49 protein-coding genes (1 of these 49 running past the window's edge) are annotated in these 57671 nt (G+C 68.6%); 5 read left to right on the top strand and 44 right to left on the bottom strand.

Annotated elements, in window-relative coordinates:
- Positions 1 to 13: 13 nt before the first annotated feature.
- Genes dltD through dltA form a run of 4 tightly spaced genes read right to left on the bottom strand, consistent with a single transcriptional unit; the run spans position 14 to position 4284 of the window.
- Positions 14 to 1294 carry a D-alanyl-lipoteichoic acid biosynthesis protein DltD gene (gene dltD / locus K9U15_RS13470; protein WP_301156366.1) on the bottom strand — a complete coding sequence of 427 codons (1281 nt, stop codon included), beginning with the start codon at positions 1292 to 1294 and terminating at the stop codon, positions 14 to 16.
- Between the two features lie 6 nt (positions 1295 to 1300).
- A complete protein-coding gene (gene dltC / locus K9U15_RS13475) occupies positions 1301 to 1555 on the bottom strand; it encodes a D-alanine--poly(phosphoribitol) ligase subunit DltC (RefSeq protein WP_301156368.1) in 255 nt (84 codons plus the stop codon).
- The gene (dltB, locus tag K9U15_RS13480; RefSeq protein ID WP_301156370.1) at positions 1548 to 2720 is read right to left on the bottom strand and encodes a D-alanyl-lipoteichoic acid biosynthesis protein DltB; all 1173 of its coding nucleotides are present in this window, start codon (positions 2718 to 2720) and stop codon (positions 1548 to 1550) included. The genes dltC and dltB overlap by 8 nt, the downstream gene beginning before the upstream one ends.
- Before the next feature lie 16 nt (positions 2721 to 2736).
- Positions 2737 to 4284 (bottom strand): D-alanine--poly(phosphoribitol) ligase subunit DltA, encoded by a 1548-nt coding sequence (dltA, locus tag K9U15_RS13485; protein ID WP_123674346.1) that lies wholly within the window; start codon positions 4282 to 4284, stop codon positions 2737 to 2739.
- 205 nt (positions 4285 to 4489) lie between these two features.
- On the opposite strand from dltA, the gene K9U15_RS13490 reads away from it, so the two are divergent.
- Complete coding sequence (locus tag K9U15_RS13490) at positions 4490 to 4993, top strand: DUF188 domain-containing protein (RefSeq protein ID WP_301156372.1); 504 nt, start codon at positions 4490 to 4492, stop codon at positions 4991 to 4993.
- A gap of 124 nt (positions 4994 to 5117) precedes the next feature.
- Here K9U15_RS13490 and K9U15_RS13495 read toward each other — a convergent pair whose 3' ends face one another.
- Positions 5118 to 5354, bottom strand: a complete 237-nt coding sequence (locus K9U15_RS13495; RefSeq protein ID WP_227154101.1) for a hypothetical protein — start codon at positions 5352 to 5354, stop codon at positions 5118 to 5120.
- Positions 5355 to 5582: 228 nt separating this feature from the next.
- On the bottom strand, positions 5583 to 6938 hold the full coding sequence (locus K9U15_RS13500) for a DUF2130 domain-containing protein (RefSeq protein WP_096228469.1): 1356 nt from the start codon (positions 6936 to 6938) through the stop codon (positions 5583 to 5585).
- A 236-nt stretch (positions 6939 to 7174) separates the two neighbouring features.
- Here K9U15_RS13500 and gdhA point away from each other — a divergent pair, with 236 nt between their 5' ends.
- The gene (gdhA, locus tag K9U15_RS13505) at positions 7175 to 8506 is read left to right on the top strand and encodes an NADP-specific glutamate dehydrogenase (RefSeq protein ID WP_301156374.1); all 1332 of its coding nucleotides are present in this window, start codon (positions 7175 to 7177) and stop codon (positions 8504 to 8506) included.
- 62 nt (positions 8507 to 8568) lie between these two features.
- On the opposite strand, the gene K9U15_RS13510 is transcribed toward gdhA, so the two are convergent.
- From K9U15_RS13510 to mtnA, 36 genes are all read right to left on the bottom strand, one after another.
- The gene (locus K9U15_RS13510; protein WP_096228468.1) at positions 8569 to 9900 is read right to left on the bottom strand and encodes a GGDEF domain-containing protein; all 1332 of its coding nucleotides are present in this window, start codon (positions 9898 to 9900) and stop codon (positions 8569 to 8571) included.
- The gene (locus K9U15_RS13515) at positions 9897 to 10808 is read right to left on the bottom strand and encodes a GGDEF domain-containing protein (RefSeq protein WP_241557739.1); all 912 of its coding nucleotides are present in this window, start codon (positions 10806 to 10808) and stop codon (positions 9897 to 9899) included. Before K9U15_RS13515 ends, K9U15_RS13510 begins: the two co-directional genes overlap by 4 nt.
- Positions 10754 to 11332 (bottom strand): hypothetical protein, encoded by a 579-nt coding sequence (locus tag K9U15_RS13520; protein ID WP_227154098.1) that lies wholly within the window; start codon positions 11330 to 11332, stop codon positions 10754 to 10756. Before K9U15_RS13520 ends, K9U15_RS13515 begins: the two co-directional genes overlap by 55 nt.
- A 149-nt stretch (positions 11333 to 11481) precedes the next feature.
- Positions 11482 to 12315, bottom strand: a complete 834-nt coding sequence (locus K9U15_RS13525; protein WP_096228696.1) for an alcohol dehydrogenase — start codon at positions 12313 to 12315, stop codon at positions 11482 to 11484.
- A 127-nt stretch (positions 12316 to 12442) separates the two neighbouring features.
- Positions 12443 to 12976 (bottom strand): GNAT family N-acetyltransferase, encoded by a 534-nt coding sequence (locus K9U15_RS13530; protein ID WP_087191603.1) that lies wholly within the window; start codon positions 12974 to 12976, stop codon positions 12443 to 12445.
- Positions 12977 to 13092: 116 nt separating this feature from the next.
- Positions 13093 to 14673, bottom strand: coding sequence for a GNAT family N-acetyltransferase (locus tag K9U15_RS13535; protein WP_301156377.1), 1581 nt, complete (start codon positions 14671 to 14673; stop codon positions 13093 to 13095).
- Positions 14674 to 14825: 152 nt separating this feature from the next.
- Entirely contained in the window at positions 14826 to 16337 is a 1512-nt protein-coding gene (locus tag K9U15_RS13540) for a GNAT family N-acetyltransferase (protein ID WP_087191605.1), read from the bottom strand.
- A 176-nt stretch (positions 16338 to 16513) separates the two neighbouring features.
- A complete protein-coding gene (locus tag K9U15_RS13545) occupies positions 16514 to 19228 on the bottom strand; it encodes a LuxR C-terminal-related transcriptional regulator (RefSeq protein ID WP_157780594.1) in 2715 nt (904 codons plus the stop codon).
- A gap of 246 nt (positions 19229 to 19474) precedes the next feature.
- On the bottom strand, positions 19475 to 20779 hold the full coding sequence (locus tag K9U15_RS13550) for an MFS transporter (RefSeq protein WP_154270400.1): 1305 nt from the start codon (positions 20777 to 20779) through the stop codon (positions 19475 to 19477).
- A gap of 4 nt (positions 20780 to 20783) precedes the next feature.
- On the bottom strand, positions 20784 to 21449 hold the full coding sequence (locus K9U15_RS13555; RefSeq protein ID WP_096228464.1) for a molecular chaperone: 666 nt from the start codon (positions 21447 to 21449) through the stop codon (positions 20784 to 20786).
- Positions 21450 to 21514: 65 nt separating this feature from the next.
- Complete coding sequence (locus K9U15_RS13560) at positions 21515 to 22108, bottom strand: 4Fe-4S dicluster domain-containing protein (RefSeq protein WP_157780593.1); 594 nt, start codon at positions 22106 to 22108, stop codon at positions 21515 to 21517.
- Positions 22105 to 24840: a molybdopterin-dependent oxidoreductase gene (locus K9U15_RS13565; protein WP_161959768.1), complete on the bottom strand. Its 2736-nt coding sequence runs from the start codon at positions 24838 to 24840 to the stop codon at positions 22105 to 22107. The genes K9U15_RS13560 and K9U15_RS13565 overlap by 4 nt, the downstream gene beginning before the upstream one ends.
- Positions 24841 to 24949: 109 nt before the next feature.
- Complete coding sequence (locus K9U15_RS13570; RefSeq protein WP_154270404.1) at positions 24950 to 25180, bottom strand: zinc-ribbon domain-containing protein; 231 nt, start codon at positions 25178 to 25180, stop codon at positions 24950 to 24952.
- A gap of 237 nt (positions 25181 to 25417) precedes the next feature.
- Complete coding sequence (gene uvrA / locus K9U15_RS13575; protein WP_096228461.1) at positions 25418 to 28300, bottom strand: excinuclease ABC subunit UvrA; 2883 nt, start codon at positions 28298 to 28300, stop codon at positions 25418 to 25420.
- Positions 28301 to 28624: 324 nt separating this feature from the next.
- Positions 28625 to 30757, bottom strand: coding sequence for a PTS sugar transporter subunit IIC/EAL domain-containing protein (locus K9U15_RS13580; RefSeq protein WP_096228460.1), 2133 nt, complete (start codon positions 30755 to 30757; stop codon positions 28625 to 28627).
- 116 nt (positions 30758 to 30873) lie between these two features.
- Complete coding sequence (locus K9U15_RS13585) at positions 30874 to 31227, bottom strand: nitrous oxide-stimulated promoter family protein (protein ID WP_224768033.1); 354 nt, start codon at positions 31225 to 31227, stop codon at positions 30874 to 30876.
- 90 nt (positions 31228 to 31317) lie between these two features.
- A complete protein-coding gene (locus K9U15_RS13590; RefSeq protein ID WP_096228459.1) occupies positions 31318 to 33510 on the bottom strand; it encodes an ABC transporter permease in 2193 nt (730 codons plus the stop codon).
- Entirely contained in the window at positions 33500 to 34336 is an 837-nt protein-coding gene (locus tag K9U15_RS13595; RefSeq protein ID WP_096228458.1) for an ABC transporter ATP-binding protein, read from the bottom strand. Before K9U15_RS13595 ends, K9U15_RS13590 begins: the two co-directional genes overlap by 11 nt.
- A 256-nt stretch (positions 34337 to 34592) precedes the next feature.
- The gene (locus K9U15_RS13600; RefSeq protein ID WP_301156379.1) at positions 34593 to 35618 is read right to left on the bottom strand and encodes a sensor histidine kinase; all 1026 of its coding nucleotides are present in this window, start codon (positions 35616 to 35618) and stop codon (positions 34593 to 34595) included.
- Positions 35619 to 35634: 16 nt separating this feature from the next.
- On the bottom strand, positions 35635 to 36303 hold the full coding sequence (locus tag K9U15_RS13605; protein WP_096228456.1) for a response regulator transcription factor: 669 nt from the start codon (positions 36301 to 36303) through the stop codon (positions 35635 to 35637).
- 214 nt (positions 36304 to 36517) lie between these two features.
- Positions 36518 to 36982 carry a hypothetical protein gene (locus K9U15_RS13610; RefSeq protein WP_197702195.1) on the bottom strand — a complete coding sequence of 155 codons (465 nt, stop codon included), beginning with the start codon at positions 36980 to 36982 and terminating at the stop codon, positions 36518 to 36520.
- A gap of 5 nt (positions 36983 to 36987) precedes the next feature.
- Positions 36988 to 37683, bottom strand: coding sequence for a TetR/AcrR family transcriptional regulator (locus K9U15_RS13615; RefSeq protein ID WP_096228454.1), 696 nt, complete (start codon positions 37681 to 37683; stop codon positions 36988 to 36990).
- A gap of 308 nt (positions 37684 to 37991) precedes the next feature.
- Positions 37992 to 38495, bottom strand: coding sequence for a hypothetical protein (locus tag K9U15_RS13620; RefSeq protein ID WP_087191619.1), 504 nt, complete (start codon positions 38493 to 38495; stop codon positions 37992 to 37994).
- A gap of 187 nt (positions 38496 to 38682) precedes the next feature.
- Positions 38683 to 39648 (bottom strand): tyrosine recombinase, encoded by a 966-nt coding sequence (locus tag K9U15_RS13625; RefSeq protein WP_231897408.1) that lies wholly within the window; start codon positions 39646 to 39648, stop codon positions 38683 to 38685.
- Positions 39641 to 41068 carry a methylenetetrahydrofolate--tRNA-(uracil(54)-C(5))-methyltransferase (FADH(2)-oxidizing) TrmFO gene (gene trmFO / locus K9U15_RS13630; protein ID WP_096228453.1) on the bottom strand — a complete coding sequence of 476 codons (1428 nt, stop codon included), beginning with the start codon at positions 41066 to 41068 and terminating at the stop codon, positions 39641 to 39643. Before trmFO ends, K9U15_RS13625 begins: the two co-directional genes overlap by 8 nt.
- A gap of 140 nt (positions 41069 to 41208) precedes the next feature.
- Positions 41209 to 41505, bottom strand: coding sequence for a DUF2442 domain-containing protein (locus K9U15_RS13635; protein WP_087191621.1), 297 nt, complete (start codon positions 41503 to 41505; stop codon positions 41209 to 41211).
- 18 nt (positions 41506 to 41523) lie between these two features.
- On the bottom strand, positions 41524 to 41790 hold the full coding sequence (locus K9U15_RS13640; RefSeq protein ID WP_096228452.1) for a DUF4160 domain-containing protein: 267 nt from the start codon (positions 41788 to 41790) through the stop codon (positions 41524 to 41526).
- 47 nt (positions 41791 to 41837) lie between these two features.
- Entirely contained in the window at positions 41838 to 42836 is a 999-nt protein-coding gene (dprA, locus tag K9U15_RS13645; RefSeq protein WP_096228451.1) for a DNA-processing protein DprA, read from the bottom strand.
- A complete protein-coding gene (locus K9U15_RS13650; protein WP_087191646.1) occupies positions 42827 to 44320 on the bottom strand; it encodes a YifB family Mg chelatase-like AAA ATPase in 1494 nt (497 codons plus the stop codon). Before K9U15_RS13650 ends, dprA begins: the two co-directional genes overlap by 10 nt.
- A 5-nt stretch (positions 44321 to 44325) precedes the next feature.
- The gene (locus K9U15_RS13655) at positions 44326 to 44862 is read right to left on the bottom strand and encodes a YraN family protein (protein WP_096228450.1); all 537 of its coding nucleotides are present in this window, start codon (positions 44860 to 44862) and stop codon (positions 44326 to 44328) included.
- 351 nt (positions 44863 to 45213) lie between these two features.
- The gene (locus K9U15_RS13660; protein ID WP_096228449.1) at positions 45214 to 46002 is read right to left on the bottom strand and encodes a ribonuclease HII; all 789 of its coding nucleotides are present in this window, start codon (positions 46000 to 46002) and stop codon (positions 45214 to 45216) included.
- Between the two features lie 322 nt (positions 46003 to 46324).
- Positions 46325 to 46672: a 50S ribosomal protein L19 gene (gene rplS, locus K9U15_RS13665; protein WP_015538852.1), complete on the bottom strand. Its 348-nt coding sequence runs from the start codon at positions 46670 to 46672 to the stop codon at positions 46325 to 46327.
- A gap of 270 nt (positions 46673 to 46942) precedes the next feature.
- Positions 46943 to 47275: an AzlD domain-containing protein gene (locus K9U15_RS13670; RefSeq protein ID WP_087191626.1), complete on the bottom strand. Its 333-nt coding sequence runs from the start codon at positions 47273 to 47275 to the stop codon at positions 46943 to 46945.
- Positions 47275 to 47961, bottom strand: a complete 687-nt coding sequence (locus tag K9U15_RS13675; RefSeq protein ID WP_301156382.1) for an AzlC family ABC transporter permease — start codon at positions 47959 to 47961, stop codon at positions 47275 to 47277. The genes K9U15_RS13670 and K9U15_RS13675 overlap by 1 nt, the downstream gene beginning before the upstream one ends.
- A 222-nt stretch (positions 47962 to 48183) precedes the next feature.
- Positions 48184 to 49227, bottom strand: coding sequence for a deoxyguanosinetriphosphate triphosphohydrolase (locus K9U15_RS13680; RefSeq protein WP_096228448.1), 1044 nt, complete (start codon positions 49225 to 49227; stop codon positions 48184 to 48186).
- A 30-nt stretch (positions 49228 to 49257) separates the two neighbouring features.
- Complete coding sequence (gene mtnA / locus K9U15_RS13685) at positions 49258 to 50334, bottom strand: S-methyl-5-thioribose-1-phosphate isomerase (protein ID WP_096228447.1); 1077 nt, start codon at positions 50332 to 50334, stop codon at positions 49258 to 49260.
- A 182-nt stretch (positions 50335 to 50516) separates the two neighbouring features.
- Here mtnA and K9U15_RS13690 point away from each other — a divergent pair, with 182 nt between their 5' ends.
- The 3 genes from K9U15_RS13690 (at position 50517) to K9U15_RS13700 (ending at position 55269) form a co-directional block, all read left to right on the top strand.
- On the top strand, positions 50517 to 53366 hold the full coding sequence (locus K9U15_RS13690) for a cation-translocating P-type ATPase (protein ID WP_123674157.1): 2850 nt from the start codon (positions 50517 to 50519) through the stop codon (positions 53364 to 53366).
- Positions 53367 to 53524: 158 nt separating this feature from the next.
- Entirely contained in the window at positions 53525 to 54193 is a 669-nt protein-coding gene (locus tag K9U15_RS13695; protein ID WP_161959753.1) for a DUF1847 domain-containing protein, read from the top strand.
- Positions 54194 to 54336: 143 nt separating this feature from the next.
- The gene (locus tag K9U15_RS13700; protein ID WP_301156385.1) at positions 54337 to 55269 is read left to right on the top strand and encodes a MarR family transcriptional regulator; all 933 of its coding nucleotides are present in this window, start codon (positions 54337 to 54339) and stop codon (positions 55267 to 55269) included.
- 337 nt (positions 55270 to 55606) lie between these two features.
- Here K9U15_RS13700 and K9U15_RS13705 read toward each other — a convergent pair whose 3' ends face one another.
- On the bottom strand, positions 55607 to 56326 hold the full coding sequence (locus tag K9U15_RS13705; protein WP_301156386.1) for a hypothetical protein: 720 nt from the start codon (positions 56324 to 56326) through the stop codon (positions 55607 to 55609).
- A gap of 1 nt (position 56327) precedes the next feature.
- Positions 56328 to 57671, bottom strand: partial view of an FAD-dependent oxidoreductase gene (locus tag K9U15_RS13710; RefSeq protein WP_123674153.1) — the 3' portion only. It continues 507 nt past the right edge of the window; only the last 1344 of its 1851 coding nucleotides appear in the window; its start codon lies off the right edge, out of view; it ends in the stop codon at positions 56328 to 56330.

The following is a 57671-nucleotide window of genomic DNA, read 5'->3' on the forward strand; positions in this document are numbered from 1 at the left end:
ATCGCCCGCGCCATCACGAGGACGCCTCCCCCGCGCCCGCCAGCGACGCGCCCGCGTTGCCCGCCGCGTCGAGGCCCTCGGCCGCGCCGAACGAGCCGCCGCCGAGGAAGGCGTCGTCGCGATCGTGCACGAAGTCGTAGAACGCCTGCTCGATGCGCACCCAGCCGCGCCACCCGGGGTGCACGGTGTCGCAGAGGAAGTACTTCTCGTACTCGCAGGTGGAGAAGTCGGCGTAGGCCGCGCCCGCCGCGTCAGCGATGCCGCGCACGCGCTCGTAGTACGCCTGCCGCTCGTCGGCGGAGACGCCCTCGCGATCGTACCAGGCGCCGTGCACCGGCAGGATGACCACGAGCGGCTCGATCCCCGTCTCGCGGCACACCTGGAGAAAGCACGCGAGGTCGGCGTACTCCTCGTCGGCCTGCGAGAAGGTCTGGCCGCGCTCGGCGTCGTAGCCGGAGTTCTTCTGCCAGTACGCGTCGTAGACGCCGTAGTCGTTCGTGGTGCAGGCGGCGTCGCCCGACGCGTCGGCCTCCTCGAGCAGCGCGTCCCAGTCGGGCTCGCCGGTGGGCTGGCCCGCGGCGCGCACGGCGCTCTTGAGCGGCGCCTGGCCCACCACGCTCGGCAGCTCGGAGCGCAATCGCAGGTCGTCGGCCGCCGTGCGCACCGCGTCGTTCACCGCGTCGAGCGGCGTATCGCGATGCGCGGCCGCCGTCGTCTTCGCGTCCACGCCCAGCTGCTCCACGCGCGAGCGCACGTAGGCCTTCGTCTCGTCCGAGATGCTCGGGTTGTCCGCGAACTGGCGGTACAGCGCGTAGGAGAACTTCGAGGCGAACTTGCCCTGGTCGCCGTTGCCCTTGAAGAACCACTGGGGCGACACGACGATCATCGCCTTTCTATTCTTCACCCGGCTTCCGTACGCGCCCGCGGCGATGGCCTGCCACAGGCTCTGGTCGTACGCCTCGCCGACGTAGGTGAGGTCGACGCCCGTCACGTTCTCACCGAGCACCTGCTGCGGGCACTGCGCCACCTTGTCCTTCGAGATGTAGAATTCCGACGACCCGAACGCCAGGTAGCCGTCGTCGCTCATGGTGTCCAGCGTGAACGCCGTGCTCTCGGACTTCGTGCCCGAGTACACGTAGTCGTACAGGCGCGCGGGGTCGTGCGCGGTCTGCGCGGGCAGCAGGGCGTTCGCGCCCGCCAGCACGAGCGCCGCCGCCAGCAGCCCCGCCAGCACCGCGCGCAGGAGGCGCATGCCCGACGGAGCCGCGCCCGGGATGTCCGACCGGTTCGCCATGATCGCCTACAGCCTGATCTCCACCTGGTGGATGATGAGGTTCACCGTGTTCATCTCGGCGCGCTCAACCTCGGTGGGGGCGATGAACACGCCGAACTCGTCCTCGATGTCCACGAGCAGCTCGATGGCGCCCATCGAGTCGAGCAGCCCGAGCGCGAACAGGTCCTCGTCGCGGCGCACGCGCACCTCATCGTCGCCGCACACCTCCTCGAGGATGTCGAGCATCTTCTCTTCGAGCTCCTCGTGCGTCGTATCAGCCATGGAACGCTCCTTTCACGAGCATCGTGATCTGCCCCGAGAACAGCGCGAACCCGAACATCACCAGCTGCAGCGTGACGAACCAGGACAGCGCCTTGAACGCGGGGTCTTTCCTATGCGCCTTGTAGAACTTCGACCTCTTCTGGAACGCCTCGGTGCCGGCCAGCAGCAGGCCGTGGAACAGGCCGTACAGCAGGTAGTCCGCCGTGAGGCCGTGCCAGGCGCCCATGAGGGCCATGTCGAACACGAAGCCCCAGCACGCGACAGCCAGCCGGCTGTCGAACCAGCGGCGCTTCAGCGCCAGGCGCGAGAAGCGCATGAACACGAAATCGCGCAGCCAGAACGACAGGGTGATGTTCCACCGGTTCCAGAAGTCCTTGATGTCGACGGAGGCGAACGGGGCGCGGAAGTTGCGCGGCGTCCGGATGCCGAAGCAGTAGCTGGCTCCCATGGCCATGAGGCTGTAGCCCGCGAAGTCGAAGAACAGGTACAGCCCGTACGCGTACGCCGTCTGCACCTGCGCGCCCAGCTCGACCAGAAACGGGCCCGAGCCCCAGGCCGCCGGCGCGTAGAACCGATGCAGCCACGCGGCCACGACGAAGGTGTAGACGAGCCCGACCAGCAAAAGCAGGATGCCGCGCGCCAAGAGGCCCGCGTACTCGTCGCGCGAGCGCACCGCGTGCGCATCCTCGGCGAACCGGCGCGACCGGTCGATGGGGCCCGAGGTGAACACCGGGAAGAACAGGAGGAAGTACAGGTAGTCGAACAGGCCGAGCTCCTCGATGATGCCGTCGCGCACCTCGAACAGCACCTGCAGCGCCTTGAACGTGATGTAGGACACGCCCATGAAGCCCAGCAGGTTCTGGTCGAACACCGCGCCGACCTTCGCCGAGAGAAGCGGCGCGAGGATGAGCGCGAACGCGACGGCGAAGCGCTTGTTCGAGCGGGGCTTCGCCAGCACCCAGCGCGTCGAGAGCACGGCCACCGCCACGAAGCACAGCGCCACGGCCAGCCCGGGCAGGTCCTTGCAGAACAGGCACGCCAGGAACGCTGCCGAAGCGGCCATGCCGTAGCGCGCGAGCGGCTTCTCGCGCAGGCCGAGGAAGGCGGCGCCCGCCACGGCCAGCGCCAGCAGCGCGAAGAAGCTCGGATCGGCGTAGAACGTCATCGATGCTCGCCATGCCTCATGCCTCGGCCAGCGCCTTGCGGTCCACCTTGCCGTTGCAGGTGAGCGGCAGCTCGCCCACGAGCGTCACCGCGCGCGGCACCATGTAGCCGGGCACGCGCTCGGCGAGCCGCGCCTTGATGAGCCGCGCGATCTCGAAGTCGGTGCCGGCCGGACGCTCGCGCAGCACGACGCACGCCTTCAGGTACGCCACCCGCTCGCGGCGGCGCACGGGCACCACGGCCGCCTGCTTCACGAGCGGCAGCGCGCCGAGGTTCTCCTCGACGTCCTCCAGCTCGATGCGGAACCCGTTCACCTTCACGAGCGAGTCGAAGCGGCCGTCGCAGTACAGCATGCCGCTCTCGTCGAGGTGCCCCGCGTCGCCCGTGCGGTAGGCGCGCGCGGGCGAGCCGTCGGCGAGCGTCGCGTCGAAGAAGGCTGCGGCCGTCTTCTCGGGGTTGCGGAAGTAGCCCTTGGCCACCGTGTCGCCTACGATGACGATCTCGCCGGTCCGCCCGGCCTCGCACGGGGCGCCCGTCTCGGGGTCGACGATGCGCAGCTCGGTGCCGGGGCGCGCCGCGCCCACCGGCAGCGGGCGCTCGCCGGCGAGCTCGGCGTCCCCGATCTCGACGTAGGTGACCGCCACCGTGGACTCGGTGGGGCCGTACGTGTTCGCGATGCGGGCGCGGGGGAAGCGCTCGCGCAGGGCGGCGGCCGTGGAGCGGCGCAGGGCCTCGCCGCAAAACAGGAACAGGCGCACGTCGGGCAGCAGCCGCTCGTCGAAGCTGCGGTCGACCAGGCACAGGTCAGCGAACGACGGCGTGGACGTCCACACCTCCACGCCCGAAGCGCGCAGGTCGGTGAACAGCGCCCGCAGGTCCTCCGTCTCCTCGCGCTCGACGGCGTGCAGGCAGCCGCCCGTGGACAGCGCGCCCACCACCTCGTACTCGGACAGGTCGAACGAGTACGGCGGTTGGTCGAGGAACACGCGCCCGCCCTCGCCGATCACCGGGAAGGTGCGCACCCAGTCCATGAAGCGCGCGACGTTGCGCGCGCTCACCTCGATGCCCTTCGGGCGGCCCGTGGATCCGGACGTGAAGATGAGGTACTGCGTCTGCTCGCCCGTCACCCAGCGCCCGCGGTCGGGCGCGCGCACCGGGCAGGGGGCCGACGCGATCGCGCGCACGTCCACGATGCGGCCGACAGGCACGCAGCCGCGCAGCGCCTCCGGCACCGGCACCGTCGCTGCCAGCAGCGGCGCGCCCAGCTGGGACACGATGTCCATGAGGCGCGCGGCGGGCATCTCCGTGTCCACCGGCACGAACGCGTGCCCGCTCTTCAGGCAGCCCAGGAAGCCGGCCACCATGAGCGGCGCCTTGTGCCCCAGCACCACGACCGGCGCGCGGTCGTCCGTGCGCGCCGCCAGCGTCGCGGCGATGGCGTCCGACAGCTTCCACAGCTCCCCGTACGTCATCGTCGTCCCGTCGGCCGCGCGGTAGGCGGGCGCCTGCGGACGCAACCGCACCGCTTTCTCAACCGAAAGCAAGAATCCGTTCTCCTCTGCCATCTACCACCGCCCCGTCTCTCTCGTCGTGGTTGAAGCCCGACTGCGTTCCTCAAGCGGGCGGATCAAAGATAGGACCCGATTATGGAAGCGCTGTTGCGGCCACAGACTCCTGACAGAACGGTCACCGGCCCGTTACGGAATGCGCGCAAACCTCACGGTTCGCAGCCCTATACTGGTTGGGGGTTCAGAAAGCGACGGAGGTGCCATGAAACCCACCATCTACCTGGATGCGGATGCGTGCCCGGTCACGGCCGAGGCGCTCGCGGTCGCGCGCGCGTGCCAGGTGCCCGCCGTCATCGCGGGCAACTCGACGCAGAACCTGGCGCGCCATCTGCGGCGGGGCGACCCGCGCACGCCCACCGGCGGGTTCTGGGTCGACACGCTGCCCGTAGGCGTGGGCGCGGACGCGGCCGACTTCGCCATCGTGCAGGAACTCCAGCCCGGCGACATCGTGGTGACGCAGGACATCGGCCTGGCCGCCATGGCGCTCGGACGCGGCGCGCGGGCCATCGGCGTGCGCGGGCGCGTGTTCACGCTGGCCACCATCGACCTCGACCTGCACATCCGCCACGAGGAGAAGAAGGTGCGCCGGCAGGGCGGGCGCACGCGCGGCCCCGCCCCCTTCGAGGACGACGACCGCGAGCGCTTCGCGGCGAACCTGCGCCGCCTCGTGGGGGAGTCGCTGCGCGACGGAGAACGAGAGCACTAGCTGGCGAGGTTTCCTGCTGCAAAATCGCCGATTTCGGCGCATCGACGGGAGTTCGAAGGGGCCCGTCGCAAAACCATTACCCTCGATACCGTTTCCACCAGGACTTTCGACTAGGGCTTCCGAATCAATACGAGGCACGGGGCGTTCCCCGACTTGCCACAACGCCGAAATCGGTGATTTTGTAGCGCACATGCGCCTCAGTGAAGGCCGGGAGCCCTTCGGGTCCCGAGAGCCGGCGCATCATGCGGCGGGCATGTTCTCCCCAGTAGCCCGACGAGGCGTCGTCGTTGCCGACGATCGCCTTCGCGCGCAGCACGCCCTCGGCCGACAGGTCGGAGAACCCGATGACCGCCCCGTCCATTCCCCGCTGCAAGCCCTTCATGCCGTGCGGGCGCCGCTCGACGAACGCTTTCCGATACGCGCGGTCCGGTGCCGTTCTCGACGAAGCCGCCCTAGTCCGCGCGGAGCGGGAACCCGCCCTCCCCGAGCCCGAGGCGACCGAGCCGACGATGCCGCGAGCACTGCGACGAGCGCGCCCGCCCGCGCGTGCCCCGTACAGGCGGGCGGCTGCATGCCGACTTCCCCGTCGTTACGACTCGTCGCCGTCTTGATCGGCCTTCAATGCTTCGAAGGCGGCCTTCATGGTGGGGTTCTTCCTGGTCAGGCGCTTGATGGTGAGGTCCTGGGCCTTGTTGTTCGCCAGGCGCAGGTTGTTCTCGGACGACACGAGTGCGTCCTTGGTCTTCTGCAGGTGCAGGATGGTCTTGTCGATCTCGTCGATGGCCGTCTGGAACTTGCGGCTGGCCAGGTCGTAGTTGCGCGCGAAGCCCGTCTTGAACGCCTCCATCGACTCCTCGAAGTTCGTGATGTCGATGTTCTGGTTGCGCACGACGGCCAGCTCCGCCTTGTACGCCATCGAGTTCAGCGCCGCATTGCGCAGGATGGAGATCATCGGGATGAAGAACTGCGGCCGGATGACGTACATCTTCTCGAACCGGTACGACACGTCCACGATGCCCTGGTTGTACAGCTCGCTCTCCGGTTCGAGCAAGGTGACCAGCACCGCGTACTCGCACCCCTTCTTCGTGCGGTCGGCGTCGAGCTTCTTGAAGAAGTCCTCGTTCTTGTGGCGGTAGGCCGACTCGTCGGACTCGTTCTTCATCTCGAACATGATGGAGACGATCTCGTTTCCCTCCTCGTCGCACTCGCGGAAGATGAAGTCGCCCTTGCTGCCGCCGGACTGATCGTTGTCCTTCTCGAAGTACGCGCGCGGGAACGCCGTGGCGCGGATCTTGTTGAACTCAACCTCGCAGTGCTGCTCGAGCGACTCGCCCACAAGCTTGGTCGACAGGCGCGCCTTCATGTCCTTGTAGCGCTCGATCTCGCCCTCCTTGTAGGCGATGATGTCGTCCTTCGCCTTGAGCTCGATGGCCAGCTGCTCCTTGAGGGCGCTGGCAACCTGGCACTTCTCGGCATCCTTGAGCTTGACCTGCGCCGCAAGCTCGTCGCGCTCGCGCTCGAGGGCCGAGCGCGCCTGCTGGACCGCCAGCTGCTTCTCGGCCTCGTTGGCGCGCTGCTGCGCGGACAGGCGCTGCTCGAGCTCGGCGATGCGGGCATCCTTCGCCGCCGCCGCGTCGGCCAGCGCCCGCTCGCGCTCGGCCTGGGCCAGGCGCGACTCGCTCTCGCGCTCGCGCGCCGCCGCCTCAAGGCGGGCCTCCAGCTCGGCGATGCGCGCCTCCTTCTGCGCCGCCGCTCCCTGCGCATCGCCGAGCGCTTGGGCCACGGCGAGCTCCACCGCCTGGCGCTTCTCGGTTTCCAGCAAGTCGGCGTGGCGGCGCACCTCCTTGTCGAACTCGGCGTCGCGCACCTGCTTGAGGATGGCCGCGAAGCCGGCCTCGTCGATGGTGAACATCCCGCCGCAATGGGGGCACTTGATCTCGTTCATGCTCTCTCCTTCTCGCGTCCCGACGATTCTACCGCATCCGCCCGCCCCTGGCAGTCCCACGTCCGGAACACTCGTCGAAGCCTCCGCCGTCGGACGCGGCGGGAGGGGCGGGAGCGCATCCCGCATGCGCCCGTCCGGAGCGGATTTGTTTCAAAACGTTTAAATAATCATTGTCATCACCGTTCGCACCTTATAATGAGGGCATGTGAAAATTCCCCGAAGGAGGTTCCCCCACCATGAGCTACGTCGATCGCGTCATCGAGCAGGTGAAGGCCAAGGATGCCGAGCAGCCGGAGTTCATCCAGGCCGTCACCGAGGTGCTGAAGTCCCTGGAACCGGTCATCGAGTCCAACCCAGCCTACGAGAAGGCGGGGCTGCTCGAGCGCATCGTCGAGCCGGAGCGCGTCATCATGTTCCGCGTGCCGTGGGTCGACGACGAGGGCAACGTGCACGTGAACCGCGGCTACCGCGTGCAGTTCAACAGCTGCCTCGGGCCCTACAAGGGCGGCCTGCGCCTGCACCCGTCGGTGAACCTGGGCATCATCAAGTTCCTGGGCTTCGAGCAGATCTTCAAGAACAGCCTGACCACGCTGCCCATGGGCGGCGGCAAGGGCGGCTGCGACTTCGACCCGAAGGGCAAGTCGGACCTGGAGGTCATGCGCTTCTGCCAGAGCTTCATGACGGAGCTCTACCGCCATATCGGCGCCGACACCGATGTGCCGGCCGGCGACATCGGCACGGGCGCCCGCGAGGTGGGCTTCATGTTCGGCCAGTACAAGCGCATCAAGAACGTGTGGGAGGGTGTGCTCACCGGCAAGGGCCTGTCCTACGGCGGCTCGCTCGCCCGCACCGAGGCCACGGGCTACGGCCTCATCTACTTCGTGCAGGAGTACCTGAACTGCCATGACGACTCCTTCGAGGGCAAGACCGTTGCCGTGTCCGGCTCCGGCAACGTGGCCATCTACGCCACGCAGAAGGCCCAGCAGCTCGGCGCGAAGGTGGTCACGCTCTCCGACTCCGCCGGCTGGATTCACGACCCGGCGGGCATCGACGTGGACCTGGTCAAGCAGATCAAGGAGGTCGAGCGCGGCCGCATCAGCGAGTACGCGAAGCGCAAGGAAGGCGTGGAGTACCACGACGGGCGCGGCGTGTGGAGCGTGCCCGTGGACATCGCCCTGCCCTGCGCCACGCAGAACGAGCTCTTGCTCGAGGACGCGAAGCAGCTCGTGGCGAACGGCTGCCAGATCGTGGCCGAGGGCGCGAACATGCCCACCACGATGGACGCCACCGACTACCTGATGGAGAACGGCGTGGTGTTCTGCCCCGGCAAGGCGGCGAACGCCGGCGGCGTTGCCACGTCCGGCCTGGAGATGTCGCAGAACTCCGAGCGCCTCTCCTGGTCGTTCGAGGAAGTGGATGCCAAGCTGCAGGGCATCATGAAGAACATCTACCACGCGGCCGACGACGCGGCCAAGGAGTACGGCCACGAGGGCAACTACGTCATGGGCGCGAACATCGCCGGCTTCAAGAAGCTCGCCGACGCCATGATGGCCCAAGGCATCGTGTAGCGCGAACGCGACGAAGCGAGCGCATGAAGAGGCCCTGTCGATCGACGGGGCCTCTTCATGTTCTACTTCCGGCGCCTGCGATTGGAGCCGAACCCCTCGGGCTTGTCGCGATCGAGCAGCTTGATCGTCCGCTCCAAGAGCGCCACGAGGTCGTCGCCGTCCTCGGGATAGTACACAGCTGCCGAACGTGCGCGGCAGAACGCCTTGCGGTCGCCCGCGCGCACCTTCCACATGAGGGCGAGCTCGAGCGAGCGCATCGTGTCCACGAGCACCTGCTTGCCCACCCGCCCGCGGATGGCGACGGCGAAGGTTCCGCAGCCCACCCGTGCGCCCACCTGGTTGCCGCGCACCGCCGCGTCTATCTCCCCGAGCACTTTGCCAAGATACTCCTGTCGCGCGTCCCGGCCCATTGCGATGGACGTTTCCTCGAAATCGTCCACCGTCGCGCAGATGAGCGTGAGCGGCGAATCGGGGCCGAGCCTTTCTTTCTCGAGCATCTCAACGAAGCCGTCGAAGTTGTACATGCCCGTCTCCTGATCGGTGCGCTTCGCCCGTTCGACGCATCGTTCCATCCGCCTCGTCCGTTCACCGAGGAACATAAGGCCGACTAAAAGGAGCGAGATTGCGGTCGCCACGGCCACGATGGCCGCCGTCCAGAGGCCCGGAACCCAGCCGTCGGCCGGCATGACGGACAGCGTCCATTCGGAGGGCATGCCGAAGGTCGCTTTCGCCGCATGGGAGAAATCGTGCCCCCCGTCCGAAACGGCGATGACGTCCTTGCGACCGTCCTGGGGGCTTACCGCCCACAGCTCGTAGAGGTAGCCGCCCTGCTCGAGCAGGGAAAGGTCGAGCTGCTCGATGACGAAATCCGCCTTGAGGGCCACCGCAACCTCGCCATGGTACGCGCCGTCGACATCGACGGGTTCCACGAACACGAACGACTCAACGCCGTTCTCAAGCGTGACCGGCCCCTCCACGACGAAGCCGTCGGTATACTTCGCCAAGGTGAACACGTAGGTGAACTGGGAGAGGTCGCGCCCCACCATGTTGCCGAAGTCGCTTTCAGGAAACGCGTAGCGCATCGTATCGTCCACCACGTAGAGAACGCCGACCACCTCGTCGCGCGCGAGGAGGGCATCCGCAGCAGCGGGCAACCATGCCTCGTCGGAAGGATCGACCTCGAGGGCGGCCACCAAATCGCCCGTCTCGCCCAAGCCGCCCTTCAGCTTCAACTCGATGGTCTGCTGGAATGAGGCGAGCAGGTTGTCGGCATCGGTCCGGCGAATGTCCTTCACCTCGTTGTAGACGGCCATGCCGAGCGCGGCGCACAGCGCGACCGCCGCGAGGGAGAGCAACGCGAATCCGAAGCCCCCTCGCCACGCCGAACGCCTCATGACCACTCCTCGTCCTGGTAGACGCAGTAGCCTTCTTTGCCACGCTGCTTGACAAGGTACAGCGCACGATCCGCCTGCTCCAAGAGCTCGTCGGCGTCCACCTGGCGATCCCACACCGACGCGCCCATGCTGCAGTGCACCGCGAACGAGGCGCTTCCAGCCCGGATATCCACGTGCAGGCGCTCGGTGAGCTCGTCGAGGACGCGTCGCAGTTCGGCCTCGTCGTCGAAGTCGGTCATGAGCAAGGTGAACTCGCCTCCCCCGTAGCGGCCGACCAATCCGTCGTAGCGGCGCTCGAACTCGCGCAGCAGGAAGCCCACGGCTTTGAGCGCCATGTCTCCGGTTGCGTGGCCGAACGTGTTGTTGATGCCCTTGAAGTCATCGATATCGATGAAGCAGAGCACGTAGATGCCGTCGCCGGCGCCGTCCAGCGCGTTCGCCAGCCGGCTCGTGAACACCGAGCGCGTCACCGTGCCGGTCAGGCCGTCGGAAAGCCCCGATGAGGTGAGCTCGATGAGGTCGGCGAAGCCGCTGTCGGCGGGTCCGTCGCTGTAGACCTTCTTCTGCAGCTCGGCAACCGACTTCTCCAAAAGGCGCGCCTTCTTCATCTGGCGCGCGAAGGGGCGCTGCATAAGCAGGAAGGCCGCCGCGATGACTGCCACCGCCACGATGGCCAGCGGGAAGATGACGCGCATGACCTTGGCATACGCGTCCCAGAACCCTGCCACGCTCACGACGTCCCACTCGGTACCCGCCACGGGAGAGGCAGTGTAGTAGCGCACATCGAGGCCGTCCACGGTCCAGAACGCCACCGGGTTCAGGTCCAGAAGCTCGCTTTGCACGACGTCGGCGGTCATGCCGAAGGCGATGGAATCGCGGATGGGCTCGAGAAAGGGATCGTCGTACACGTGCCCCGACGTGGCATGGCACCCTGCCCGTCGCGCAACGGCACGATCACGGTGTAGTTGAGGGTGGTGCCGTCGGCGCCCGCCACGAAGCTGTCGGTGACGTAGCGCTCGCCGGTGGAGTACACGCGCTGCATGTGCGAGCGGCTGGCCAGGCTGGCAGGTCCCGTTGCGTCCCACACGTTGATGTCGGCGTCCACATAGCAGAGCAGGAAGAACCCGAAATGCTCGTTTACCTTGTCGACGAAATCTACCTTCTCCATTACGTCGACGTCGGGATCATAGAGCGTCTCGCTCTCCGCGAGCGTCTCGAGCAGCTTGAACGTCTCGTCAATGCGCCCCTCCACGCGGGGAAGGGCCGCCGCGATCGACACGTCCGCCTCGTGACGCATGTCGGAGACCGCCATGAACGCTCCGAAGGCGAACACCACCATGACGGAGACAACGGCCAGCATGACACCGTAGAGCGCCATCTGCTTGTACGAGAACCTGGAGGCCCCCTGCCCGTTGCCCGCCTCGCCCGCCATTACGTATCGCTCCTTCGCCTTTAGATCCACGGAGGCATTGTAGCATGGTGAAAGGCTTTGAACTGGGAGGATTTCCCGCCTGCTTGAACCTCTCTACACGGTCTCGCCCGCCTCGTACGAGGCACCAACCGCGCCTAACGGACGACGCCCTACGAGGCCTGCAGCACCTTGGCGGACACGACGTTGCTGGGGGATATGAGGATGGCGCCCACCGAGCCGACGGCCGGGGCGTCCACGTAGAACGTGCCGTCGATGGTCTCGCCCATGACGAACAGGTCCTCGTCCTGGGTGGACACCACGATGTCGATGCCCGAGACGTCCTCGGCGTACTCCTTGTCGGGCGTGACGAGCACGATGAAATCGACCTTGTGGCGCTTGAAGTAGGCGATCTGCTTCTCCAGCACGATGGTGGACGTGGGCTCGGCGATGCCGAAAACGCCGAAGCGGTGCCCGCCCTTCTTCAGGATGACGCCCTCGCGGTACGCGTCGAGGTCGACCGTGTCGAGCGAGAACACCGTGGCGCCCTTCTCCTCGTAGCCTTCCTTTGCCTCCTGGGCGCTGAGCGTCTTCTTCTTCGAGCCGAGCAGGCTCTCCCCGGCATCCGTTCCCGGGACGGACGCGGTCCCTGCCGTGCCGGTGGCGTCTTTGCCGCCGGACGACCCCGGGGCATCCGGCGAGCCGGCATCGGCCTCCTTGCCGGCAGCCGCGCCTTCGGCCGATTCCTTGCCGTCGGCCGCGTCCCCAACCGCATCGTCCTCCGCAGCCGCATCCCCCGCACCCTTCCCGGCCACCGGTTCGACGGCAGTCCCCGGGTACACGATGGCGGTGTAGCCGTCCATGCTTCCGAACGTGTCATCCAGGTTCGATGCCGCCACGTTCCAAGAGTGCCCTGCCACCAGGTACCATCCCAAGCCGCACAGGCTAAGGACGATAAGGACCAGGAACACGAAGAGCGCTATTTTCTCGCGAGATTTCACCGACATAATGCTCAGCATTATACCGTGCCGCATTGAGGCCGTCCCCCAGATGGGCAACCGACAGAATTTCGACAGCTACGCGCTCCCGCCGACGCGGGCGCTGCAAGGGACGACGGCGCGACCGATCGCCCGCCTACACCAGCTTCTCGTAGGCGATGCGCTCGGGCGTGCCCGCCTCGGCATGCGCAATGTAGATGACGCCGCATTCGGCGTAGCCGCTCTTCTCCAGCAAACGGCGCATGGGCAGGTTGCCAGGATGCGTGTCGATGCGCACGCTCTCGCATCCTCGATCGCGCGTCAGCTCCTCGGCGCAGGCCAGCAAGAACGAGGCGGCGCCCCGCCCCTTGCACGAGGCCGAGACCGCCACGCGGTGCACCACGCCGTAGCACGCATCATCCGAGCGCGTGTTGGTGAGCCATGAGCCCCGATCGATCAGGTCGTAGTCGCGTTCGCCCGAGAAGCCCACCATAGCCGTGGCCACGACGTCGCCTTCGTCGCCGACCACGACGTAGGACTCTCCGCGTGCACGATCGGCTTCGATAGCCTCGCGATGCGGGTACCCGCCCTGCCACTGGTCGATGCCGAGCTCGGCGAGCGCGCGCCGGCCGTCGGCGAGGATGTCCATGATGCGGTCGACGTCCGACGCGCGGGTTGAGCGGAATTGCACGGGGATGTTCTCTTTCTTCTCAAAGGAGCCGTTCGAAACATAGCGTCGACCCGCAGGTCGCAGGGGCGCCTTGGGGCGCGGTCAGAGGATTGCACGGCCGGCGGGGCCGCCCGCCTTCACCACAGGCGCTCGAACGCGGCGCGGCGTCTCTCACGGCCCAGGCGGTCGCGCAGGACAGCGGTGCCGCAGGACGAGAAGCCGTACTCCATGAGCAGCGCGCGCATGGGCTCGTTGCCCTCGTACACATCGCAGCGAAGGCTGCGCTTGCCGGCAGCCTTCGCGAGGCGCTCGGCCTCGCCCAGGATGAACATGCCCACGCCGCGGCGGCGCGCCTCCGATGCCACGCACACCCAGTGCAGGGCCGCATACGGGGCCTCCCCGGCAGGAGGCTCGGCAGACTCGGTGAGCCAGTCCGCGCCCGAGGAACGGCCATAGGCCTCGTCTCCGCGCGGATCGACGGCAAACACGCCGATTATGCGCTCGCCGCCGGCCTCCTCGTCGCCGGTGCGCTCGGGCACCGTGACCACATGGGCGGTGCCCCAGTCGATGGCGCGCATGACGCGGCGCTCGGAGGGGTACTTCTTCGACCCCTTCTCCTCGATGCCCAAGGCGGCCAGCGCCTCGTGGCCGTCTTCCAGCACCTCCTGGAAGCGCACGAAGTCGTCGTGCGTGGCAGGACGGGAGCGATAATAGCCCAGAAGCGAGGCGCGTCCCTCGAAGGGCGGCAGGTCGTCGGGCGAGCCGTCCAGGCCGCCCTCGCCCTTCGCGGGCGCCTCCTCGCGCTGCGTCACCAAGAGCACCATGACCACGATCATGGCGATGCCCGCCACGTCCACCGGCGTGACGGGCGTGCCCAGCCACACGGCCGAGATGACCGTTGCCGACACCGGCTCGACGCAGCCCACGAGGCCGGCACGCACCGGGCCGGCATCGGTGATGCCCTGCAGGTAGAACAGGTACGCGGCGAACGTGCCGATGATCACCATGGCACCCATGACGCCCACGAGCTCGGGCGTGATGTCCACGGGGATGCTCCACGGCTGCACGAACACGGTGGCCACCGTGCCCCCCAGGAGCATGGCCAGGCCCGTGACGATGAAGCTGCCCCACTTCGCCAGCACCTTGCCGGGAAGCAGCGTGTAGGCCGCCAGCGCGAATGCCGACACGATGCCCCACATGAGCCCCTCGGCCGGTATGGCGAGCGCTCCGATGTTGCCCTTCGTGGCGATGAGGAACGTGCCGCCCAGGGCGAACACGAGGCCGAACAGCTCGCGCGGCTTCGGCCAGCGCCGCACGCGCACGCACACGATGAACATGATGACCACGAGGCCCAGGCGTTCCAGCACGGTGCCCGTGCCCGCATTCGTGTAGGAGATGGCCGACAGGTAGCTCATCTGGGTGAGCAGCACGCCGAACATCGAGAAGGCCGCGATACGGAGCAGCGAGCGCTTGTCGCGCAGCACGGCGCGCAGGCTGCGCCAGTTCTTGAAGAGGCACGCCACGAGGAAGATGAGGGCTCCCAGCAGCAGGCGCACGCAGGTGATCCACGCCACCGGCACCCCGAGCTCGCTCGTCATGAGCTGGGCGCAGGTTCCCGAGAACCCCCAGCAGATGCCGCCGAGCGCCGCGAACGCGATGCCGCGTGCCACATGGCTTTTCCTGGGCGCCGCCTGCGCGATTGACGCCTGACCGGCCATGGCCCTCCCCCTCTCCTTGTCTCGCGGGGCTTTGCCCCCCTTGCATCCATCAGCGCATTGTCCCACGGAAGCCCACCACGGTAAAGAGGTTTGGCGAGCCTTTTGCGTCGTTTTTGATCATGCGCCCAAAACCGGGCGCAGACGGCCCTTGCCTACAGAAGGCGCTCGTAGGCCACCCGGGTTTTCCGGCGGCCGAACACGTCCCTCATGGAGAGGATGCCGCAGCGCGCATAGCCGTGCTTCTCCAAGAGCTTCTGGATGGGCACGTTCCGCTCGTACACGTCGGCGCGGATGCTCCGGCGCCCGCCTGCGCGCGCGATGCGGCCCGCCGTCTCCAGGATGAACTGACCCACGCCGCGCCGCCGCGCCGCGGGCGCCACCGAAACCCAGTGCAGTTCGGCGTAGGGTTGGGGCTGTTCGTCCGTGTCGGTGAGCCAGGCGCCGTCGATGCCCGCCGCATAGTTCTTGTCGGGCGAGAACGACACGGCGAACACGGCTATCATATGCCCATGCGCGTCCTCCACCACGTGCGTCGTGCCGTTCTTTATGCTGTGCATGAGGCGGCGCGCCGAGGGGTACTTCTTGCGCCCCTCGTCGATGCCGAGCGCGGCGAACGTCTCGTGCCCGGCATCGAGCAGGGCCGACACCTGGTCGAAGTCCTCGCGCACGGCGGGACGGCTCGTGTAGTAGCCCAGCACCGAGGCGCGGCCGGCGAACAGCGGCGGATCGTCGTAGGCGACCATGCCGGCGGCAATCGGCTCCGCGACTCCGTCTGCGGCCCGCGGCTTCTTCTCCCGTTCGGTCACGAGGAAGATCATGGCCACAATGAGGCCGCAGCCCGCCAGGTCCCACACCGACACGGGCGTATGCAGCCAGAACAGGGCCAGCACCATGGCCGACACCGGCTCGACGCAGCACAGCAGGCTGGCCTTCACCGGGCCGGCGTCGGCCACGCCCTGCAGGTACAGCATGTAGGCGCCCAGCGTGCCCACGAGCACGATGGCCACGAGCGCCGCCAGTGCGCCGCCCGAAAGCTGCACCGGAACGGCCCACGGCTGCACGACGGCCGACGCCGCCGAGCCGCCGAACAGCATGGCCAGCCCCGTGACCAGCATGGCGCCCCATTTCTTCAGCACGCGCACGGGCATGAGCGTGTAGAAGGCCAGCGCCACGGCCGACACGAGCCCCCATCCCAGCCCCTCGGGCGGGATGGCCAGCTGGTCGATCTCGCCCTGCGTGGCGATGAGCAGCATGCCGCCCAGGGCGCACGCGAGCCCCAGCGCCTCCCGCACGCGCGGCAGGCGCCGGGCGCGCACGCACACGTAGAGCATGATGAGCACGAGGCCGATCTGCTCGATGGTGGTGCCCACGCCGGCGCTCGTGTACCTGATGGCGTTCAGGTAGCTCATCTGGGTGAGCAGCACGCCGAAGACGGCGAACAGCGCGATCTGCACGAGCGAGCGGCGGTCGCGAAACACGGCCACGAGGTCGCGCCAGTCGCGCACTGCGGTTAGGAACAGGAAGAACACGGCGGCGATGACCATGCGCACGCAGGTGATCCACTCCGCCGGCGCGCCGTAGTCGTTCATGAGCAGCTGCGCGCAGGTGCCCGAGAAGCCCCAGCACACCCCGCCCGCCAGCGCGCACACGATGCCGCGCGCCATATGCCGGCCTCCCGCCGGAGCCCCTGCCGCCTCTGTCACCTGCACCCGCTCCCCTCGTTGTCCGCTGGATTCCCGGCCGGAAAAGGCCGCAGCGCATTGTCGCACGAGCACGCGGGCAGGTAAAGGAGGCATTCGGTAAGATTCTCGCAAAGCGGGGGCGCGACGGGAAGCCCCCGTCACCGTCCCCCCGCTGCACCGATCTTCTCGACCAGGTCCTTCCGGTTGTTTACGCCCAGCTTCAGGTATATCCTCTTGCGGTGCGTGTCGACGGTGTTGATGGACACGCACAGGCTCTCGGCGATCTGCCGGTTGCTGTAGCCGAGGGCGAGCAGCTCGCAGACCTCGCGCTCGCGTGCCGTCAGGGGGCTGCCGTCGCGCCGTTCGAGGCGCCATGCGGGCTCCGGGATGTTCAGCTCGGCGATCTCCTGCGTTATCCTCTGCGCAAGGGCGTCCAGGCCGTCGCCCACGAGCCTCCTTTCGCGCATCCCCCCGAGCAGGCGCGTCATGGAGAACCCCTCGTTGACGAACGCCTCTATCTCGCCGGTGTCCCGGGCCAGCTCCAAGGCGCGCAAGACCGCATGCGAGGAAGGCCCCTGCAGGCCCTGGGCGTAGAGGACCATGCCCTTGGCGACGAGCGCGGAAAGGAGGAGCCCGTAGCGCCCGCTCTCCTCGAACGCCCCGGCAAGCCGGTCGAGGGATTTCCCCGCCTCCTCCACCTGGCCGCTCGCGAAGCGGAAGCGCGCAAGGGCGAGCGCGATCAGGTCGCCGATAAGATCCGCCGAGGCGGGGTTCGCGCCCCTCAGCGCCCGAACATGGTCGGCGGCCTGGTCGATGTTCCCGGCGTCTATCTCGATCATCGCCAGGTACACGAGGGCTATCAGCCGCGGCCGCTCCGCATGGCTCCTGTCGCAGAGCTGCAGGATCGAGCGGGCCGTGTCGGCGGCCTCCCCCATCCTGCCCTGCGCGCGCAGCGCCAAGGCGAGGCCGCACCCCGCCTCGGCGAAAAACTCGATCCCCGAAGAGGGGCCGAGAGAGCCGAGACAGCGGGAGTAAGCCTCCTCGGCGCGTGCGAACTCCCCTCTTTTCCGCATGACCGTCGCCTCTATCACCTCGGGGAGGACCTCGAGCTCGTCCATGCTGGAGAAGCCGAGGCCGTCCCTTGCCCTCCAAGCAGTCTTCTCGGCACTCCGCAAGTCCCCCGCATCGATGCGCTGTCGCGCTGCGAAATAGCAAAGCACCGAGCATGCGGGCCTGTTACCCTGGCCCGCGGCTACCTCCAAGCAGTTTTCGAGGTAATCGACTACCCTTGCGGGCTCCTTCTCCCTCGCCACGATGCACCCCGCCGCGTTGTACACCAGGCTGGCGAGCACTCCCGGGTCGCCCTGGCCGCAGCTTAGAAGCTCGGCCACCATATCCTTCCCCGCCCGGATGTCGCCGCTGTGACCGCAGCAAAGGGATAGCACGGCCAAGCGTTCCGCCTTAAGCTGGGAAGCATCGGGGGAATCCGCATCGGTAAGGCTTTCCGACATCTTCACGAAGCGTACGGACTCCTCGACCGAGCCGGCCTTGGCGAGCACCCATGCCTGGGCTATGCTCAGCTTCGGGGATGATTCGAGGACGTGACGCGGCAGCTTCGAGAGCACCTCGCCGAACACGTCGAAGCGGTTGTCGAACATGAGCGAGAGGTGATGCTCGCCGACCAGGTCTTCGAGCTCGTCCCAAAGGGCCGCTTTGCACAGGCAGTCGATCGCCTGCCCCACATGGTTATGGTTCTTCAGGTAGGCGCTGGCCCTCTTGCACAGCCCCCTCACCTCGGCGCGATCGAGCTTCCTGAACTTCGATTGCAGGTAATGCGGCCAAGGGCTCTGCGCCTTGTACCAGCGCCTCTTGCCGTCCACCGTCACGAGGACGCCGGTTTTCGCCGCGATCGACGCCAGGACGCCGTCGCACCCCTCGGCTTCAAGGACATCGTCGCAAAGCGGCGGGCTCACTAAGTCGAGGAAGGACGTTTTCACCAGAAGGTCCCGCTCCCGTTCGGAGAGCGCCGCCAAGAGCTCGTCCAGCAGCGAGAGCCGGCCGCATGCAGCAGAATCGGGAACCTCGTCCATGCGGGGCCGCGCCTCGGCAAGGCAGCGCGCAGCCACGTTCAAGGCCGGAAGCCGACCGCCGGCCGCCCGGACCGCCGAGCCGAGGATGCTCTCGGGCACCCCTGCCTCCTCCCCGAGAGAGGAACGGAGGAACCCCGCGGCCGCCTTATCGTCCAGCACGAGCTGCTCCGCAGTGACGAGCGCGGCCATGTCGTCGAAATCCGGGACCGGGCTCGCTGCTGAGAGAGAGGGCGCTTCCTGGCTGCACACAACGAGCTTGTACCCGGCCGGCATGTAGGCGATGAGATAGCTGACGAGGCGGTCGACCGGGCCGTTGCTCGCAGCCTCGAAGTTGTCGAGTACGAGCACGTTCCTGCCGCAAGCCGCCGGCAGGCCGGCACGTTCGATGGCGACTACCAGGGCGCCCGGAACCGCATCCGGCCCGCCGTCCCCCAGCACCTCGCAAAACTGCTGCCGCACGTCCGGGACGAAAGCCTCCAAACCGGCAAGGAGCAGGCTGCAGAACCGCGCGTAATCGCTGTCGTCGGCATCGAGCCTGACCCACGAGACGCTCGTCGGCGTACCGTCCTCGGACTGCCTCGCATGCCTTTCCCAGGCGGCGACGAGCGAGGTCTTGCCGCAGCCGGCAGGGGCCGCGAGGATGAGCGAGTTCTTGTCTAAGGCCCTTTCCACCAGCTCGTAAAGCTCGCCAAGCGGGTAGAGGCGGTTGGGAAGGCGCGGGGCGCGGAGCTTCGTCGAGGGGAATACGCCGGGATCCGTTCGCAATGCGGAAAGGTTCTCCATAAGCCGAGCCTCGCTGACTCCTTCGTGCAAACCCTGCGTTTCCCACCGGCTTTCCCCGACATGCCGGGTGTTCGCTTCATAGCGGCGGAAAGGCCGTTCGTCTTTACCCGAACCTTTTTTCAGGATTCTACCACACCTTTTGCCGCGTATTTCGGTCATGGATAGAAAAGGGCGGGTGCCGACCGCAAGTCGGCGACACCCGCCCGCAACCGCTGCGCGAGGTTGTTGGATGGAAAGCGCGTCGGCCTACGCCCTCTCTCCCAGCTCCTTGACGGCGTCCTCCTCCATCTTCGTGAGCTCCTTGCTCTTCTTGGCGCCGAACAGCATGAACGCAGCCGACACGAGGATGAACGCGGCGCCGACGATCAGCGCGCCGTCCCAGCCGAAGGCCGAGCCGCCCACCGCTGCGAGCGCGGGGACGCCGATGGCGTCCATGACGGTCTTCGCCAAAAACGCGATGCTGTAGAGGGCGGCGAAGTAGGCGGGGCCCAGGTACTTGGACACGGCAGACGTGAAGCACACGGGCGCCGAGCTCAGGGCGGCGCCGAAGAAGAAGCCGCCGATGTAGAGCACCGCGACGTTGGCGCCGAAGAGCACGATGAGCAGAAGGCCGCAGGCGGCGAGCACGTTGACCACGACGTAGGTGATGCGCGGCCCGATCCGGTCGATGAAGTAGCCGGACAGGAGCTTGCCCACACAGCCCGCGATGGAGAGGAACGTCATGAACACGCCGGCCGTCGCCAAGTCGAACCCGGTGTAGACGATGTAGGTGGGGAAGTTCTGGAACACGCCCTGCTCGCCGATGCCGATCAGGCCGAAGCTAAATATGATGGCCCAGAACGTGAAGGTCTTCACCGCCTGCGAGCGGTTGAGTCCGACCACCTTGACCGCGCCGGCGGTCTCCTCGCTCTTCACCTGCGCCGCCTCCTCCTCGGTCATCCCGTCGGGGTACAGGCCGACGTCCTGCGGGCGGAACTTGATGAGGAACGCCGAGACCAGAAGCACGACGAACGAGATGAGGCCCAAGATCAGCGGGGCGTTCTGCCAGCTGCCGGCGGCGGCCAGCACGGCAACCAGGTTCGTGGTGATGAGCGAGGCGGGGAACGTCGCGCAGAGCGTGATGCCGGTCGCGAGGCCGCGACGCTTGACGAACCAGTTCGCCGGTATCGACGTGATGAGCACGAAGCCGCCGCATCCGTTGCCGATGCCCATGACGGCGTACGCCAAGAACACCATCCACAGCGAGTCGACGAAGCCGAGTATCAGGAACCCGCCCGAGTACATGACCGCGGCGATCAGCAGGCATCCCTTGATGCCGATACGGGAGACCAGGCCGTTCACGGCGAGACCGGCGACCCCCGACACCACGAGGTACACCGAGAATCCCAGGCTCACGACGGAGGCCTCGGCTCCCAGCATCTCCGTCATGGGAATGCGGAGCATGCTGAACGAGTACAGCCCGAACCCCTGCGTGACGATGCAGACGATGAAAACGAGGAACACCTGGATCCAACCTTGGGTGAAGAACTTCCCCTTTGCTTTTTCTGACACGATATCATCCCCTCTCTGGGTGAGCACTATCCTGGCAAGAGGCCCGATCGCACACGCACGACCTCAGAAGGACCAGGATGCTTCGGTAAAAATCGGATTCGGCCGTAGCGGACGCGCGGTCGCAGAAAAAAGGGACCCATCTGGCCAGATGCGCTTCCTTGAACGCCGAGGCCTCCAACAGCGCCCCGTCCCTCTCCGCGTCCCGCCCCGCCTCCTGGGCGAGGCGTGCCCGATCGTACAGGAAGGCGAGGAAGCGTAGCTCGTTCGAAAGATGGTCCTCCGGCTCGCCGTCCTCCTGCCCCGCAGCGTAACCGCCCGCCCGATACAGCTCGCGCACCTCGTCGCGGGCCCCCTGCATGAGAAGGCCCCCTCCGTCGGCATACAGCGACTCGTAGGGCAGGGGCGCGCCCAGCCGCGAGCTCGCGAACAGGGCCGTGTACTCCACCCTCAGGTCGCGCGCCGCGCCGTCGTCGGCGAGCGCGCGCCTCCGGTCCCGCTCGACGCCCTCCCTCGCCCGTTCGACGGCCTCTCCCATGCCGTCGAACGGGGCGAGATCGAGCGATTCCAGCGCCTCGCGGTCGGCGACGTTCCAGAATATCCGGGCGAGCAGGCTCAGACGCTCGGCCTGAGCTTTGCAAAAACCTTCCCCGAGGGCATCATGGTTCTCCATCGAAGCCCCTCCTTCCCTGTTTCCCGGCAGGCCGGGGCAGAGGCCCCGGCCTGCCGGCGTGCCTGCTAGCGGGCGCGCAGCCCGTCCATGTCCTGCCACCGCTTCGAGCTCAATAGGTAGTAACAGGAGGGCTCGTTGCCCGTCTCCGGCTTGAGCTGGTGGACGTTGTCGCCCATCGCTGCGAGAACCTGCGATATACCGCTCTCGGGATCGTCCACGTCCCCGAACATCCACGCGTTCGAGTTGCAGGCGAACGCGCAGGCGGGAGCGAGCCCCTGGTCCACGCGGGCAGCGCACATATCGCACTTCCCCACCGTGTTGTCGCGCTCGTTGTAGCTGATGGCGCCGTAGGGGCAGGCGTCCATGCACTCCTTCCCCCCGCAGGCGGCGCAAGGTGCCGTGTCGATGACGACGATTCCGTCCTCGCGCTTGCGTATCGCCTGCTCGGGACAGGCCGGAACGCAGGAGGGCTTTCTGCAATGCTGGCACATCACCGGGATGAAGTACGTCTCCGCATCGGGGAACCCGCCGGTGGTGGAGGTGTACGTGCGTACCCAGAACGCGCCGAGGTCGACGTTGTTCTCCTGCTTGCACGCCCCCATGCAGCCGCGCGTGTCCATGCAACGGTCAAGGGATACGACCAAACCTAGCTGCGTCATTTTGCACACTCCTCCGGGGTCATGGGCATGAGCGCCTCGAGCTGTTCGCGCGTGATCTCGGGCCGGTAGCGCGCGATATCCTCCTCGGTTGCCTTGTAGATACGGCATATCTGCGAGCGGTACCCGCCCGATCCGGTCTCGGGGCAGTTGTTCTCCACCTCGATCAGGGCCTCGGTGTTCCACTCGAAGGCACCGTGCAGCTCCTCCTCCACGGTCTTCTCGGGACGCCACCAAGCGTGCTGGGAGTACGAGACAATGCCGGGAGCGACCATGAACCTGAACGACACCTTGCCCATGATCTTGTTGTAGGGGGCGCGCCCTCCCGTGGGCGGGGACTCCACCCATATCCAGTCGTTCTCGGCGACGCCGAACTGCGCGGCCGTCTCCGGGTTGATGAACACGTCGGGCGTCCTCGTCATCTCTCGCGTCCAAGGCAGCTGGCGGAACTCCGAGTGGAAGAAGCCCGCCTGCCGCTTGCCGTACGATCCAACCAGCGGATAGTCCTTTGCGAGGTCGGGGCGCGACAGCGGGGACTCGGCCGGCTCGACGTACACCGGCAGGGGCGGGTAGCCGCACTTCTGGTGGATCGTCGAGAACAGGTTCGCCTTGCCCGTGTCGGTGGGGAACTTCCCGGCTATCAGGAAGCGCTCCGTGGACGGCGGCGTGTCGGCACCGGGGACCGCCACCACGCGGCGCTTGAGCACGTCCTCGAACGGCATGCCCAAAAACTCGCGGGACAGGAGGTCGCGCTGTCCGTCGATGGTGTCGGCGGGCCAGAACTTCCCGTACTCCCCCGCCCAGTGGTTGGTCCACTCGTGGTTGAGGCGGCCCTCAACGTAGCGCTTGTCGTACTTGCCAAGCGCCTTGGAGAGCATCGCGCCGAAATCGTAGTCGTGGCGCGCCTCGCAGAGGGGCTCGACGGCCTTGTTGTAGGCCTGGTGCAGCGGGCTCGAGCCGCCGCCGGTGCCGAAGTTGAGGAAGTTGCGCTCCATCCAGGTGACGGCGGGCAGCACATAGTCCGCCATCTCGGCCGTCGGGGTCATGACCACGTCCGTGACCACGTGCAGCTCGATCTTCGTCTCGTCCTCGAGCAGCTTGAGCCAGCGCGCGAGGGTGGGATCGTGCATGAGCCAGTTGGACGAGATGGCTATGATGCCGTGCACGGGATAGGGACGGCCCGTCTCCGCCGCCTCCATGACGCTCGTGAGGTCGGGGAACAGCATGGCGCCGTCGGCGTTCTGCGGGCGGATAGGCTGCCACTTCACCATCTCCTCCCAGGCGTAGCCGCAGCCCACCCGGTGCGTGTAGTAGCCGAGGCGCTTGCGCTTCTGCTCCAAGGGCAGCCCGTCGGCCCAGGAAAGGTCGAGTTCGCTGGGGAAGGCGTGCGGCGTCACCGGGTAGAAGGCGCCGAGCACGTTGCCGCCCGCCACGTCCACGCTGCCGGTGATGATCTTCAGCACGTTGATGGCGTTCACGTACTGCGAGACGTTCGTGGACATGTACTGCATGCCCTGGTTGATGTCGACGGGTTTGAGCGTGCCGATCATCGTGGCCACGCGCTCCACCTGGTCGGCGGGAACGCCCGTGATCGACTCGGTGTGCTCGGGCGTCCATTCCGCGACGTTGTTCGCGAGCATCTGGAAGGCCGGGATGCAGGTGATCTTTCCTCCGCGCGTGCAGAGCTCCACCTCGTGCTCGCCGAACAGCGCGGGCATGATGGAGTCGGGCAGGTCGGCCGCCGGCGACTTCTCGGTCGAGGTCTTGTTCTTTTCGAACAGCTCCACCAGATGGTCGTAATGGGCCTTGCCGGAGGGGCCGCCCTCCCACTGGATCTCCTCGGCGTCCCAGTACTTCAGGCGGTCCTCCTTCTCGTCCCACACCATGAAGCGCTTGTCGCTGCCGCCCTCCACGATGTCGCTCTCAAGCAGCAAACCGCCCGTGTCGCCCCGCACCAGGAAGGGGGCGTTGCTCCAGCGCACGACGTAGTCCTTGTCGTAGAGGCCCTTGTCGATGATCACCTTCGCCATGCCCATGATCAAGCCGACGTCGGTGCCGGGACGCACGGGGACCCACTCGTCCGCCTTGCTGGCATAGACTCCCTGGACGGGATCCACGACGATGAGCTTCATGCCGTTCTCTTTGTTCGCCATGATGGTCTGCGCCTGGATCGGCCACGCGTAGGCCTGCTCGGCGGAGAAGCTCACGTGGCATTTCGTCGCAGCCGAGCCGCCGCCGGTCGCCGTGTAGAACCCGTAGTTGACCTGCTCGTGGAACTGCGGCAGGTAGCAAACCTGGATGGCCCCGTAGTAGTTGTTGGGGGTGCCGATGGTCCGGGCGATGCGGTGGGCGACCCAACCCATGTCATGGCGCCCGGTGCGTCCCGGGAGCACGAACGTCTCCGCGCCGTGCTTCTCCACCATCTCATGGATCTTGGCTGCGATCTCGTCCACGGCTTGATCCCATGAGACGCGCTCCCACTTCCCCTCGCCGCGCTTCCCCGCTCGTTTCAGGGGGTAGCGCAGGCGCGTCGGGCTGTACTCGAACTGGATGGCCTCCGAGGCCCTCACGCATGCCTTGCCCATGTTGGGCGGACCGAGCTTCGGGTCGCCCTCGACCTTGACGGCGCGCCCGTCCTTCACCGTCACCCACACAGGGCAGTTCAGGTGGCAGGATCGGCAGCCGGCATAGACTTTCCTCGTCTCGCCTTCGGTGCCTGTCTGAGCATTCTCCACGTTTCTCATCCTCCGTTCCTCGTGTTTCGATCGCTTGCCTTGCGATGCGGCGCCCCGCAGCGGGCCCTCGCCGGTGCTATGCCGACAGGCCTTCCGAGGCGGGATGCAATCACCCCATCGGAGCCGACGGCGCGCCCGGTGCCTTCGGGGCGCTCGGCGCTTTCGGCGCGCCTGGTGCCTTGGGTGCACCTGCCGGGGCGGCGAACCCCGGGGCGGCGGCGTCGGGCCCTTCGAGCTCGGCCCCGCACTTCTCACAGATAGCCGCATACTCCAAATTGTCCGCGCCGCACTTGCGGCAGGTATTGGCCTGGGCCTTCACGTCTGCAGGTCTGAAGCACATGGTCTCCTCCTTTCTCGATTGCTGTCCTCCTGTCGAGAAAGTATAGGAAGCGCCCGGGCATCTGAAACCACCGGAAACACGTGACAAGGGGTGGTGATCTTTCCTTGAAGACGACGGGGCCCTGCGGAAGCGTTGCTGCGCCGCAGAAAACGAAGCGGCGAGCGCCAGGCGCTCGCCGCTTCGTTTTCTTCTGTTGCCAGCGTGCCGTCCGAACGGGGACGGCGTGCGCCGGGGAGCCTACGCCTCCAGCATCCTCTTCACGAAGGCTCCCGTGTAGCTGCCCTCGACCTCGGCCACTTCCTCGGGGGTGCCCTGGGCCACGATGGTGCCGCCGCGGTCGCCGCCCTCGGGTCCCAGGTCGATGATACGGTCGGCGCACTTGATGACGTCCAGGTTGTGCTCGATGACGAGCACCGTGTTGCCGGCGTCCACCAGGCGCTCCAGCACCTCCAAGAGCTGGCGCACGTCCTCGAAGTGCAGGCCGGTGGTGGGCTCGTCCAGGATGTAGAACGTCTTGCCGGTCTGGCGGCGCTGCAGCTCGCTCGACAGCTTCACGCGCTGCGCCTCGCCGCCCGAAAGCGTGGTGGCGGGCTGCCCCAGGCGGATGTAGCCCAGACCCACGTCGTGCAGCGTCTGCAGCTTGCGCTTGATGCCGGGGATGTTCTCGAAGAAGGCCAGCGCGTCGTCCACGGTCATGTCCAGCACCTCGGCGATGTTCTTGCCGCGGTACGTGACCTGCAGCGTCTCGCGGTTGTAGCGCGCGCCGCCGCACACCTCGCAGGGCACGTAGATGTCGGGCAGGAAGTGCATCTCGATCTTGATCTGGCCGTCGCCCTTGCAGGCCTCGCAGCGGCCGCCGTTCACGTTGAAGGAGAAGCGCCCCGGCCCGTAGCCGCGCGCCTTCGACTCCTGCGTGCTGGCGAACAGCGCCCGGATGTCGTCCCAGAGGCCTATGTAGGTGGCCGGGTTCGAGCGCGGCGTGCGCCCGATGGGGCTCTGGTCGATGTTGATGACCTTGTCGATCTTGTCCAGGCCGGTGATCTTCTTGTACTTGCCGGAGCGGCGGTGCGCATGGTTCACGCGGTTCGCGAGCGCCGGTGCCAGCGTGTCGGTGACCAGCGAGCTCTTGCCCGAGCCCGACACGCCCGTGACCACGGTGAGCGTGCCGAAGGGAACCTCCAGCGTCAGGTTCTTCAGGTTGTTCTCCGAGGCGCCCGTGAGCTTGAGCGACCCGCGCCGCGGCTTGCGGCGCTTCTCCGGGACGGGGATGGTGCGGCGGCCCGAAAGGTAGTCGGCCGTGAGCGAGCCCTCGAATCTCACGATCTCGTCGGGCTTGCCGGCCGCCACCACCTCGCCGCCGTGCTCGCCCGCGCCCGGGCCCATGTCGATGACGTAGTCGGCGCTGCGGATGGTGTCCTCGTCGTGCTCGACCACGATGACGGTGTTGCCCAAATCGCGCAGGCGCTCCAGCGTGGCGATGAGCCGCTCGTTGTCGCGCTGGTGCAGGCCGATGGACGGCTCGTCCAAAATGTAGAGCACGCCCATGAGGCCCGCGCCGATCTGCGTGGCCAGGCGGATGCGCTGCGCCTCGCCGCCCGAGAGCGTGGCCGTGGCCCGCTCGAGCGTGAGGTAGTCCAAGCCCACGTCCACCAGGAAGCGCAGGCGCGCCTTGATCTCCTTCACGATGGGACCGGCGATATGCTCTTCGGAGCCGTGAAAGGCCAGGCCCTCGAAGTAGTCGAGCGAATCGGCCGCGCTCATCTCGGTGACATCGTGGATGGACTTGCCGCCCACCGTCACGGCCAGGATCTCCGGCTTCAGGCGCTTGCCGCCGCACGTCTGGCACGGCACGATGGCGAAGTACTCCGACAGCTTCTCGCGCTGGTTGTCGGACTGGGCCTCCTGGTAGCGGCGCTGCACGGCGGCGAGCGCCCCTTCCCACTCGATGTACCAGTACGTCTCGCGCCCGTCCACGGTCACGTAGTCCACGCGCACCTTGTCGTCGCCCAGGCCGTAGAGCAACGCGTCGGTGGCCTTCTTCGGCATGTCCTCCCAGGGCGTGTTTTCGTCGGTGCCCATGTGCTTGGCCACGGCGCGCAGCACCTGCGGGTAGTAGTTGCCCGTCTTGAACGGCGCGATGGCGCCCTCGGCCAGCGTGAGCGAGGGGTCGGGCACCACGAGAGAGGGATCCACCTCCTCGCGGCTGCCGATGCCGAGGCAGTCCGGGCAGGCACCGTAGGGGGCGTTGAACGAGAAGTCGCGCGGCTGCAGCTCGTCCATGGAATGGCCGTGCTCGGGGCAGGCAAGCGCGAGCGAGAAGATATGCTCGCCGGCGCCGAGGCCACCCGTAGCGCCGCTCGACTTGCCGCCGCCCTCGCCGAGCGGTTGCCCGTCCTCGCCCAGCACCTGCACGAGCACGCGCCCGTCGGCCAGCTTCGTGGCCAGCTCCACCGCCTCGGCAATGCGGCTCGTGGCGCTCTCCTTCAGCTGCACGCGGTCCACCACCACGTCGATGAAGTGCTTGATCTTCTTGTTGAGCGTGAGCGGCTCGGCCTCGAGCTTCACGATCTCGCCGTCGATGCGCACGCGGCTGAAGCCCTCCTTCTGCAGGTCGGCGAACAGCTTCGCGAACTCGCCCTTGCGTCCGGTGACGACCGGGGCCATGATGATGGCCTTCGCATCGGGAGCGAGCGCCAGTATCTCGTCGGTCACCTGGTCGGTGGTCTGCTTGCGAATGACGCGCCCGCACTCGGGACAGTGAGGCACGCCCACGCGAGCGAACAGCAGGCGCAGGTAGTCGTATATTTCGGTGGTGGTGCCCACGGTGGAACGCGGGTTCTTGCTCGTGGTCTTCTGGTCGATTGAAACGGCCGGTGACAGGCCGTCGATGCTGTCCAGTTCCGGCTTGCTCATCTGCCCCAAGAACATGCGCGCGTAGCTGGAGAGGCTCTCCACGTAGCGGCGCTGGCCCTCGGCGTACATCGTGTCGAACGCGAGGCTCGACTTGCCGCTGCCTGACAGACCCGTGATGACCACGAGCTCGTCGCGCGGGATGATGAGGTCGATGTCCTTGAGGTTGTGCTCGCGGGCACCCTTGATGACGATGGCGTTCTGTCCCATGTGGCTTATCGCTCTTTCTCTTGCGCATCCGCAGCCGGCAGCCGTGCCCCGGCGTCGCGTGCCGTGGGTCGCAAATTAGGCTACCGGGAAACTATCATTTCCGTGCAATCGTTCATTCTAGCGCAGCGCGCGGAAAGAGCCAGCGAAAACATACGTTCGTGTTCCAGCGTTCAAACGATGCGCACAATTCGTTCGCTTTCCAATGCTGCAGCGTGCCGGGAGGGGGGGGGCAGCGGCACTGCCCTCTAGTTCAGCCGCGAGGGTGACGCAGGGCGCGGGATGACGCATCATCCTGAATCATCTACCCCGAAAGAGAAGCTCCCCCTAACGGAGCGTTCCCGTCAGCCGTGCGCGCTCCACCATCTCGTCGAAGGGCAGCGCGGGCGCGTAGAGGTAGCCTTGGAAGTAGGAGCAGCCGAGCGTCTTCAGCACGTCGCGCTGCTCGGCCGTCTCCACGTACTCGGCCAGAACCGTGAAGCCCAGGTGCTCGGAGAGGTCGGCGATGGACGAGACGATCTCGGCGTAGCGCTCGTTCTCCATGACGCCCTTGGCAATGGTCCCGTCGAGCTTAACCACGGAGAACACGCTCGTCTCGAGGTACTGAAACGAGGTGCGGCCCATGGAGAAGTCATCGATGGCCAGCGGCATGCCCGCGTCCGCAACGCGGCGCAGCAGGTCGTGCGCGCCCGCGTCCCACAGCAGCGCCTCGCGCTCGGTGGCCTCCACCACCACGCGGCCGGCATCGAGCCCGCGGGCGCGGAAGGCGTCGATGACGAAGCCGACGGCCGCCTCGTCCTGCAGCATCGTGGCCGTGGCGTTCACGCTCACGCTGAAACCCGCATCGAGCTCGCCCGCATGCGCGAGCGCCTCCGCAGCCTGCGCGTCGGCCAGCGCCCGCTCGAACACGGCGCGCTCGAGCTCGCCGCCCGCACCGGCCTCGCGTGCCAGCTCGATGACGAGCGGCGGGTAGAGCCAGCCGTACACGGGGTGCTCCATGCGAAGCAGGGCCTCCGCGCCAACCGCGCGGCCGTCAGCGTCGAACTGCGGCTGGTAGCGCAGCTCGAAGGCCCCCGCGTCCACGGCGGCCCGCACGTCCTCGGCGAGCGAGCGGGCCACCGCGCCCAGCGAGCCCGCGGCCGTCACGAGCTCGACCGAGCGCCCGGCGCGCTCGTCGTCCTGGAACGACGAGAGCAGGGCATCGTACTGCACCCGCGCGTGGGCGTCGGCCAACCGCTCGTAGCGGCGTAGGAACGGCAGGTAGAGCACCGTGCCCAACACGATGCACGCGAGCTGCAGCACCGCGCCGGCGGGCGAGCCCGTGGCCACCCAGCCGCCCACGAGAGGCGGCGTGGTCCACGACACGTCCACCACCACGGGCGGCACGAGCCCGGCCGCCATGGCTGCGTACGACACCACCATGTTCACCAGGGGCACCGCGATGAACGGCACGAACAGCGCCGGGTTCCACACCACCGGCAGCCCGAACAGCATGATCTCGGATATGTTGAAGCACATGGGCACGGCCGCGAACGCCGAGAGCCGCCGCGCGCTCCTGCGGCGGCCGAACAGCAGGATGGCCGCGAGCAGCGACAGCAGCGCGCCGGCCCCGCCGATAGAGGCGAACACGTCCAGGAACGTCTTCGTCACGATCTGCACGGGCTCGCCGCCCGCCGCGAGCGCCGCCGCGTTGGCGGCCGTGCCGGGCACGAACACGCTCTGCGCCACGCCGTCGAGCATGTTGCCGCCGTGGATGCCGAAGAACCACATGACGTTGTTCAGGAAAAGGTACAGAAGCCCGCTGCCCAACGTGGCCGTGGCCAGGGGGAAGAGCGCGCTCACGCTGTCGAAGAACAGCTGCTCGATGCAGCTCGAGCCCGAGAGCGCCGCCACGGCGGCGTTCGCCGCGCCGAAGAGCGCGATGACGGCCGCGATGGGCAGGAGGCCCGACACGGCCTGGTTGAACACGTTGTCCAGGCTGTCGCCGTACAGCCGCCGGGTGCGGCGCAGGCGCACGAGCCGGCAGTACAGCACCGACGAGGCCAGCCCGCACACGATGGCGATGAACAGCGAGCGCGTGCTGAGCACGATGGGATCGAAGCCCTCGGTGCCGAAGCCCACGGACATGAGGTAGGCCGCGAGCGCGGCGAAGGGCGCGCCCTGGACGAAGAAGCCCCCGAAGCGCTCGGCGCAGGCGTTGGCGTAGCGCAGCGCCACGGCCACGGACACGTAGAGCGAGAAGATGCCCATGGTACCGTCGTACACGAGGTCGAGCAGGCCCTCGACGCGCGGCGCGCCGGCGAGGGCGTCCTGGTAGGGCGCGAGCGGCAGGTTGAGGAAGATGAGGCAGAACGACCCCACCAGCAGAACGGGGATGGTGAGGATGAGCCCTTGGCGGATGGCCTGGAACGCCATGACGTCCTCCAAGCGCGCGAACAGCGCGTCAACCTTGTCGAGCATGCCCGCCCTTCCGTCCCGTCCTCACCGTTTCGTCGAAGCCATTGTACCCCGAACGGAGACAACGGGCGGCGTGAACGGATACGTTCGAGAAACAGATCCGCGGCGCACGCGGACGTTCAGCGGCCCAGCAGGTGCCGCACGGCCGCCACCGGGTGCCTCCCCAGCATGCGCGGGCCGGCGTAGCGCATGACGGCACGGATCTCGTCGCGCTTCTCGGGGGCATAGCAGTGGTTGCCGCATTCCTCGCAGGAGGTCTTGACCTCCATCTTGCGGCAGCGCTCGGTACGCAGCACCGCGTAGGCATCGATGGCCGCGCAGTCCGCGCACACGGCCTCGCCGCAATGGGCGCGCTCGGTGCGAGCTGCGGCGTCGTGGTTGCCCGCGCAGTAAAGCGCCACCATCTGCGAGATGGTGCGCTTCTCGCGCACGCGGCGCTTGGCGGTTTTCGGCGAGTCACCCATGGCGAACATGGTAGCAGAACCGCCGCCGCGCCGCGAGCGGGATTTCCCCGCGACGCGACGGGCGGCGGCTCGGGCGGAGCAGCGCGCGGCGGCCCCGCCCTACCCCACGAGCTTCTTGCCCAGCGAGGCACGGATGATGCCCTTGCTGGCGAAGTACGTGACCGCGAGGTACGCCCCGTACACCACCGCCACCAGCACGGCGGTCATGAGCGCAGGCTCGAGCACCGACACGCCCAGCTGAGAGATGACGGAGTCGCTGATGACGCCCACGGCGCACACGGTATGGCACACGGCCACCGCCAACGGCACGAGGAAGTACACGAGCACCTGCGCGCGCAGCGACTGGACGATCATGCGGCGGTCGCAGCCGATCTCGGCGAGCACCCGGTAGCGCGGCAGCGAGTCGCTCGCCTCGGACAGCTGCTGGATGGCCAGGACGGCCGCCGTGGCGATGAGGAACACGAAGCCGATGTAGAGCGCCAAATACGAGATCATGAGGTTCATGCCGCCCGACTGCACGAGCACCTCCTCGGCCGTGAACGACAGCGTCACGGGCCAGGGCTTCGGGCTGAACTTCCAGCCGGATGCCGCCACCTCCGGGTTGGCGGGCGACGCCTCGGCGAGCACCTGCTCGAGCAGCTTGTCGCCCTCGGCCCGGTCCGTCCGATACATGAGGTTGAGGATGCTCTGCTCGGGAACGGCGCCTTGGGCGCGCAGGCCGGCGATCACCGCGTCGGGCACGATGAGCTCTGCCCCGCTCGCAGAGAACGTGGTGTCCTCCATCGGTTGGCTGCGCAGCTCGCCCGAGGACTCGAGCACGCGCCCGCCTGCGACCACCGTCTCGCCCTTGCGCGCAAGCGCCTCGGAAAGCGCCTTCATGGCGTCGAGCGTGTTGTTCACCGCGTAGCCGTCCTCGCCCACGTCCACGGTCGGCCGGCCCGCAAGCTCTGCGAGCGCGTTGAACTGCGAGACGCCGATGAGCGTGACGCCCTGGTTGTGCAGGGCCTCGTTCTGCTTCGCATTGCCCGTGTCCTGGCCGTAGCGCCCCATGAGCTCGCCGTAGGACGTCTCGTCGCTCACGAAGGCGTCGATCTGAGCGGACTTCGCCACGAGCTCGTCCCACGCCGACGAGGCGTCGGCCAGCTTCGCGGCGATATCCCAGCCGTAGGCCTCCGCGTCGGCCTCGATGGCGGCCGCCTTCTCGTCGGCCACCTTCTGGTACTCGCGGTCCTCCTCGGTCATCTGCGCGAGCGCCTCGGGGTCGCGCGTGCCGCCCTGGTTCAGGTACACGTTGGCCGTGAGCGTGGCGTCGTAGACCGTGCCGTCCTCGATGTTTCCGCTGAAGGCGCGCGCCAGCCCCATGCCGGTGGAGAACACGGTGAGCGAGAAGAACAGCATGACGCACACCACCGAAAGCGACACGAACGCCGTGTTCACCTTGCTGGCTATCTGGCGCATCGTGAACATCATGAGGCCCTTGAAGTACACGCCGCGCGTGCGCTCGATCACCGCGATGGCGAAGCCGGCAAGCGACCAGAAGAGCAAAAACGTGCCGACCACCATGAGCGCCGTGGCCTTCCAGAACCCGTCGTCGAACTCCAGAAGGCCGTTTTCGACGAGCGTGGCGTACGCCCATGCGATCAGGCCCACGGCCGCAACGAACCCGGCGAGGCTGATCCACGGGTTGCGCACGCGGAAGCGCGCGTTCTTCGAGCGGGCAGAGAGCAGGTCGATGAGCTTGTAGCGGCGGATGGACACGGTGTTGAACAGGGCCGTCACCGCGAAGATGAGCGCGAAGCACACCAGCGTGAGCAAAAAGGCGTCGAACGAGAATATGAAGCGGTACTGCGTCATCTCGATGTTGAACAGGCCCGCCGTGACGAACGACATGCCCTGCGAAAGCGCGAACCCGAGCGCCAGGCCCACCACGAGCGACACGAGGCCCACCACCGCCGTCTCCATGAGCACGATAGCCGACACGCTGCGGGGATTCATGCCCAGCATGAGGTACGTTCCGAACTCCTGCTTGCGCCGCCTAATGAGGAAGCCGTTCGCGTAGAGCACGAGGAAGCCGAGCACGCAGGCGATGAGCACGCTGAACATGCCGAGGAACTGCCCCGTCAGCGAGAAGACGCTGGCCGAGGCCGTGTCCTCGAGGTCGAAGAGAATGGACTGGCTCGACACCGAGTTGAACGCGTAGAACACCGCCACGCCGAAAACGAGCGTGACGAAGTACACGCCGTAGTCCTTGACCGAGCGGCGGATGTTGCGGAAGGCGAGTTTAGCGAGCATCGCGCACGTCACCGCCCAGGAACGTGACCACTTCCATGATCCGGTTGAAGAAGTCCTTGCGCGAGGTGTCGCCCTTGCGTATCTCGTTGAACACGGCGCCGTCCTTGACGAACAGGATGCGGCTTGCAAACGAGGCGGCGTAGGAATCATGCGTGACCATCATGATGGTGGCGCCGAGCGAGGAGTTCATCATCTCGAGCGTCTCCAGCATGACGGTGGCGCTGCGCGAGTCGAGCGCGCCCGTGGGCTCGTCGGCAAGCACGAGCTTCGGATCGGCCACCATGGCGCGGGCGGCGGCGATGCGCTGGCGCTGGCCGCCCGACATCTGGTAAGGGTACTTCCCCAGCACCTCGGACACGCCGAGCGTGGCCGCGATGGCGTCCACCTTGGGTTTCACCCGGCCGGTGGGCTCGCCCTTCACCGTAAGCGCGAGCGCGATGTTCTCGAAGCCGGTGAGCGTGTCCAGCAGGTTGGAGTCCTGGAAGATGAAGCCCAGGTCGTCGCGGCGGAACTTCGCGAGCGCGCGGGAGCGCAGCCCCGTGACGTCGCGCCCGTCGACGAGGATATGGCCGCTCGTCACGGTGTCGATGGTGGCCACGCAATTGAGCAGCGTGGTCTTGCCGGAGCCCGAGGGCCCCATGATGCCCACGAACTCGCCCGGCATCACGTCGAAGCTGATGTCGCGCACCGCCTTGGTGACGGAATCTTTGCTCCCGTACACCTTCTCTATCTGGCGAACCGACAGGATGGGCCGGGAGCCGGACGCATAGGCGGCCGGCGCCTGCTGCGCGCAAGCCGCCGACGGGGTCGCGTAAACTTCGGTCATGGCAAATCTCCTTCTCTCGGGGTCTGCCAAGATAGTACGTCCGCGGCGCCGCACCCGCCATCGAAGAGGCTTACCGCAACCTTACGAATTTGCAAGGGTGGGGCGCCCGTGACAGGATGCGACAGGGGGATGGGGGTAATATCACGTTCCCTGATGTCTTCCAAACACGCCAGGATCAGGGGGAATGCGACATTGTCCGCGTCCCTCTGCCACGCCAAACGAGACATCATCCCCGTCCCCGCGTCTCACCCGCGTCTCACCCGACGTCCCTGCGCCTGCGGTCGTGCGGAAACGCGAGCATGACGCGGGTACCGGTGCCCTCCTCGGAGGCCAGGCCCACGCCGAGGCCCATCTTCTCGCAGAGCGTGGCCACCAGGTACAGGCCCATGCCGGTGGCCGAGCCCTGGGCGCGGCCGTTCTCGCCGGTGAAGCCGCGGTCGAACACGCGCGGGACGTCCGCAGCGGGGATTCCCCGCCCGTTGTCGGCGATCTCCAGCACGGTGCGCGCCGCGCTCGTGCCCGTGCCCTCCTCGCGCGCGGTGAAGCGCACGGCAGTCGCGCCGTATTTCGCCGCGTTCACCACGACCTGCCCCAATACGAAGGAGAGCCAGGAGGCATCGGCAAACACGGAGACATCGTCCCCCACCTCGATGGACGGGATGGCGCCGTGCTCAATCAGGTAGCGCGCGTTCTTCTTGCAGGCCGCTCGCACGGCCTCGGCCAACGGCAGCTCGCGAATGGCGTAGTCGCGCGCGAGCGAGGTGGAGCGCGCATAGTAGAGCGCCTGCTCCACGTAGGACTCGATACGGTCCAGCTCGGCCTTCAGCTTCGCAGCCACGCCCCCGTGCAGGTCGGCCGCCATGAGATGGACGGCGGCGATGGGCGTCTTGATCTCGTGTATCCACAGCTCGATGTAGTCGCGGTACGACTCGGCCTGCCGCCGATGGAACGCCACATCGTCGGCCGCGGCCTTTCCCACCGCCTCGAGCGCCTCGTGGGCCAGATGCCCCTCGAGGAAGCCGGGATCCTCCACGAGCTCCGAGGCGAAGTAGGTGCTGTCGAGGTCCTCGACGATGCGCGCGAGCTCGGTATAGAAGCGGCGTCTGCGCACGTAGCCGATGCCGAGCACCACCGCGCCGCACAGCGCCACGAAACACGGCACGAGCACCGTGGCGTCCGTGCCCACGCCCAGCACCGCCAGCATGCCGGCCACGCCCAGGCAGCACAGCACGCCCACGCCGATGGCCGCGAGGTTGTCGCGCAGATAGGCGGACAGGCTCATGGCAGCGCACCGCCCATCAGACGAGGTAGCCCTGCCCCCGGCGCGTGGCCAGGAAGCCTTCGGGCACGCCGATGGAGGCCAGGCTCTTGCGCAGCCGGTTCACGTTCACCGTGAGCGTGTTGTCGTCGATGAAGGCGTCGGACTGCCACAGCTCCATCATGAGCTCCTGGCGCGAGATGATGGCCCCTTTGTTCTCCATGAGCAGGTGCAGCACGCGGAACTCGTTGCGGGTGAGCTCCACCCCGCGGCCCTCGTACTCCACGCGGCTTTTCGCCACGTCCAGCACGACGCCCTTGTGCTCGATGCGCGCAGGCGGCTCGGTGCGCGCCGCGCGGCGGAGCACCGACTGGATGCGCGCCAGCAGCACGGCGGGGTTGTAGGGCTTCGTCACGTAGTCGTCCGCGCCCAGGTTCATGCTCATGACCTCGTCGAACTCGTTGTCCGACGAGGTGAGCATGACGATGGGCACGTCGCTTGCGCGGCGCAGGTCGCGGCACACGGCATGGCCGCCGTCGCCGGGCAGCTTGAGGTCCAGCAGGACGCAGTCGGGATCGGCGGCCAGCGCCTCGTCGGCAATGCGGTCGAACGCCGTGCTGGCCAGCGCAACGTGCCCCTGCAGCTCCAGCAGGCGCATGAGCTCGCCGCGCAGCGCCGCGTCGTCCTCCACGACGAATATCCGGGCCACGGGGCCTCCTTCACACTCGGTTTCTCGCACCGCGCCTCGGGGCCGATGCCATGGTTCGCCCCTCATACTATGGCAAGGGGGCGCGAACGCCCCCGAGCCGTAACCGTTTCGTCAACGTGCCGTCAGCGAACCCGTTGGTTTCGGGCGGTGCCGGCACCGCTTCCTCCGCATGGCGCAACGATGCGCGCCGCAGCAGCTCTGGCAGACCGGCCGGTCAGCCGCGCTTCGCGTAGGTGCGCGGCAACAGGGGGCACCCCGGCTCCACGTTCATGAAGTAACGCAGCAGGAAGGTGAGGCCCGCCACCGTGAGCGCGATGCCCAGGCCCGTGTAGAAGAACGCGATGAACCAGTCGGGCACGAGCCCCGACATGCGCAGGCCGATGCCGCCGCCCATCATGATGGCCATCATGATGTAGCCCTTCTTGTCGAAGAACTTCAGGATGTTCGTCTTGGCCTCCTCGTAGCCGCCGATGCGCTTGGCGTGCTTGCCCACCATCTTCTGGAAGATGCGCGAATGGAACAGCACGAAGATCACCGCCGAGCCCACGAGGAGCGCCCAGATGACCCAGCCCCAGTCGTGCCGGTAGGCCGTGAGCCCGATGTTGGCGATGTTCGCGCCGGCTATGGCCCACACGATGCCCGCTACGAGCATGAGCTTGTTCGTTGAGATCTTGAGCATTGCCATCACCTTTCCCCGGCGGCCGCCGCGGCCGCCCCTTCCGTGCTGCGCGCGGGGGGCTCCAGCCTTCCCGCGCCGTCTGCCGCATCTTCCGCACCCGGCGCGTCCGGTCCATAGAGCCCCGCGCGCAGCAGCGCCGAGAGCACGCGGCAGTCGGGCTCGCCCGCGCACAATCCGGCGATCATGCTCTCGAGCACGAATGCCACGAGCTCGGCCGGCTCGATGCCCGCGCGCCCGGGGTCGGCCTGCGCGTCGGCCTCCAGCACGCCCCGCATGCCGGCGCGTATATGGTCGAACGTCGCGGACTCGCGCATTTTGCCCTCGTCGCGTCCTTGGATGGACAGCGCGCTGATCTGGGGCAGCCAGTCCGAGCGGAACGCTGCGAGCGCCGAGGACATAGCCGCGTAAACCCGGCTGACGAAGGCGTCGAAGCGCTCCCCCTCCACGATGAGGCACAGGTCCTCGTGGAAGGCGCGCTGCCAGAACGTGCCGATAACCTCCACCAGGAGGTCGTCCTTCGTCGGAAAGTAGTTGTAGATCGTGCCCACGGACACGCCGCAGGCCTCGGCCACGCTGCGGATACCCAGGCCCGCCAGCCCGCGCTCCTCCGCCAGCGCGTAGGCCGCCTCGGCTATCGCCGCCCGATCGATGCCCTGCCGCGCCATGGCCGCACCTCCCATCATTCTTTGAACCTCGTTCATTTTGCTTATCCCATTATAGCGGGGCGCTAGAACAAGGCAAGCGGTTTATGAACAATGTTCATAAACCGCTTGCGAAAGGTGGGGCGCCCCGCTGCGCGAGAGCAAGAGGGCCGCACGGTGCGAAAAGGCGGCCCGTTGCGCGGCAGGTCGGCACCGGTACGAGGCCGAGCGGCCTCGCAGAACCAGCACGGGCCCGCTCGGAGCCGGGCCATCGTGCTGCCGGCTGGGAGCTGCGCAGGCCGGCACGAACCGAGGATGCAGGCTGCCGCTCCCGACGGGGTCGTCCTTCGCGGCAGGCAGGAGAGCCGCTACTGGTCCAGGCCCTGCTCCGCGGCCGCGGAGCTCACGGCGCCGTCGGCGTTGGATTGGAGTATCTCCAGCTTCGAGGGCCGGAAGTCGGGACCGTCGCCCGAGCCGCTCATGACCACGATCTGGTCGGCCGAGACGGTGGGGTCGTCGACGACGGCGCCGGACTCGTCCACGATGACGACGTCGCCCTTGTTGAAGGTGACCTCGTCCTCCTGGGCCTCGAACTTCTGCAGGCCCTCGCCGTCCGCGGCGCTCAGGTCGCCCAGGACAACGGTGATCTCGTCGCCGTTCACGCCCATGACCTGGCCATAGTAGACGACGTCGCCCTGGCTGCCCGTGTTCTGCTGCTCGGATCCGTTCTGCTCCTGCTGCTCGGTCGAGTTCTGCGAGCCGTTGTCGTTCGAGGAGCCGCCGTCGTCGGTGGCGCACCCGTGCAGAAACGGCGTCATCGCCAGCACGCCGGCCAGAACCATGCCCATCATTCTCATCTTGCGCTTGTTCATAATCGTGTCCCTTCGACGCAGGTGTCCGCGCGACGAGGCGCGCGTGGTATCGGGTTCCGATTGTGAGGGACATCGGCGCCGTGCGCGAGGGGTTCCGGGCAACCGTCAGCCGTCGGTCACGGCGCTGCAACCTTCGCGCAAGGAGCGTCTCGCGGAGCGGAGAACCGCTGCACGAGGGGCCGTGCGATCAGCCGCGCGGGTGGGCGCGACGGTGCACCTGCTTGAGGCGCCCCGGCGAGAGGTGGGTGTAGACCTGGGTGGTGGACAGGCTCGCATGCCCCAGCATCTCCTGCACGCTGCGCAGGTCGGCCCCGCCCTCCAAGAGGTCGGTGGCGAAGGTGTGGCGCATGTCGTGCGGCGAGAGCGTCTCGTCGAGCCCGGCCGCGCGCAGGGACTCCTTGAACATCTTGCGGATGGCGTCGGTGGTCATGCCGTTGCCGCGGGTGGACACGAAGAAGAACGGGCACTCCTTCTCCTTGAGCAGCCGGGGGCGCCCGAGCAGCTGGTAGGTGCGCATGGAGGCGAGCGCCAGGTCGTGCAGCGGCACGATGCGCTCCCTCGCCCCCTTGCCGAACACCTTCACCTGGCCACGCTCGAAATCGACGTTGTCTGCGAGCAGGCCCGACGCCTCGGACACGCGCGCGCCGCACGCGTACAGGAACTCCAGCAGCGCCAGGTTGCGCAGGTCGGCGGGCGACTGCTCGCGCGGGTTGCCGACTCCGTCCCGCTTGCCGTGCACCGAGAGCAACCTCGCCATGTCGGCTGGGCGGATGACGTGCGGCAGGTCCTTCTGCTTGCGAGGGCCCGAGAGCATGCTCGCCGGGTCGCAGTCGCACACGTCCGTCACGTTGAGCCAGCGGAAGAAGCTGCGCAGCGCCGAGAGCCGCCGGTTGACGGTGGTGCGCGAGTACTGCGCGCTGTCGAGCTCGCCCAGGTAGCGGCGCAGCTGTCGATGGGTGGCCGCAAGGGGGTCGATGCCTTCCCGGGCAGCCCAGCGCACGTAGTCCATGAGGTCGATGCGGTAGGCACGCACCGTATGCACCGAGGCGTTGCGCTCTACGCGCAGGGCGTCGCAGAAACCCTCGACGAGGGATGCGGCGCGCGGATCGCATGCGGGCATGCCGTCGTCGGGCACGGGCACGGCATCAGGCACGGGAGCTGCCTTCTGGCAGGCCTTCGACCGGCGCATCAGCGGCGGGAGCCGTTTTCGGCATGAGGCCGCGGTCCGCAAGCTGGGCACGGTAGGCCGCGAGCGCGTCGGCGCCGCGGGCGGCGTAGGCGGCGTAACGCTCGCGTTTGTTGCGCACATGCTCCGCCAGCGGCTCCATGATGCCGAAGTTCACGTGCATCGGTTGGTAAGCCCTCGTCTCGGGGCTCGTGGCGTAGGCCAGAAGCGCGCCGAAGGCCGTCTCGCGCGGCAGCGGCGGCAGGCCGGTCCCCGAGAGCTCGGCCGCCACGGCGAGCGCGGCATGCAGGCCCGAACGCAGCGCCTCGCAGTACCCCTCGGTGCCCGCGAGCTGGCCCGCCACGAACACGGGCACGTCCAACGCGGCGGCCCCGGAAGCCGTGAGGCGCAGGCTGGCGTCGAGCAGGCGCGGTGCGTCCAGGAACGTGTTGCGGTGCATGACGCCGAAGCGGGCGAACTCCGCATGCTCTAAGCCGGGGATCAGGCGAAACACCCGACGCTGCTCGGAAAACGTCAGGTTCGTCTGGAAGCCCACCAGGTTGTAGCACGTGCCGTGCGCATCCTCGGCGCGCAGCTGGAGCGCGGCCCAGGGGCGCCTCCCCGTGCGCGGGTCGGCGAGGCCCACGGGCTTGAGCGGGCCGAAGCGCGGGGCGTCGAGGCCCTTGCGCGCGATCTCCTCTATGGGCTGGCATGCCTGGAACAGCTCGCGCGTCTCGAAGTCGCGCAGCACGACGCGCTCGGCGGCCACGAGCTCGGCGGCGAAGGCCTCGTACTCCTCGCGCGTGAAGGGCGCGTTCAGGTAGTCGCCCGCCCCGTCGGACCCGTCCTCGTAGCGGCTCTGCCGGAACAGGCGCTCCCCGTCCAGCGAGTCGGCCATGACGATGGGCGCGGCGGCGTCGTAGAACGCCAGGTGGCCGGCGCCGGCGACGCGGGCGAGGTCGGCGGCGAGGGCACCGGACGTGAGCGGCCCCGTGGCCACCACGAGCGCATCGGCGCCGCGGGCCTCCTCGGCCAGGCTTGCAGCCTCCCCGCGCACGAGGTCGACCAGCGGGTGCCCTTCGATGAGCGCCGTGACGTCGCGGGCGAACGCCTCGCGGTCCACGGCCAACGCGCCCCCGGCGGGCACGGCGTGCCGGTGCGCGGCGGCCAGCAGGTGCGATCCCAGCGCCTCGAGCTCGGCCTTGAGCATGCCGGCCGCGCTCTCGGGCTTGGTCGACTTCAACGAGTTCGAGCACACGAGCTCGGCGCACGCGCCGGTGGCGTGCACGGGCGTGGGCGTGCCGGGGCGCATCTCCACGAGGCGCACACGGAAGCCGCGGCCGGCAAGCTGGAGCGCCGCCTCGCTCCCCGCAAGGCCGGCGCCGAGTATGGTCACGTTGTCAGACATGCCTGCAAGGATACCAAACCTCGGAGCCGCGGGAAACGGCAGGCGAGAAAAACCGGCGGATCGCCGGAGGGGCGCAGCGCACCGGGCGCGCCAGGCAGGCGCCCGGTGCAGCCGGCCAGAAGCGGATGCCGCCTGCGCCGCTACCCGACAGGCGTGCTGAACTCGTACAGGGCCTCGGGGTATACTTCCTGGCCTTCAGGCCATCCAAGGGCCAAGCCCCCGTCGATGATGCGCACCTGCGCGAAGTATCGCTCTTCCGCCAAGCGTCCGTACGATCCGCCGCAGTCGATAAACGGGGCGGCGTCGAAAAGGCGCCTCTCCCCCGTTTCGAACTCGAGCAGAAGCTCGCTTCCGCCCTTCGGCTCGACCTTCGTCAAGTCGGGCTGGCTTTTGCCCATCCCGCAGGCAACCTCGTCGGCCAAGACCGGCTCCCCCATGAGCGCACCACCTCCTCCCTATCGCAACGGATCGATCTTGAAAGCATCGAGTCCCTCCGAGAGGAGCCTCCAGTCGGCCTCGAGCTCTTCCCGATGAAGGACGACCCATGCTCTAAGCAGCGTCAGCTTCCTCGGCGGGAGGTACCCGTAGAGAACCTCGCCCTCGAAATCGAGCGAGCAGCTGAACTCCGCATAACGGGCGTGGACATGCGGTGCGTGATGCTTTCCAGCCGACTCATTATACATGATGACCACTATGCCGAAGAACATGGAGATCGTCGCCATCTCGCCCCTCCTTCCGCCTTCCCGCTCATCCGCCGATGCGATGCCCCTCACCCCGCCGGCCCCCAGCGGCCGTCGGGATAGCGGGCGACGAGGCCCATGCGCTCGGCCTCCACGAGGCGTTCCATGAGCCAGGCGCGCGGCTCGGCGGAGCCGCAGGACGCGCGGGCCACGGCGTAGAGGTCCTCCATGCCCAGCGGCTGGGCGGCGAGGGCCGCGGCCACGGGGTTGGCGGCGAGGGCGGGCGGGCGCATCCCCGCACGGCCCGCGGCGCCGTCCGCCGTTGCGGCCGCCCCGCCGCCGGCATCGCCCGGGCCCCCGACGCCCGCGCCGGCGGCTGCCGCATGCTCCCCCGCAGGCGGCCACTGCTCCTGCCTCAAACATCCGAACAGGGAGAACAGGGCGTCCTCGAACGTCTCGTCGTCCACGACGGGCAGCGCCCCCTGGTACAGCAGGCGGTTCGCGCCGCGCGACGAGGCCGCCGTGATGGCGCCGGGCACCACGAGCACGTCGCGGTTCGCCGCGAGCGCCTCGTCAGCGGTGGAGAACGTGCCCGACGGCAGCCCGGCCTCCACGATGAGCACGGCCCGGGCGAGTCCCGCGATGAGGCGGTTGCGCTGCCGGAACATATAGGGCCGCGGCTTCCGGTCCCACGGCTGCTCGGACGCCACCGCCCCGCCGCCGTCCACGATGCGCTGGAACAGGCCCGCGTGCGCCGCCGGGTACGGCTCGTCGCAGCCGCCCCCGAGGAACGCCACCGTCGGCGAGCCCTCCGCGAGCGCGGCCTCGTGGGCCGCCGCGTCGCATCCGCGCGCACCGCCCGATATCACCACGACGCCCCGCCGCGCCGCCGCGCCGGCGAAGCGCCGGGCGCAGCCCGTGCCGTAGGGCGTCGCCTTGCGCGCGCCCACCACGGCCAAACCTTCTTGGAGCGCCGCCGGGTCGCCCACGACGTAGAGGCGCCGCGGCGGGTCGGGAACGCGCGCGAGCGCCGCAGGGAAGGCGCCGTCGCCGGGCAAAAGCTCGAAGCGGGGACCCCTCAGCCGCATGCCCCCACCCCCTCCCGCAGGCGGAACGCCAGCGCCTCGCACAGGTGCCCCCGCCCCACCGACGCCGCCTCCTCCATATCCGCGATGGTGCGCGCCACCGCGAGCGTGCGCATGATGGCGCGCCCGCTCATGCGGGCAGCCCGCGCCGCGTCCTCGAAGAAGGCCTCGTCGGCCGGCGCGAGGGCGCACGAGCGCACGAGCGTCTCCGGCCCCTCGCCGCCGCCGGCGCGCGCCCGCCGCCACGAGGCGTACTCGCGCGCGCCCCGCACGGCGGCGCGCATGTCCTCCGACGATGTTCCGCCGCCCGTCCCCAGCACGTCGCGCGGCGCCGAGCGGCGCACGTCGACGTGCAGGTCGATGCGGTCCATGAGCGGCCCTCCGATGCGGTTCTGATAGGCGCTCACCTGGGCCGGCGTGCACGTGCAGGCATGCTCGTCGTCACCGAAGTAGCCGCAGGGGCACGGGTTCGCAGCCGCCACCAGCATGAAGCGCGCCGGGAACGACACGTTGCCGTCGGCCCGCGTGACGGTGACGCGCCCGGACTCCATGGGCTGGCGTATGCCCTGCAGCACCGAGGGCCGGAACTCGGGCAGCTCGTCCAAGAACAGGACCCCTTGGTGCGCGAGCGATACCTCGCCCGGCCGCGGCGGCGTGCCGCCGCCCACGAGCCCGGCGGTCGTGGCCGAGTGGTGGGGGCTGCGGAAGGGTCTCACGCCGCCGAGCAGGGCGCCCATCTCCTCGCCCGCCACCGAATGGATGAGCGCGGCCTCGAGCGCCTCGTCCTCCTCGAGCGGCGGCAGGATGGAGGGCAGCCGCGAGGCAAGCATCGTCTTGCCCGAGCCGGGCGGCCCCATCATGAGCACGCCGTGGCGGCCGGCGGCGGCCACCTGCAGCGCACGCTTCGCCATGTCCTGGCCGGCCACGTCGCGGAAGTCGGGCGCAGGCAACGTTCGGGAGGGTCGCCGGGGAGCGAGGGCGGGGAACTCGCCGGTGCGGAAGTCGGCGATCGTGCGCACGGCACGCTGCTCGAGGCCGTCGATGGCCACAAGGCGCTCCGGCGCGTCCGCGCAGACGAGCGCGCATCCCAGGTCGCGCGCGCACAACGCATAGGCCAGCAGGCCGTCCACGGGCCGCACGGCCCCCTCCAGCGAGAGCTCCCCCACGATGAGCGCGCCCTCGGCCAGACGCGGGTCCACCTGCCCCGTGGCCGCGAGCAGGCCCACCGCGATGGGCAGGTCGAACCCCGACCCCGTCTTGCGCAAGGCACCGGGCGCCAGGTTCACCACCACCCGCTCGTTCGGCATGGAGAAGCCGCCGGCCCGCAGGGCGGCGCGCACGCGCTCGCGCGCCTCCTGCACGGCGGCGTCGGGCATCCCGACGATGCAGAACGCGGGCATGCCGCTGCCCACGACCACCTCCACGTCCACCGGCACGGCCTCCACCCCGCGCAGCGTCGCGCCCTGCACGGCAAAGCGCCCGAACACGCCGCTCACCCTGCCGAGAACGCGCCGATATGGTGCCGTATGAACGCCCGGTCGGGCGGCACCACCACGATCGACACCACGTCGAAGCGCACCGGCACGTCCACCACGTCGTAGTCCACTAAGAACAACGCCGCGATGCGCTCGTAGCGACGGCGCTTGCCTGCATCCACCGCCTCGGACGGCAGGCCCTTCTCGGTGTTCGAGCGCGTCTTCACCTCCACGAACACGAGCGCCTCCCCGTCGCGCGCGATGATGTCGGCCTCGCCCGCCGCGCATGTCCAGTTGCGCTCGACGATGTCGTAGCCGCGCCGGTCCAGGAATCGCGCCGCCGCATCCTCGCCGCGTCGGCCAAGCTCCCGGTTACGGCAGCCGATCGCCTCGGCGCCCCCGTCGTCCTCGGACCGCTCCCGCTTCGGCTTCGCCTTCGCGCGCGGCTTGCGGCGCTTGGCGGAAGCCCCCGCCGGGCGCTCCCCCTCCCCCTTCACGGCGCTCGGTTCCTCCTGCAGCCGCTCCTGCACAGCCGCCGTTCCGTTCTCGTCCATTCGTCGCCCCTTTCTTCTCTAGGGGCATCATAGGGCCGCAACCTTGCCGGGGAACCGTCGCGAAGGCCCGCTCGGAACCGCCCCGATCATGCACGGCCCTTGCACGGCAGCCGCACGAACCTGGCGCGCTTCTTGCGCGGATATGGCAGAAAACCGGCGGAAATTCGGCAGCCGGCCGATGCGGGGACAACTCCGCAGGTGGAACACGCAGGAGCGCTGGCCGGCACCTTGTGCGCCGGCGGCAAGAGGGGCGCGCACGATGGTGGAAAACCGCGGAGCGCGGTAAGGGCCGCCGGAGCGATATGCGCGGGAGCGTCGGCTCGGCGAGTATCCGGGCAGGATGCGGGCGCCCTAGAACAGGGTCGGCTGCGTGAAAGCCGTGCAGAATGTGGCGCGGTGGAGGGGGGTGAGGCCGAAGCGCTTGATAGCCTCGATATGGGCGGGGCTCGCATAGCCCTTGCAGGAATCGAAGCCGTACTCGGGGTAGTCCTCGGCGTAGCGGCACATGAGAGCGTCGCGCTCCACCTTGGCCACAATGGAGGCCGCGGCGATCGACGCGCAGCGGCAGTCGCCTTTCACCACGTTCACCTCGCGGTCGTCGAGGCGCAGCGGGTTTCCGTCGAGCAGGACGACGTCCGGGCGCACGCCCGCGGCCTCGATGTGCGCCACGGCCCGCCTGAACGCGGTGACGAGCGAGGCCGTCATGCCCGCGGCATCTATGTCGGCCGCCTCCACGTACTCCACCGTCCACGCCACGGCCACCCGCTTGACCTCGAGGGCGATGCGCTCGCGCACCTCGGCTTTGAGCTGCTTGGAGTCGTTGAGGCCCTCCACCGCGGGCTCGAGGGGGAGCACGACGGCGCCCACCGCGAGCGGGCCGGCGAGCGGGCCGCGGCCCACCTCGTCGAGCCCCACGACCACGCCGGCGCCGCGCCCCTCGGCGAGCGCACGCTCGAACGCGTACAGCGAGGCCAGCCTCTCGCGCTCGGCCTGCTCGGCCTCGATCCGACGCCGCGCCACCTCAACGGCGTCGCGCACGCCCTTGCGCGTGTCGGCCACGAGCGCGCGCTCGAGCACGGCGAACTCCCGTGCATCCGCCTCCTGCAACCGCTGCCTTATCTCGGCGACCGTCGGCCCCATGCGCCCGCACGTCCCTTCTCTTCCGCGCGCCCGCCCCCGCGGCCGCGCCCGATCCCGTCTCCCCCATGATAGCAAAAGCCGCCCAACCGGACGGCAGAAGAACACGGCGAGCACAAGCACCCCCCCCCTTCGCGCGCAGCGCGAAAGCAAAACACCCAGGTTGGCGTGGCAAGACAGCGAGAAGCCCCCTCGTGCCGATAATCGGCCCGTTTCGCGGCTGAGCGTACTTCGGTACGCGAAGGCAAGCGAAAAAGGGCCGAGGATCGGTGCGAGGGGGCTTCGCAGCGTCGAGCAGTTACGGCGGCCGGAGGCCGCCGTAACCTTACCTGAAGGACTTCTCCTTGATCTTGGCAGCCTTGCCCACCTTGTCGCGCAGGTAGTACAGCTTGGCGCGGCGGACGTCGCCCTTGCGCATGACCTCGATCTTCTCGATCTTCGGGGAATGCACGGGGAACGTGCGCTCCACGCCGATGGAGAAGCTGACCTTGCGCACCGTGAACGTCTCGCGGCTCGAGGCGCCGTGGCGGCGGATGACGTCGCCCTGGAACACCTGGATGCGCTCGCGGCTGCCCTCGACGATGCGGTAATGGACCTTCACGTTGTCGCCCACGTTGAAATCGGGGAGGTCCTGCTTGATCTGCTGCTGTTCGATAGCGCGAATGATGTCCATGTTCGTTATCCTTCTATGCGTTCAGATTGAATCTCGTATCGTGTTCTGTGGAAAGACACAATTGGACAGTATACTGCCCCACGCCCGCTCGCGCAAGGAAAAAAGCGCTGTCTTCCTGCATTTTTTCCCGAAACCGCCCCGTACTCCACGCAAATCCCAGATTCGGCGCGCCCTGGGCTCATCGTTTCACCGCGGGCACCGCCGAGCCGCAACCCGGACGCGGGGCGCGGGACGTCCCCGGCGGAGGCCGCCGGGCGGGCCCGCGCCGCCTCACACAAGCGAGAGCAGCGCATAGGAGGCCACGCCCGACACGGCGCACCACAGAAGCGACTTCGTCCTCCATGCCACGAGCGCCACGACGCCGGCAGCCAGAAGCGGGGCGGCGGCCGGCCAGAGGCCCGCGTCGAACATGCCGGGCGTCAGCAGGTCGTTCGCCACGAGCGCGGCGAAGGCGGCCGGCGGGATGAACCCGAGCGCCCTCTCCACCCCCTCCGGCAGCTGCCTGCCCTTGAGCGCGAACAGCGGCACCGTGCGGCACACGAGCATGGTGACGGCGCAGCATGCGAACACGACGAGGAAGTCGCCCCAGCCCATCGGCTCCATCAGCCACGCTCCTTCACCCAGGTGAACGCCAGCGCAGCCGCAACGCCCGCGAGCGCGCCCACGAGGATGGCCGGCCCCCCGAGCCCCACGGCCTTGCAGGCGAACACGCCCGCGACGGCCACGGCAGCGGCCACGAGGTTCGCCGGCGTGGGCCTCTGGGTGACCAGCAGGCAGACGAAGATGGAGGTCATGGCGAACGCCGCGATGGCCAACGGCATGCCGATGGCGTTGCCCACGAGCACGCCCGCCACGTTCGAGAGCGCCCAGGAGCTCTGCGAGAACAGGTTCACGAGCGTGGCGCGCCCCACCGACCAGTCGCCCGCCTCGAACCTGGCCGTGTTCACACCGTAGCTCTCGTCGGTCACGGTGGCGGCGAACAGGAACGCCAGGCGCTTCCTCACGCCCTTGCACGCCGGCGCGAAGGCGGCGGAGTACAGCATCTGGCGCGTGTTCACCAGCGACACGCTGGCGACGATGGAGGCCAGGGGCGAGCCCGCCAGCCACATGTTCGGGATCATGAACTGCCCGGCACCCGAGTAGAACAGTGCCGAGAGCAGGAACACCTGCAGGGCGTTCAGGCCGATGGAGGCGCACAGGATGCCGCAGGGAATGCCGATGGCCACGTAACCCAGCATGATGGGCAGCGCGGCTGAGAGCGATTGTCGTATGTGGTCCCCGGAAAGCACAGCCTCCCGATTATACAAGTTCCGCGCCCACGATCAACGGGTATCTTGATCGCGGCAGGGCGTGGCAGAGGGCGTGGCAGAGGGACGGGGATAATGTCACGTTCGCGGGAGCCTCACCGCCTCCGAGCGCGTCGGGGAACGTGGCGTTATCCCCGCCCCTCGCCAAACCGGGACGAGCCCCGGGCAAACGCCGGCAGGCAGGCCCGATCGGGGCCGCGGCGCCTAATAATGCACGGAGTGCGGGATGAACAGCTGCTGGAACAGGTTCTTGGCGAAGCGGTCGGTCATGCCGGCCACGTAGTCGGTCACGGCACGCAGATCGTCGCCCTCGGCGATGGCGCGGTACTCCTCGGGCACTTCCTCCGTGTGCGCCACGTAGTAGTCGAACAGGGCGCCCACGAGGCGCGTGGCCTTGTCCACCTCCGCCATCACGACGGGCGCCGTGTACACGCGCGCGAACAGGAACGCCCTCAGCTCCATCATGGCATCCCACACCGAATCGCTCATGCGGATGTCGTCGCAGGCGGCCGACGTCTCAACCATGTCCATGACGAGCGTCTGGATGCGCGAGGAGTGGTCGGGGCCGAGCACCGCGTGCGTCGTGTCGGGCAGGTCGCCCTCGGACAGGATGCCCGCGCGGATGGCGTCGTCGATGTCGTGGTTCACGTAGGCGATGCGGTCGGCCGTGCCCACGATGCGCCCCTCGAGCGTCTCGGCCCGCAGGTCGCCGGTGTGGTTGAGGATGCCGTCGCGCACCTCGGGCGTGAGGTTGAGCCCCTTGCCGCCGTTCTCGATGCGTTCCACCACGCGCAGGCTCTGCTCGTTGTGCCGGTAGAGCGCCTCCGCCTCGGGCGAGGCGGGGTCGATGCCCCGGTGGCGGGCGATGCTGCGCGCGAGCGCCTCCTCGCCGGTGTGGCCGAACGGCGTGTGCCCCAGGTCGTGCCCGAGCGAGATGGCCTCGGTAAGGTCCTCGTTCAGCCCGAGCGCCCGCGCGATGGTACGCGCGATCTGCGCCACCTCGAGCGTGTGGGTGAGCCGGGTGCGGAAATGGTCTCCCTCGGCGGCCAGGAACACCTGCGTCTTATGCGACAGGCGTCGGAACGACTTCGTATGGAGGATCTTGTCGCGGTCGCGCTGGTAATCGTTGCGCAGGATGTCGGGCTCGGCCGAGCGGGCGCGGCCCTCGCTCTCGTCGGCGAACGAGGCGTCCGGCGAAAGCGCCTCGTGCGCCTGCTCCTCCTGGTCTTCGCGATGGATGATGCGCATGGCGGACCTCCTTGCTCGTCGTAGGCGCCCTCAGTATACCAGCTTGCCCGGCTCGAACACGCCGCGCTCCGTGACGATGCGGGTGATCAGGGCGGCGGGCGTGACGTCGAATGCCGGGTTCCACACCTCCACGCCCGGCAGCGGCTGCGGCAGGACCTCGGCGGGATCGCGCTCCTCGATGGGGATGCCCGAGCCTTCCGGAAGCGTCGGGTCGATGGTGGACGTGGGCGCGGCCACGTAGAACGGGATGCCGTGGTGCCGCGCGAGCACGGCCACGCCGTACGTGCCGATCTTGTTGGCGGCGTCGCCGTTGGCGGCGATGCGGTCGGCGCCCACGAGCACGGCGTCCACCCGACCGGCGGCCATGAGGCTGGCAGCCATGTCGTCGCAGATGAGCGTGCAGGGGACGTTCGCCCGCGACAACTCCCATGCCGTGAGGCGGGCGCCCTGGCCCACCGGGCGCGTCTCGTCGGCGTACACGCGCTCCACCTTGCCCTGCGCTGCGGCCGCGTACACGATGCCGAGCGCCGTGCCGTAGAACGCGGTGCCCAGGCTGCCGGCGTTGCAGTGCGTGAGGATGCGGGAGCCGGGCGCAAGCAGCTCGGCGCCGTGGGCGCCGATGGCGCGGTTCACGGCCTCGTCCTCGGCCTCCATGTGCTTGACCTCGTCGAAGAGCTCGTCGGCGACCAAGGCGGACGGCGCCCCCGACGCCACGGCCCGGCGCGCCCGAGCCACGGCGCGGCGCACGCCCCAGGCCAGGTTCACGGCGGTAGGACGTGCGGCAGCCACCTCGTCGGCCACGGGGCCCAGCTCCTCCAGGAAGCATGGCCCTTCCCCTGCGCATCCGCGCGACGTGGCGTGCGCGGCGCCGACGTTGCCCGCCCACAGCGCCACGGCGGCCGCGCCGGCGATGCCGAGGGCGGGGGCGCCGCGCACGGCGAGCGACTTGACGGCGTCCACCACGACCCGCCAGTCGCCCGTGCGCTCGAAGGCGAGCTCGCCGGGCAGGCGCCGCTGGTCGATGTAGGCGAGGCGGGGCCGCCCATCGCCGTCGCGCTCGAGCTCGACGGTGCGCGGCAGATTCTCCAAGCAGAGGGGCTGGCTCATGGGGCATCCTTTCTTCATCGCTGCCATTCTAGCGCATAGAGCCTGCAAAGGGGCGCCGGCGCGCACGTAAAGGCTCCGTGACCGCGGCGTGACGGTTCGGCGGACGGGCGAGGGCTTCGGGTATCGTGGGCCCTGTGCGCGCCGAGCCGTGCGCACGCGGAAGCGCCACCGAAAGGAACCCTATGGAACCCCGCACCACGCCCTCCCCTGCCGCGCCCGAGGGCACGGCCGCCGCAGCAGCCCCCTCCCCGCGCGCAGAGGCCGCGGCAACCCCCTGGCACGCAAAGCCCACCGACGTCGTGCTCGCGGCGCTCGAGACCTCGCCGGACGGCCTGACGGACGCCGAGGCACGCCGCCGCTTGGCCCAGAACGGACCCAACGAGCTGGCCTCGAAACCGCCCAAGACGCTCGGCGCCATGGTGCGCGAGCAGCTGGGCGACCCCATGGTGCTCATCCTCGTGGTGGCGGCCGTGCTCTCGGCGCTTTTGCGGGAGTGGGCCGAGGCGGGCATCATCTTCGCCATCGTGGTGGTGAACGCCGTGATAGGCATCGTGCAGGAGCGCAAGGCGCAGTCGTCGCTCGAGGCGCTGCGGTCGCTCTCCGCGCCCACGGCCCGCGTCGTGCGCGGCGGCGCCGAGGAGATCCTGCCCGCCCGCGATCTCGTGCTGGGCGACGTGGTGCTGCTGGACGACGGCAGCATGGTGCCCGCCGACCTGCGCCTGCTGGACTCGGCGAGCCTGCGCGCGCAGGAGGCCTCGCTCACCGGCGAGTCGGTGCCCTCCGAGAAGGACGCCGATGCGGCGGTCGCCCCCGGCGCGCCGCTCGGCGACCGCTCCACCATGGCCTTCGCCACGTCCATCGTCACGGGCGGGCGAGGACGGGGCGTGGTGACAGCCACGGGGATGGGCACCGAGGTCGGCCAGATCGCGGGGCTTTTGGAGGGCGACGAGGAGCTGGACACGCCGCTCAAGCGCAAGCTGGCCTCGTTCGGCAAGCTGCTCACCATCGTGGGCGTGGCGGCCGCGCTGGCCGTGGTGGCCATCGGCCTGGCCTACGGCCGGCCGTTCGTGCCGCTTCTGCTGCTGGCCGTGTCGCTGGCCATCTCCGTCATCCCCGAGAGCCTGCCCGCCACGGCCACCATCGTCATGGCGCTGGGCGTGCAGCGCATGGCGCGGCACGAGGCGCTCGTGCGGCGGCTGCCCGCCGTGGAGACGCTCGGCGGCGCCACCGTCATCTGCACGGACAAGACCGGCACCCTCACCGAGAACCGCATGAGCGTCGTGCGCGTGGCGCTGGGCCCGGACCTCGACCGCGACACGGCCCAGGAGCCTGCCGCGGCGCTCGCGGCGCACCCCGCGCTCTTCGGCGACCTGGCGTTCGTGGCGGCCCTCTGCAACGACGCGAGCTTCGCGGAGGGCGAGGAGGCGCCCGGGGCCGCGGGGAACGGGGGCGCGGAGGGCGAACGAGGCCCGACCGAAGGCGGAAGGCCGCCTGCTGCTGCCGCCGACGGCACTGCCGCCCCGGACGCCGTGATAGGCGACCCCACCGAGGGCGCGCTGCTCGTCATGGCGCGCGATATAGGCGTGGACCCGGCGGCCCTGCGCGCATCCTACCCGCGCCTGGCCGAGCGCCCCTTCGACTCCGACCGCAAGCGCATGGCCACCGTGCACGAGCGCGAGGGCCAGGTGGTGGCGGCCGTGAAGGGCGCCCTCGACGGCCTGCTGCCCCGCTGCGCCTTCGTCATGGACGACGACGGGCCGCGCCCGATCACCGACGACGACCGCGCGCATGCGATCGAGGTGGCGGCACGGCTCTCCGACGAGGCCCTGCGCGTGCTGGCCTTCGCCACGCGGGCGCTTCCCGCCGTGCCCGGCGACGAGGAGGACATCGAACGAGAGCTCGTGCTCGTGGGGCTGGTGGGCATGATGGACCCGCCGCGCCCGGACGTTCGTGCGGCCGTGGACACATGCCGCACGGCCGGCGTGCGCACCGTCATGATAACGGGCGACCATGCCGCCACGGCCCGCGCCATCGGCGAGGAGCTTGACATCTACCGCCCCGGCGACCTCGTGGTCACGGGCGAGGAGCTGGAGGAGATGGACGACGCGGCCCTCGACGACGCCGTGCGTCGCGCCAGCGTGTTCGCCCGCGTGTCCCCCTACCACAAGCTGCGCATCGTGCGCGCGCTCAAGCACGACGGGGAGGTAACGGCCATGACGGGCGACGGCGTGAACGACGCGCCCGCGCTCAAGGCCGCCGACATCGGCGTGGCCATGGGCATCACGGGCACCGACGTGGCGAAGGACGCCGCCGACATGGTGCTTCTGGACGACCGCTTCACCACCATCGTGTACGCGGTGCGCGAGGGGCGGCGCGTGCACCGCAACATCCAGAAGGTCGTGCAGTTCCTCGTGGCCGACAACCTGGCCGAGATCGTGGTGCTGCTGGCCGCCGTGGCCCTGAACTGGAACGCGCCGCTCACAGCCGTCATGATCCTGTGGGTGAACCTGGCCACGGCGACGCTGCCCGCGCTGGCGCTCGGCGTGGAGCCGGCGAGCCGCCACATCATGGAGCACCCGCCGCTGCGCGCGGGCACGCTGCTGGAGGGGCGCCAGGCGCGCCGCGTGGTGTTCCAAGGGCTGTTCGTGGCCGCCTTCGCCCTGCTCGCGTTCGTGGTCGGGCGCGAGGCGGGCGGCGACGCGGTCGGGCGCACCATGGCATTCGGCGTGCTGGCCTTCTCGCAGGTGCTGCGCGCCGTGAACCAGCGCTCCGACACCGACCCCGTATGGGACCGCGAGGGCGGCCGCAACCCGCAGCTCGCCTGGGCCGTGGCCGCCAGCACGGCGCTCATGCTCGTCGTGCTGCTCGTGCCGCCCGTGCGCGAGGCGTTCGGCGGCGCGGCCATGGACGCGTGGCAGTGGGCAACGGTGCTGGGCCTGGCCTTCCTCTCGCTCGTGCAGACCGAGGCGGCGAAGGCCATCGGACGCTGGAGGGCGCGGCGCGGGCAGGGGACGGCCGGCCTGCGGGGCTAGCCTGCGGGCGGGCGCGACACGGGCGGCCCGCCGTCCCTCTCCAGCAGGCGCCCCGCATCCGGACGCGGGGCGCACGATCGTCTATACTGGGGCCTGACGGGCGCGGACGCCGCATGGCGGCCGCGCTTCCTGGGAAGAGGCGTTGGAAGGGGAAGCTGATGGACGGTACCGGGTTCTCGTGCTTGAGCTGCGCCGGCGAGGCGTGCGAGTTCCAGACGGGCGGCAACCCGCCGCAGTGCGTGGAGAGACTCGTAGACGAGGCCATCCACGATGAAGTGCACGCGCGCTACCGCGAGCCGGAGAACCACCGCATCATGCAGGCGGCGGCGCTCACGAGCGAGCGCTGCGCGAACCTCACCCGCGTGCAGGAGACCATGGAGTTCGCCGCGCGCATGGGCGCCCGCAAGATCGGCATCGCCACCTGCACGATGCTGCTCGACGAGAACCGCACGCTGCGCAAGCTCCTGGAGCGCGCAGGCTTCGAGGTGTTCGGCGTGGCCTGCAAGGTGGAGGGCAACCGCCGCGCCGACCTCGGCCTGGCGCCCGCCGCCGGCGGCGGGGAGGGACCGGTGCTGTGCAACCCCGTCATGCAGGCCCGCCTTCTGGAGGAGGAGGGCACCGACCTGAACATCGTCATGGGCCTGTGCGTGGGACACGACACGCTGTTCTACCGCCACTCGCACGCCCCCACGACCACGCTCGTGACGAAGGACCACGTCACCGGTCACAACGCCTGCGCCGGCCTCTACGCATCCAAGTCCGTGTACCGCCGGCGCCTGAACGAGACCGTCGACGCCTGCCGCGAGGGCGGCATCGCGCAGGTCTGACCCTGTTTCGACCTTACGGATGCGGCAAGGCGGAGGCTCCGGTACCGCTCGATGGCCCTTGCATGGGTTTTCGGCGAACCGCCTTCCCTCACGGTAGAATATCGTTTCAACGATGAAAGAATCCGAGACGGAGGAGGTGCGGAATGGAAGACGGCGGCGAGGACCTGGCGCTCGACTCCACCTTCTTCGTCGCGTTCGACCTCACCCACCGCGCGCTCAAGAGCGGCCTCGCGGCGGCGAGCCCGCTCAACGTCACGCAGTACCGCATGCTCGTGAAGCTGCTGGCCGCGGGCCCTGACGGCTTCGCGCAGTCCGACCTGGGGCGCCTCCTCGACCTCAAGCCCAACGTGGTCACGCAGGCGCTGAACGCGCTCGAGGAGGCCGGTTTCGCCGAACGCCTGCGCAGCGAGGGGGCCGACGGCCGCACGCGCACCGCGCGCGCCACCGGGGCCGGCGAGGAGCACGTCGCCCGCGCAAACGTCTCCATCGTCGAGCGCCTCTACGCACTCTTCCCCACCGAGGACGCCGACCACCGCGCCATCCTGGAAGCGTCCATCGCCGCCGGCGCGAGCATCGAACCGCCGCTTTCCGGCGACGTCGCCTCCCGCTTCGCCGCCTCGCGCGCCCTCGTGTCGCTCGAGCTGGTGAAGCGCGCGATGGAGGGCGCCCTGCGCCGCGCGGCGGGGGCGCCGCTCGCCGAGTGCCGCGTGCTCCAGCGCCTCGGCGAGGTGGACGAGCCCCTGCGCGTGGGAGACCTCGCCACGCAGCTGCAGATGAGCCCCGTGGCCGTGGCCCGCGCCGTGGACGGCCTGGCCGGGCGCGGATGGACGCAGCGCCTCGCCAGCCCGAGCGACCGCAAGGCCGTGTTCGTGGCAGCCACCGACGAGGGCGCGCGCAAGCAGAAGGTCATCGCCCGCACCGTCGACGCCCTCGCGCGCACGCAGCTATGGGCGCGCCTCGACGAAGACCGGCGGCGCGCCCTCGCCCGCACCTGGCGCGTCGTCATCGCCGACGTCCAGGCGCGCAAGGAGCTCGACCGCAAGGCCGCGCTCGAGCTCCTGCAGCCCATCGAGTGACGTCCCGAAGGGGGACGGTCCCCATTGGGACGTTTGGCATGGGACTGCTCCTTCTCTCCAAGCGCCCTCTTCCCGAAATCGGCAGGTTGAAGTCACCGTTTTTGCCGCTCTGAAGCTTTCGCACTCCCAGAGGCGAGGATCCGATTTTGCCGACCTGCGAAAACGTTCTTCGCCGTCGAAACAGGTCGATCAAAAAGGCCCCCTGACCCATCGAAACGCTTCACAGCGTTCAAAACGGTGACTCGGAGATACCGATTTCGGGAAGGATGCCCTGCCCGTTCGCGCGTGTCGGGGGGACCGCCCTCCCGACACGCGCAGAACAGCATCGGGCGCCTGTTCAGATCGAACGAGAAGCCTTCTTGACCAGGGCGTTCGCCCCGAAGAGAATGACCAGGTTCACCGCTATATCCGCTGCGAGCCAGCCGCCGACGGCGGCCAGGTTGATGTTGGCGGTGTTGATGGCGGCGAAGGTGCCCACGGTGAGCGCCATCACCACGAGGCCGCACCCGAGCGCCGCGAGCACGAGCGCGCGGCCGGGGCGCTTGCGGGCGAGGCACGCGCACACGACCATCGAGGCCGCGCCCAGGAGCGTGCCGAGGAACGCCGCGAAGCCCACGAGCGCGAGGACCAGCACCGGCATGCCCGGCAGCTTCGAGCTCATCGACGCCACCTGCACGGCGGACAGGATCCCGCTCACCGTGACCAGCAGGCACGCGATGGCCACGAGCGCCGTCGCCCAGCCCCACAGAAACGCCGCTGCGGGCCGCGCAGGGGCGCCCTCGCCGCGCCAAACCAGGAAGCCGTAGAGCGCCACCCCCGCCGTGGACACCACCATCGCAAGCGACGCCGCGTACATGAACGCCACCAATGCCGAGCCCGTCAGGATGGAGCACACCACGTCCAGGATGGGCACGTTCGCCGCCGAGATGTAGTCGTAGGAGAGCGTGCCGGTCACGTCCATCACGGCCAGCCCCACGCGTCCTGCGAGCGCCACCGCGAGCGCGATCAGAAACAGCGTCCCGTACGGCCGGGCCATGGCCTTCATCTGCTCTTTCATGCTACTCCCCTCCCTTCATCTCGTTTTCCACCGCGAACGTGCCGCACAAATACCCGCCGCAGAACGCCAGGCTCACGTCGCCCAAGAGCGAGCCCAGGATGGGGTCGCCGATGTAGCTGTTCTCGCCGCACGCGCCGCCGGCCGTGTGCCAGCCGGCGTACAGGCCCGGGATGGGCCGCCCCTTCGTCGAGATCACCTGCATCTCGTCGTTGATCATGAGGCCCGCCTTCGTGCCGTACAGGTTGCCGCCGATGCGGCAGCCGTAGAACGGCGGGTCCTTGATGGCGTGCAGCCACTCGGGCGGCATGGGGTACATGAAGTCGTCCTCGCCGCGCTCGCAGCACTCGTTCCATTTCTCCACGGCCTCCACGAGCACGCCGGGCTCGAAGCCCAAGTCGCGCTCCAGCTCCTCGAGCGTGTCGCGCCTCTTCAGCACGTCGGCCTCGATGGCGTCCTCGACGCCGTGGTGCCAGTCGCGGTAGTGCTCGGGCACCTTGTCGATCTGCTCGAGGTCGGGCGTGATGAGCTTGCGGCAGTGCTCCTGCGCAAAGCCCGCCAGATGGTCCTCGTAGTGCGCGTCGAAGACGATGTAGGAGCGGTGCCCCGGCGGGGTCATCTGGATGGTGGCCAAATCGCCCAGCGCGTAGATGGCGTTCGCGCCGTCCTCGCCCACGCGGCTGTCCAGGTAGCGCAGGCGGTTGCCGCAGCGGTCGACGGTGAACCACGGCTGGCGCGACAGCTGCGTCATGCCGTCGTAGAGGAAGCGCGCCCACTGGCCGCCCTCGGCCTCCCAATCGACGCCGCCGTCGAAGCTGGCCGAGCTGTTGAAGCCCGACACGTCGGCGTTCACGCCCAGGCCCATGCGGAAGCACTCGCCGGTCTCGCCCGCCGTGAGGTAGCTCGAGGCGCAGCCCATGGCCGCCGTGGGGATGTAGCGCTGCAACAGCGCCTTGTTGTTGCAGAACCCGCCCGCCGTGAGGATGACGGCGCGCTCGGCGTGGATGTACTTCTCCTCGCCGTAACCCTCGCGCACCACCACGCCCACGATCCTCCCGTCGCCGTCCTGCACGAGCGCCTCGGCCGGGCTCTGGAAGAGGTACTGCACGCCGTGCTTCTGGCCGAAGCTGAACATGGCGTCGGTGGCGTCCTTCATCTTCAGCACGTGGTGGTCGAGCGTCGAGTTCTTCGGCGCCACGTACACCGGCACCTCGCCCAAGCGCCAGCGCACGCCGCAGTCGGCCATCCAGTCGATGCACTTCCCGCCCGCCTCGGCGATGCGGTGGATGAGCAGCGGGTCGCAGGCGTAGTGGTACTCGTCGATGGCCCAGTCGGCCAGCTTGCGCGC

It is taken from the genome of Gordonibacter sp. RACS_AR68 (genome assembly GCF_030418485.1).
Lineage (GTDB): Bacteria > Actinomycetota > Coriobacteriia > Coriobacteriales > Eggerthellaceae > Gordonibacter > Gordonibacter urolithinfaciens.

Bases quoted from the DNA above. Each gene is read 5' to 3' on its own strand.
- dltD (WP_301156366.1), bottom strand. From the start codon at position 1,294: ATGGCGAACCGGTCGGACATCCCGGGCGCGGCTCCGTCGGGCATGCGC.
- dltC (WP_301156368.1), bottom strand. From the start codon at position 1,555: ATGGCTGATACGACGCACGAGGAGCTCGAAGAGAAGATGCTCGACATC.
- dltB (WP_301156370.1), bottom strand. From the start codon at position 2,720: ATGACGTTCTACGCCGATCCGAGCTTCTTCGCGCTGCTGGCGCTGGCC.
- dltA (WP_123674346.1), bottom strand. From the start codon at position 4,284: ATGGCAGAGGAGAACGGATTCTTGCTTTCGGTTGAGAAAGCGGTGCGG.
- K9U15_RS13490 (WP_301156372.1), top strand. From the start codon at position 4,490: ATGAAACCCACCATCTACCTGGATGCGGATGCGTGCCCGGTCACGGCC.
- K9U15_RS13495 (WP_227154101.1), bottom strand. From the start codon at position 5,354: ATGGACGGGGCGGTCATCGGGTTCTCCGACCTGTCGGCCGAGGGCGTG.
- K9U15_RS13500 (WP_096228469.1), bottom strand. From the start codon at position 6,938: ATGAACGAGATCAAGTGCCCCCATTGCGGCGGGATGTTCACCATCGAC.
- gdhA (WP_301156374.1), top strand. From the start codon at position 7,175: ATGAGCTACGTCGATCGCGTCATCGAGCAGGTGAAGGCCAAGGATGCC.
- K9U15_RS13510 (WP_096228468.1), bottom strand. From the start codon at position 9,900: ATGAGGCGTTCGGCGTGGCGAGGGGGCTTCGGATTCGCGTTGCTCTCC.
- K9U15_RS13520 (WP_227154098.1), bottom strand. From the start codon at position 11,332: ATGGCGGGCGAGGCGGGCAACGGGCAGGGGGCCTCCAGGTTCTCGTAC.
- K9U15_RS13525 (WP_096228696.1), bottom strand. From the start codon at position 12,315: ATGTCGGTGAAATCTCGCGAGAAAATAGCGCTCTTCGTGTTCCTGGTC.
- K9U15_RS13535 (WP_301156377.1), bottom strand. From the start codon at position 14,673: ATGGCCGGTCAGGCGTCAATCGCGCAGGCGGCGCCCAGGAAAAGCCAT.
- K9U15_RS13540 (WP_087191605.1), bottom strand. From the start codon at position 16,337: ATGGCGCGCGGCATCGTGTGCGCGCTGGCGGGCGGGGTGTGCTGGGGC.
- K9U15_RS13545 (WP_157780594.1), bottom strand. From the start codon at position 19,228: ATGGAGAACCTTTCCGCATTGCGAACGGATCCCGGCGTATTCCCCTCG.
- K9U15_RS13555 (WP_096228464.1), bottom strand. From the start codon at position 21,449: ATGGAGAACCATGATGCCCTCGGGGAAGGTTTTTGCAAAGCTCAGGCC.
- K9U15_RS13560 (WP_157780593.1), bottom strand. From the start codon at position 22,108: ATGACGCAGCTAGGTTTGGTCGTATCCCTTGACCGTTGCATGGACACG.
- K9U15_RS13570 (WP_154270404.1), bottom strand. From the start codon at position 25,180: ATGTGCTTCAGACCTGCAGACGTGAAGGCCCAGGCCAATACCTGCCGC.
- uvrA (WP_096228461.1), bottom strand. From the start codon at position 28,300: ATGGGACAGAACGCCATCGTCATCAAGGGTGCCCGCGAGCACAACCTC.
- K9U15_RS13580 (WP_096228460.1), bottom strand. From the start codon at position 30,757: ATGCTCGACAAGGTTGACGCGCTGTTCGCGCGCTTGGAGGACGTCATG.
- K9U15_RS13585 (WP_224768033.1), bottom strand. From the start codon at position 31,227: ATGTTCGCCATGGGTGACTCGCCGAAAACCGCCAAGCGCCGCGTGCGC.
- K9U15_RS13590 (WP_096228459.1), bottom strand. From the start codon at position 33,510: ATGCTCGCTAAACTCGCCTTCCGCAACATCCGCCGCTCGGTCAAGGAC.
- K9U15_RS13595 (WP_096228458.1), bottom strand. From the start codon at position 34,336: ATGACCGAAGTTTACGCGACCCCGTCGGCGGCTTGCGCGCAGCAGGCG.
- K9U15_RS13600 (WP_301156379.1), bottom strand. From the start codon at position 35,618: ATGAGCCTGTCCGCCTATCTGCGCGACAACCTCGCGGCCATCGGCGTG.
- K9U15_RS13610 (WP_197702195.1), bottom strand. From the start codon at position 36,982: ATGCTCAAGATCTCAACGAACAAGCTCATGCTCGTAGCGGGCATCGTG.
- K9U15_RS13615 (WP_096228454.1), bottom strand. From the start codon at position 37,683: ATGAACGAGGTTCAAAGAATGATGGGAGGTGCGGCCATGGCGCGGCAG.
- K9U15_RS13620 (WP_087191619.1), bottom strand. From the start codon at position 38,495: ATGAACAAGCGCAAGATGAGAATGATGGGCATGGTTCTGGCCGGCGTG.
- trmFO (WP_096228453.1), bottom strand. From the start codon at position 41,068: ATGTCTGACAACGTGACCATACTCGGCGCCGGCCTTGCGGGGAGCGAG.
- K9U15_RS13635 (WP_087191621.1), bottom strand. From the start codon at position 41,505: ATGGGGGAGCCGGTCTTGGCCGACGAGGTTGCCTGCGGGATGGGCAAA.
- K9U15_RS13640 (WP_096228452.1), bottom strand. From the start codon at position 41,790: ATGGCGACGATCTCCATGTTCTTCGGCATAGTGGTCATCATGTATAAT.
- dprA (WP_096228451.1), bottom strand. From the start codon at position 42,836: ATGCGGCTGAGGGGTCCCCGCTTCGAGCTTTTGCCCGGCGACGGCGCC.
- K9U15_RS13655 (WP_096228450.1), bottom strand. From the start codon at position 44,862: ATGGACGAGAACGGAACGGCGGCTGTGCAGGAGCGGCTGCAGGAGGAA.
- K9U15_RS13660 (WP_096228449.1), bottom strand. From the start codon at position 46,002: ATGGGGCCGACGGTCGCCGAGATAAGGCAGCGGTTGCAGGAGGCGGAT.
- rplS (WP_015538852.1), bottom strand. From the start codon at position 46,672: ATGGACATCATTCGCGCTATCGAACAGCAGCAGATCAAGCAGGACCTC.
- K9U15_RS13670 (WP_087191626.1), bottom strand. From the start codon at position 47,275: ATGGAGCCGATGGGCTGGGGCGACTTCCTCGTCGTGTTCGCATGCTGC.
- K9U15_RS13680 (WP_096228448.1), bottom strand. From the start codon at position 49,227: ATGCGCATCATCCATCGCGAAGACCAGGAGGAGCAGGCGCACGAGGCG.
- mtnA (WP_096228447.1), bottom strand. From the start codon at position 50,334: ATGAGCCAGCCCCTCTGCTTGGAGAATCTGCCGCGCACCGTCGAGCTC.
- K9U15_RS13690 (WP_123674157.1), top strand. From the start codon at position 50,517: ATGGAACCCCGCACCACGCCCTCCCCTGCCGCGCCCGAGGGCACGGCC.
- K9U15_RS13695 (WP_161959753.1), top strand. From the start codon at position 53,525: ATGGACGGTACCGGGTTCTCGTGCTTGAGCTGCGCCGGCGAGGCGTGC.
- K9U15_RS13700 (WP_301156385.1), top strand. From the start codon at position 54,337: ATGGAAGACGGCGGCGAGGACCTGGCGCTCGACTCCACCTTCTTCGTC.
- K9U15_RS13705 (WP_301156386.1), bottom strand. From the start codon at position 56,326: ATGAAAGAGCAGATGAAGGCCATGGCCCGGCCGTACGGGACGCTGTTT.